The 57671-nt window shown below is 45.8% G+C and carries 56 protein-coding genes and 1 pseudogene; 3 read left to right on the top strand and 54 right to left on the bottom strand.

The window, feature by feature from the left end; all coding sequences use genetic code 11:
• Positions 1 to 98 precede the first annotated feature (98 nt).
• From ruvA to rsxC, 8 genes are all read right to left on the bottom strand, one after another.
• Positions 99 to 710 (bottom strand): Holliday junction branch migration protein RuvA, encoded by a 612-nt coding sequence (gene ruvA, locus ABCM67_RS11495; RefSeq protein WP_022426699.1) that lies wholly within the window; start codon positions 708 to 710, stop codon positions 99 to 101.
• A gap of 146 nt (positions 711 to 856) precedes the next feature.
• Positions 857 to 1921, bottom strand: a complete 1065-nt coding sequence (gene trpS / locus ABCM67_RS11490) for a tryptophan--tRNA ligase (RefSeq protein WP_015524886.1) — start codon at positions 1919 to 1921, stop codon at positions 857 to 859.
• A 228-nt stretch (positions 1922 to 2149) separates the two neighbouring features.
• Positions 2150 to 2941, bottom strand: a complete 792-nt coding sequence (locus ABCM67_RS11485) for an RnfABCDGE type electron transport complex subunit B (RefSeq protein WP_059085674.1) — start codon at positions 2939 to 2941, stop codon at positions 2150 to 2152.
• A 13-nt stretch (positions 2942 to 2954) separates the two neighbouring features.
• Positions 2955 to 3530, bottom strand: a complete 576-nt coding sequence (locus tag ABCM67_RS11480) for an RnfABCDGE type electron transport complex subunit A (RefSeq protein WP_015524884.1) — start codon at positions 3528 to 3530, stop codon at positions 2955 to 2957.
• Positions 3531 to 3546: 16 nt separating this feature from the next.
• A complete protein-coding gene (locus ABCM67_RS11475) occupies positions 3547 to 4251 on the bottom strand; it encodes an electron transport complex subunit E (RefSeq protein WP_147602991.1) in 705 nt (234 codons plus the stop codon).
• Between the two features lie 14 nt (positions 4252 to 4265).
• Positions 4266 to 4844 (bottom strand): RnfABCDGE type electron transport complex subunit G, encoded by a 579-nt coding sequence (locus tag ABCM67_RS11470; RefSeq protein WP_147602992.1) that lies wholly within the window; start codon positions 4842 to 4844, stop codon positions 4266 to 4268.
• Positions 4844 to 5821 carry an RnfABCDGE type electron transport complex subunit D gene (locus ABCM67_RS11465; protein ID WP_021650508.1) on the bottom strand — a complete coding sequence of 326 codons (978 nt, stop codon included), beginning with the start codon at positions 5819 to 5821 and terminating at the stop codon, positions 4844 to 4846. Before ABCM67_RS11465 ends, ABCM67_RS11470 begins: the two co-directional genes overlap by 1 nt.
• A gap of 14 nt (positions 5822 to 5835) precedes the next feature.
• Positions 5836 to 7161: an electron transport complex subunit RsxC gene (rsxC, locus tag ABCM67_RS11460; RefSeq protein ID WP_147602993.1), complete on the bottom strand. Its 1326-nt coding sequence runs from the start codon at positions 7159 to 7161 to the stop codon at positions 5836 to 5838.
• A 479-nt stretch (positions 7162 to 7640) separates the two neighbouring features.
• Between rsxC and ABCM67_RS11455 the strand changes: the two genes are divergently transcribed.
• The gene (locus ABCM67_RS11455; RefSeq protein ID WP_110102317.1) at positions 7641 to 8660 is read left to right on the top strand and encodes a ribonuclease H-like domain-containing protein; all 1020 of its coding nucleotides are present in this window, start codon (positions 7641 to 7643) and stop codon (positions 8658 to 8660) included.
• Between the two features lie 98 nt (positions 8661 to 8758).
• Here ABCM67_RS11455 and rpsA read toward each other — a convergent pair whose 3' ends face one another.
• The 24 genes from rpsA to ABCM67_RS11335 all read right to left on the bottom strand — a co-directional run bounded on the left by rpsA (position 8759) and on the right by ABCM67_RS11335 (position 35273).
• Positions 8759 to 9835: a 30S ribosomal protein S1 gene (gene rpsA / locus ABCM67_RS11450; protein WP_015524876.1), complete on the bottom strand. Its 1077-nt coding sequence runs from the start codon at positions 9833 to 9835 to the stop codon at positions 8759 to 8761.
• Entirely contained in the window at positions 9816 to 10682 is an 867-nt protein-coding gene (gene ispH / locus ABCM67_RS11445) for a 4-hydroxy-3-methylbut-2-enyl diphosphate reductase (protein ID WP_118753077.1), read from the bottom strand. Before ispH ends, rpsA begins: the two co-directional genes overlap by 20 nt.
• Positions 10679 to 11344, bottom strand: a complete 666-nt coding sequence (gene cmk / locus ABCM67_RS11440) for a (d)CMP kinase (RefSeq protein ID WP_015524874.1) — start codon at positions 11342 to 11344, stop codon at positions 10679 to 10681. Before cmk ends, ispH begins: the two co-directional genes overlap by 4 nt.
• Before the next feature lie 25 nt (positions 11345 to 11369).
• Positions 11370 to 12599: an NAD(P)/FAD-dependent oxidoreductase gene (locus tag ABCM67_RS11435; protein WP_021650513.1), complete on the bottom strand. Its 1230-nt coding sequence runs from the start codon at positions 12597 to 12599 to the stop codon at positions 11370 to 11372.
• A gap of 103 nt (positions 12600 to 12702) precedes the next feature.
• The gene (locus ABCM67_RS11430; RefSeq protein WP_015524872.1) at positions 12703 to 14115 is read right to left on the bottom strand and encodes an oxaloacetate decarboxylase subunit alpha; all 1413 of its coding nucleotides are present in this window, start codon (positions 14113 to 14115) and stop codon (positions 12703 to 12705) included.
• A 36-nt stretch (positions 14116 to 14151) separates the two neighbouring features.
• Positions 14152 to 15300, bottom strand: coding sequence for a sodium ion-translocating decarboxylase subunit beta (locus ABCM67_RS11425; protein ID WP_015524871.1), 1149 nt, complete (start codon positions 15298 to 15300; stop codon positions 14152 to 14154).
• Positions 15301 to 15315: 15 nt separating this feature from the next.
• A complete protein-coding gene (locus ABCM67_RS11420) occupies positions 15316 to 15696 on the bottom strand; it encodes a biotin/lipoyl-containing protein (RefSeq protein ID WP_015524870.1) in 381 nt (126 codons plus the stop codon).
• 23 nt (positions 15697 to 15719) lie between these two features.
• Complete coding sequence (locus ABCM67_RS11415; RefSeq protein ID WP_021650514.1) at positions 15720 to 16481, bottom strand: OadG family transporter subunit; 762 nt, start codon at positions 16479 to 16481, stop codon at positions 15720 to 15722.
• Positions 16482 to 16494: 13 nt separating this feature from the next.
• Positions 16495 to 17931, bottom strand: a complete 1437-nt coding sequence (locus tag ABCM67_RS11410; RefSeq protein ID WP_147602994.1) for a carboxyl transferase domain-containing protein — start codon at positions 17929 to 17931, stop codon at positions 16495 to 16497.
• Positions 17932 to 18072: 141 nt separating this feature from the next.
• Positions 18073 to 19296: a D-alanyl-D-alanine carboxypeptidase family protein gene (locus ABCM67_RS11405; RefSeq protein WP_242981990.1), complete on the bottom strand. Its 1224-nt coding sequence runs from the start codon at positions 19294 to 19296 to the stop codon at positions 18073 to 18075.
• 112 nt (positions 19297 to 19408) lie between these two features.
• Entirely contained in the window at positions 19409 to 20206 is a 798-nt protein-coding gene (locus tag ABCM67_RS11400; protein ID WP_059085668.1) for a zinc dependent phospholipase C family protein, read from the bottom strand.
• Between the two features lie 72 nt (positions 20207 to 20278).
• Entirely contained in the window at positions 20279 to 20848 is a 570-nt protein-coding gene (scpB, locus tag ABCM67_RS11395) for an SMC-Scp complex subunit ScpB (RefSeq protein WP_022426764.1), read from the bottom strand.
• Between the two features lie 23 nt (positions 20849 to 20871).
• Complete coding sequence (locus ABCM67_RS11390; protein WP_059085667.1) at positions 20872 to 21657, bottom strand: segregation/condensation protein A; 786 nt, start codon at positions 21655 to 21657, stop codon at positions 20872 to 20874.
• Positions 21658 to 21666: 9 nt separating this feature from the next.
• A complete protein-coding gene (locus tag ABCM67_RS11385) occupies positions 21667 to 22473 on the bottom strand; it encodes a metallophosphoesterase (RefSeq protein WP_092070657.1) in 807 nt (268 codons plus the stop codon).
• A gap of 1 nt (position 22474) precedes the next feature.
• Positions 22475 to 23509: a molybdopterin-binding protein gene (locus ABCM67_RS11380; protein WP_147602995.1), complete on the bottom strand. Its 1035-nt coding sequence runs from the start codon at positions 23507 to 23509 to the stop codon at positions 22475 to 22477.
• Between the two features lie 87 nt (positions 23510 to 23596).
• Complete coding sequence (locus ABCM67_RS11375) at positions 23597 to 24784, bottom strand: D-alanyl-D-alanine carboxypeptidase family protein (protein WP_147602996.1); 1188 nt, start codon at positions 24782 to 24784, stop codon at positions 23597 to 23599.
• A 108-nt stretch (positions 24785 to 24892) separates the two neighbouring features.
• Positions 24893 to 26914 (bottom strand): diguanylate cyclase, encoded by a 2022-nt coding sequence (locus tag ABCM67_RS11370; RefSeq protein WP_342992875.1) that lies wholly within the window; start codon positions 26912 to 26914, stop codon positions 24893 to 24895.
• 160 nt (positions 26915 to 27074) lie between these two features.
• On the bottom strand, positions 27075 to 30359 hold the full coding sequence (locus ABCM67_RS11365) for a SpaA isopeptide-forming pilin-related protein (RefSeq protein ID WP_147602998.1): 3285 nt from the start codon (positions 30357 to 30359) through the stop codon (positions 27075 to 27077).
• Positions 30356 to 31579 carry a hypothetical protein gene (locus tag ABCM67_RS11360; protein ID WP_173733551.1) on the bottom strand — a complete coding sequence of 408 codons (1224 nt, stop codon included), beginning with the start codon at positions 31577 to 31579 and terminating at the stop codon, positions 30356 to 30358. Before ABCM67_RS11360 ends, ABCM67_RS11365 begins: the two co-directional genes overlap by 4 nt.
• Positions 31576 to 32160: a hypothetical protein gene (locus ABCM67_RS11355; RefSeq protein ID WP_021650527.1), complete on the bottom strand. Its 585-nt coding sequence runs from the start codon at positions 32158 to 32160 to the stop codon at positions 31576 to 31578. The genes ABCM67_RS11360 and ABCM67_RS11355 overlap by 4 nt, the downstream gene beginning before the upstream one ends.
• Positions 32157 to 32804, bottom strand: coding sequence for a TasA family protein (locus ABCM67_RS11350; protein ID WP_342992874.1), 648 nt, complete (start codon positions 32802 to 32804; stop codon positions 32157 to 32159). Before ABCM67_RS11350 ends, ABCM67_RS11355 begins: the two co-directional genes overlap by 4 nt.
• Before the next feature lie 2 nt (positions 32805 to 32806).
• Positions 32807 to 33286, bottom strand: coding sequence for a signal peptidase I (locus ABCM67_RS11345; protein ID WP_021650528.1), 480 nt, complete (start codon positions 33284 to 33286; stop codon positions 32807 to 32809).
• A gap of 482 nt (positions 33287 to 33768) precedes the next feature.
• Positions 33769 to 34662 carry a M14 family zinc carboxypeptidase gene (locus ABCM67_RS11340; RefSeq protein WP_114002430.1) on the bottom strand — a complete coding sequence of 298 codons (894 nt, stop codon included), beginning with the start codon at positions 34660 to 34662 and terminating at the stop codon, positions 33769 to 33771.
• Positions 34663 to 34739: 77 nt separating this feature from the next.
• A complete protein-coding gene (locus ABCM67_RS11335; RefSeq protein WP_244095990.1) occupies positions 34740 to 35273 on the bottom strand; it encodes a hypothetical protein in 534 nt (177 codons plus the stop codon).
• Between the two features lie 149 nt (positions 35274 to 35422).
• On the opposite strand from ABCM67_RS11335, the gene ABCM67_RS11330 reads away from it, so the two are divergent.
• Positions 35423 to 36265, top strand: a complete 843-nt coding sequence (locus ABCM67_RS11330) for an ABC transporter ATP-binding protein (protein ID WP_021650530.1) — start codon at positions 35423 to 35425, stop codon at positions 36263 to 36265.
• A 54-nt stretch (positions 36266 to 36319) separates the two neighbouring features.
• On the top strand, positions 36320 to 37051 hold the full coding sequence (locus ABCM67_RS11325) for an ABC transporter permease (protein ID WP_021650531.1): 732 nt from the start codon (positions 36320 to 36322) through the stop codon (positions 37049 to 37051).
• A 90-nt stretch (positions 37052 to 37141) separates the two neighbouring features.
• Here ABCM67_RS11325 and ABCM67_RS11320 read toward each other — a convergent pair whose 3' ends face one another.
• The 22 genes and pseudogenes from ABCM67_RS11320 to ABCM67_RS11215 form a co-directional block, all read right to left on the bottom strand.
• Positions 37142 to 40219: a hypothetical protein gene (locus ABCM67_RS11320; protein ID WP_202189105.1), complete on the bottom strand. Its 3078-nt coding sequence runs from the start codon at positions 40217 to 40219 to the stop codon at positions 37142 to 37144.
• Between the two features lie 112 nt (positions 40220 to 40331).
• Positions 40332 to 41573, bottom strand: a complete 1242-nt coding sequence (locus ABCM67_RS11315; RefSeq protein ID WP_044960845.1) for a glutamate-5-semialdehyde dehydrogenase — start codon at positions 41571 to 41573, stop codon at positions 40332 to 40334.
• A gap of 52 nt (positions 41574 to 41625) precedes the next feature.
• Complete coding sequence (locus ABCM67_RS11310; RefSeq protein ID WP_147603000.1) at positions 41626 to 42186, bottom strand: 5-formyltetrahydrofolate cyclo-ligase; 561 nt, start codon at positions 42184 to 42186, stop codon at positions 41626 to 41628.
• A complete protein-coding gene (locus tag ABCM67_RS11305; RefSeq protein ID WP_044960849.1) occupies positions 42164 to 42385 on the bottom strand; it encodes a DUF896 domain-containing protein in 222 nt (73 codons plus the stop codon). Before ABCM67_RS11305 ends, ABCM67_RS11310 begins: the two co-directional genes overlap by 23 nt.
• Positions 42386 to 42401: 16 nt before the next feature.
• Positions 42402 to 43265: a glutamate 5-kinase gene (gene proB, locus ABCM67_RS11300; RefSeq protein WP_044960851.1), complete on the bottom strand. Its 864-nt coding sequence runs from the start codon at positions 43263 to 43265 to the stop codon at positions 42402 to 42404.
• A 34-nt stretch (positions 43266 to 43299) separates the two neighbouring features.
• Entirely contained in the window at positions 43300 to 44349 is a 1050-nt protein-coding gene (locus ABCM67_RS11295; RefSeq protein ID WP_021650536.1) for a DUF3048 domain-containing protein, read from the bottom strand.
• 76 nt (positions 44350 to 44425) lie between these two features.
• Positions 44426 to 44920 (bottom strand): rRNA maturation RNase YbeY, encoded by a 495-nt coding sequence (ybeY, locus tag ABCM67_RS11290; RefSeq protein WP_021650537.1) that lies wholly within the window; start codon positions 44918 to 44920, stop codon positions 44426 to 44428.
• A complete protein-coding gene (locus ABCM67_RS11285; RefSeq protein ID WP_021650538.1) occupies positions 44917 to 45942 on the bottom strand; it encodes a PhoH family protein in 1026 nt (341 codons plus the stop codon). Before ABCM67_RS11285 ends, ybeY begins: the two co-directional genes overlap by 4 nt.
• A complete protein-coding gene (locus tag ABCM67_RS11280; RefSeq protein ID WP_147603001.1) occupies positions 45935 to 47140 on the bottom strand; it encodes a sporulation protein YqfD in 1206 nt (401 codons plus the stop codon). The genes ABCM67_RS11285 and ABCM67_RS11280 overlap by 8 nt, the downstream gene beginning before the upstream one ends.
• Entirely contained in the window at positions 47140 to 47403 is a 264-nt protein-coding gene (locus ABCM67_RS11275) for a YabP/YqfC family sporulation protein (protein WP_021650540.1), read from the bottom strand. The genes ABCM67_RS11280 and ABCM67_RS11275 overlap by 1 nt, the downstream gene beginning before the upstream one ends.
• A gap of 84 nt (positions 47404 to 47487) precedes the next feature.
• Positions 47488 to 48033: a DUF2284 domain-containing protein gene (locus ABCM67_RS11270; protein ID WP_015524841.1), complete on the bottom strand. Its 546-nt coding sequence runs from the start codon at positions 48031 to 48033 to the stop codon at positions 47488 to 47490.
• Positions 48030 to 48992, bottom strand: coding sequence for a tRNA-dihydrouridine synthase family protein (locus ABCM67_RS11265; RefSeq protein ID WP_147603002.1), 963 nt, complete (start codon positions 48990 to 48992; stop codon positions 48030 to 48032). The genes ABCM67_RS11270 and ABCM67_RS11265 overlap by 4 nt, the downstream gene beginning before the upstream one ends.
• A complete protein-coding gene (locus ABCM67_RS11260; RefSeq protein ID WP_022426781.1) occupies positions 48989 to 49780 on the bottom strand; it encodes an NYN domain-containing protein in 792 nt (263 codons plus the stop codon). Before ABCM67_RS11260 ends, ABCM67_RS11265 begins: the two co-directional genes overlap by 4 nt.
• Positions 49781 to 49824: 44 nt before the next feature.
• Positions 49825 to 51093, bottom strand: coding sequence for an L-serine ammonia-lyase, iron-sulfur-dependent, subunit alpha (locus ABCM67_RS11255; RefSeq protein WP_021650543.1), 1269 nt, complete (start codon positions 51091 to 51093; stop codon positions 49825 to 49827).
• A gap of 29 nt (positions 51094 to 51122) precedes the next feature.
• Positions 51123 to 52100, bottom strand: a complete 978-nt coding sequence (locus tag ABCM67_RS11250) for an ABC transporter ATP-binding protein (protein ID WP_021650544.1) — start codon at positions 52098 to 52100, stop codon at positions 51123 to 51125.
• On the bottom strand, positions 52097 to 53056 hold the full coding sequence (locus tag ABCM67_RS11245) for an ABC transporter ATP-binding protein (protein ID WP_021650545.1): 960 nt from the start codon (positions 53054 to 53056) through the stop codon (positions 52097 to 52099). Before ABCM67_RS11245 ends, ABCM67_RS11250 begins: the two co-directional genes overlap by 4 nt.
• A 15-nt stretch (positions 53057 to 53071) precedes the next feature.
• Entirely contained in the window at positions 53072 to 53905 is an 834-nt protein-coding gene (locus tag ABCM67_RS11240; RefSeq protein ID WP_015524834.1) for an ABC transporter permease, read from the bottom strand.
• A gap of 13 nt (positions 53906 to 53918) precedes the next feature.
• Entirely contained in the window at positions 53919 to 54869 is a 951-nt protein-coding gene (locus tag ABCM67_RS11235; protein WP_227588710.1) for an ABC transporter permease, read from the bottom strand.
• A 98-nt stretch (positions 54870 to 54967) separates the two neighbouring features.
• Positions 54968 to 56539 carry an ABC transporter substrate-binding protein gene (locus ABCM67_RS11230; protein ID WP_147603004.1) on the bottom strand — a complete coding sequence of 524 codons (1572 nt, stop codon included), beginning with the start codon at positions 56537 to 56539 and terminating at the stop codon, positions 54968 to 54970.
• Positions 56540 to 56761: 222 nt separating this feature from the next.
• Positions 56762 to 56995 carry a hypothetical protein gene (locus ABCM67_RS11225; protein WP_342992873.1) on the bottom strand — a complete coding sequence of 78 codons (234 nt, stop codon included), beginning with the start codon at positions 56993 to 56995 and terminating at the stop codon, positions 56762 to 56764.
• 29 nt (positions 56996 to 57024) lie between these two features.
• The gene (locus ABCM67_RS11220) at positions 57025 to 57519 is read right to left on the bottom strand and encodes an MATE family efflux transporter (protein ID WP_331466963.1); all 495 of its coding nucleotides are present in this window, start codon (positions 57517 to 57519) and stop codon (positions 57025 to 57027) included.
• Positions 57519 to 57671 (bottom strand): annotated as a pseudogene (locus tag ABCM67_RS11215) (co-chaperone GroES); the annotation flags it as partial. The gene ABCM67_RS11220 and the pseudogene ABCM67_RS11215, both read right to left, overlap by 1 nt.

Here is a 57671-nt window from a genome sequence, read left to right as displayed (position 1 = left end):
TGTTTCTTTTATACTATAGAGATTTTTTTAAGCAGATATGCTCAGATGTGCAATTCATCTCACCATCTGAAGAGGTGGGAGAATTCTTGCTACATTTGTTAAAAATTTTTCAGTGCAGCCCGAAGAATTGCTTCTACATCATCTGCCGGCACATCTTCCGGTACCTTTCGTACTGCACGAAGGGCATCTGCAGAACTGTATCCTAATGCGACAAGCGCCTCCACCGCTTCCTGACGACTATCCCTCAGATCAGATGCTCCCTCAGCTGCTTCTTCCTGCTGATGCGCCAGTTTCATCTCAAAAGCATCTTCCAGCTTCAGCTTGTCTTTCAGCTCCAGGATCATTTTCTGGGCTGTCTTTTTCCCGATTCCAGGGGCCTTGGAGATTGTTTTTACATCATCGGAAAGCACTGCAAAACGAAGCTCGTCTGCACTGATCCCGGAAAGGATACCCAGAGCGCCTTTAGGTCCGACTCCGTTGACACCGATCAGAAGCTTGAACATGCCAAGATCATCCTTCGAAAAAAAACCATATAGCTGTAGAATATCCTCCCGCACATAGAGAAAGGTATGGATCTTCTTTTCATCGCCTATCCGTGCTTTCCCAAGATCCTGTCCTGTCATATAAATCTCATAACCAATTCCGCCATTTTCCACAACCAGACAATTTTCACCGATATCTGCTACGGTACCTTTTACAAAAGAAATCAAATCTCAAGGCTCCTTCCCTGAAACAGCTGAACATCTGTTTCCCATATGAACGCAATAGTAACATAATTTTCAAAAAAAATCAACCCGGAATACAATCTCCGGGTTGATCCTGTATACGAGCCTGTGATTCCTCTCGCTGTTTTTTATCACTGATTAAGGAAATCCTGATCCTCAAAATAATTGATCCGCATAGAAGAACGAACATCATGAAGCGTTGCGGCAGCTTTTTCTCTGGCAACCTCTGTACCGGCTTTCAGGATATCGAACACATCTTCGGTTCGCTGCTCCCACATTTTCCTTCTTTCACGGATCGGTCCAAGCTCTGCCTGCATAACATTATTCAGGAACTTCTTGACTTTCACATCACCAAGGCCACCTCTCTGATAGTGAGCCTTAAGTTCATCCAGATTCTGATACTCTGGCAAAAATTCAGCAAAATGTTCCGGGCGGCTGAAGGCATCCAGATAGATAAATACCGGATTTCCCTCTACACGACCAGGATCCTGAACACGAAGATGGTTCGGATCTGTAAACATGGACATGATCTTTTTCTTTACAACATCTTCTTCATCAGACAGATAGATGCAGTTTCCGAGAGATTTACTCATCTTAGCCTTTCCGTCAATTCCCGGAAGACGTAAGCATGCTTTATTGGAAGAAAGAACAATTTCCGGATCTGTCAGTGTGTCACCGTAAACGGTATTGAATTTATGGACGATCTCCTTGCACTGCTCAAGCATCGGAAGCTGATCTTCACCTACCGGTACATGTGTCGCACGGAAAGCAGTAATATCAGCAGCCTGACTGATCGGATAGCAGAAAAAGCCTACCGGGATGCTGGCTTCAAAATTACGCATCTTAATCTCGGATTTAACGGTAGGATTACGCTGTACTCGTGCTACCGTAACCAGATTCATATAATAAAAGGTAAGTTCTGTCAGCTCCGGAACCATGGACTGGATAAAAATATTGGATTTCTCCGGATCAAGCCCGCATGCCAGATAGTCCAGAGCAACCTGAAGAATGTTATGACGTACTTTCTCCGGATGCTCTGCATTATCTGTAAGTGCCTGGGCATCTGCGATCATAATATAAATCTCATCATATAAGCCAGAATTCTGCAGCTTCACACGCTCTGCCAGAGATCCAACATAATGACCTACATGAAGGCGCCCCGTCGGGCGGTCGCCAGTTAAAATAATCTTACTCATGAATTTCGTTCTCCTTGAAGTATACTGAATATTTATATCCTATTATAGCCCCTTGAAATTCACCGGTCAAATATTTTTAACCGGAAACTGCAATTTTTCATTGAAATATAACCAAAAGTTTGTATGTATTTATTTTATTTATGCATTATCGGGCACAACATGCTTTATTCCAAAAAAAGAACTGCCATATCACTCGGAAAACTTCCGTGACAGGCAGTCCTTTTTGTTTTACAGAATCACATGTCTTGGGCAAACTTCCTTACATTTACCGCAGCCTGTACACTTATCGTAATCGATGTGTGCACAGAAATCGGTAACTGTGATCGCCTCGGACGGACAATTCTTCTCACATTTTTTACAGCCGATACAGCCAAGCTCGCAGGCAGTTGTAACTGCCTTACCTTTTGCGTGGGAGCTGCAGGCTACACGTGTCTGTTTGTCATATGGTACCAGCTCGATCAGGTGACGTGGACATTTGGCAACACATTTGCCACAGGCTTTACATGCTTCCTGATCTACGACCGCAATACCATTCACTATATGGATCGCATCAAATGGACATGCCTTTACACAGCTTCCGAAGCCCATACATCCAAATGTACAGTTTTTTGCACCGCTGCCAGGGATGAAAGCCATCATCTCACAGTCTTCCACACCTGTGTACTCATATTTCACAGTCGTCTTATCACAGGTTCCTGCACATTTTACAAAAGCAACCTGACGTGCGGTTTCTTTTACTTCCTGTCCCATGATCGCGCCAATCTTGGCTGCAACCGGAGCACCGCCAACCGGACACTGATCTACAGGAGCTTCTCCCTTTGCAATTGCGGCAGCGAGTCCGGAACATCCCGGATATCCACAACCACCACAGTTATTTCCTGGAAGAACGCCGAGAATGGCTTCTTCCTTTTCATCTACCTTAACGGTTAATTTCTTGTCTGCAAGTCCGAGGAAAATACCAATGAATAAGCCAGTACCGCCGACAATGACTGCAGCCATAATAATTCCTGTTATACTCATGCTCTTCTTCCTCCTATACGATTCCGGAGAATCCAAAGAATGCAATAGCCATCAGTGCTGCCGTAAGCAGAACGATCGGCATACCCTGGAAGGATTCCGGAATATCGTTGTATTCCATTTTTTCACGGATTCCTGCAAGTAATACAATTGCAATCAGGTAACCTACACCTGTGGCAAATCCGTTGACAACACTTTCAAGAATGCTGTATTCATATTTAACGTTGTTCAGTGCTACACCAAGAACTGCACAGTTTGTTGTGATCAGAGGAAGGTATACACCAAGTGCCTTGTAAAGGGATGGTACAAATTTCTTGAGAAACATTTCTACGATCTGTACCAGTGCCGCGATAACCAGGATAAATACGATCGTTTTCAGATACTCAAAATGGGTCGGTACCAGGATGAATTTATAAAGCAGTCCTGCAACAAAAGATGCAATAGTAATAACAAACACAACTGCACCACCCATGCCGGCTGCGGTTTCTGTTTTCTTGGAAACTCCAAGGAAAGAACAGATTCCCAGGAACTGACTCAATACAACGTTACTGCAAAGCGCAGAACCAATTGCGATCAACATCAAGCTTGCCATTTTCTATTCCCCCTTTTTATTCTTTGTCGGAAGGACATCCGCCGCAGGTCGCACAATTGGAGCCACAGCCGGACTGGATCTTGGAAACATCTTTGCCCTTCTTTGCCATGTTGATCTTTACTTTGTTCTGGATCGCTGCAAGTCCGGCAAGAACCAGAAATGCTCCAGGTGCAAGGATAAAGATAGTGATCGGGGTATAGCCGGCAGCACCGGTAGCTGCATCAGCAACCGGAATGATTTGTGCTCCGAAAGCCTTTCCAGAACCAAGGATCTCTCTTACAAGACCAATGGCAACCAGGCCCACTGTAAAGCCAAGACCCATTCCAAGTCCGTCAAAGATAGACGGAAGGACAGGGTTCTTGGAAGCATAACTCTCTGCACGTCCCAGAATGATACAGTTAACAACGATCAGTGGAATGTAAATTCCAAGTGACTCATAAAGAGAAGGAGTAAAGCCTTCCATCAGAAACTGTACGATAGTTACAAAAGATGCTACAACTACGATAAAGGCCGGCATTCTGACGGAGTCCGGAATAGCCTTACGTAGCATGGAGATGAGCATGTTTGACATAACCAGAACTACGGTTGTGGAAAGTCCCATACCAATACCATTGATCGCAGAAGTCGTTACCGCAAGGGTAGGACACATACCAAGCATCAGGACGAAAATCGGATTTTCGGTTATAATGCCGTTTTTTAATCTTTCACCACAATTATTCATATTCAACTACCCTCCTAAAATGCGTTTTTGCAATAGCCGATAGCTGTATTGACTGCACCGGTAAAAGCTCTGGATGTGATGGTCGCACCACTGATAGCATCAATAGGCTCACCTTCGCCGCCGTCCTTGGATACATAGAATTTATCGGTATTCTTTCCAACATACTGTTCCTGGAACTTCGCTTCTGTAGCACGCATTCCAAGTCCGGCAGTCTCACTGATGGAAAGAATGGAAACGCCGCTGACGGTACCGTCTTTTGTTACACCAACTGTGATCTGGATATCACCGCCGTAACCCTCTTTATCGGTTACAGTTACTACATAGCCTTCATCTGCTGCTTCACAGACTTCATCTACGATTGCTTTGATTCCAAGATCTGAAGCTGTTTTATCTGCTGCTTCCTTGTCTACATCTACAGCTTTAAAATCTTCCAGGCTTACATCACTGAATACAGTCTGCCATGCTTCTTTTTTTGCCTGTTCCTCGGTTCTTGCAATGGGTTCTTTGGTAACTTCGTAAACCAGTCCAAGGCCAAGGCCGGCAACTACTGTAATGATCGTAAGGATCAATGTATTTCTGATAATCTTACCCATTATTTCTTGCCTCCTTTTCCAAAAGCAACCGGTTTTGTTACTTTTTCAATAAGCGGAACCAGAAGATTGCAGAAAATGATCGCATAGGAAACACCCTCTGCGGAACCACCAAAGAGACGGAATACTGCTGTCACGATACCGAGGCAGCAGCCATATACCAGCTGACCTTTCGGAGTGATCGGCGTTGTCACATAATCGGTTGCCATAAACCAGGCTCCAAGCATCAGACCTCCTCCAAAGATATGGCTGAAAAGATAGTTTACATCAAAGCCTTTGCCTGTTCCCAGCATATAGAAAATGACAAATACTGCAAAACTTCCAATATATGTAAGAGGTACCTTCAGATCGATGATCTTAAATGCGAGAAGGATCACTGCACCGATGAGGATCGCCAGGGCAGAAGTCTCACCGATGGTACCCTGGATATTACCAAGGAACAGATTCTTTACAGGAATAGAAGTCCCCTCAATGAATCCCTGGCTTTTAAGCGCTGCCAGAGGTGTTGCCTGTGTAACCGCATCTACAACAGCATGGGAGCTTTTGGAAACTGCAAAGTTGGTCATTTTTCCGGCAAAAGAGATCATAAGGAAACATCTTCCTGCAAGAGCCGGGTTCATAAAGTTCTGTCCAAGTCCACCGAACAGCTGTTTTACAACAATGATCGCAAAAGCACTGCCAAGGATCGGCATCCAGATCGGGATCTGGGGCGGCATGTTCAGTGCAAGCAGAAGTCCTGTTACAACTGCACTGAAATCAGTAGTTGTATTCTTTTTATGCATCAGTCGGTCATACAGCCATTCAAAAAACACACTGGATGCAACCGTCGCCAGCACTACAAGGAGTGCATGCACTCCAAAGTTCCAGATACCGAAAAGTGTTGTCGGCAGAAGTGCGATCACTACCAGCTGCATAATACGGCTGGTGGTCATTTTATCCCTGATATGGGGATTAGATGATACGTTATACATTTGTTCCATTGTTATTCCTCCCCCTATTTCTTTTTCTTGCGCTCTGCAAGAACCATTTTTCTCATAGATTTAATACTCTGAGTCAGAGGTCGTTTGGCCGGACAGATGTAACTGCAGCAGCCGCACTCGCAGCATTCCATACCATCCATTTTTTCGAAGCCTGCCATATCACCGTGTTCTGCAAGAGTTGCAAGGCGGGCCGGAACCACATGGCCCGGACAGACGCTTACACAACGTCCGCAATTGATACATGCAGTCTGGATCTGCTTCGCCTCGGAAACTGCGTCACGCTCCAGGAAAAGCAGGGAAGAAGTTGTCTTCGTACATGGAATATGAAGATCATACAGCGCAAATCCCATCATCGGTCCGCCGGAGATTGCTTTTGCGATCTTTTCCTTCAGTCCGCCTGCAGCATCTACCAGTTCAGACAGATCTGTTCCTGTAAGAACGGAAAAGTTCTTCGGTGTACGGATACCATCTCCGGTAACCGTTACATTACGGCTGATAACCGGCTGTCCAAGGATCACTGCCTTATAAACAGAAGTGACGGTCTCTACGTTATCAACCACGCATCCTACGTCTGCCGGAAGCATGGTGGAATTGATCTCTCTGCCTGTTACCGCATAGATCAGTGTACGCTCACCACCCTGAGGGTATTTGGTCTTAAGCTCTTTTACTTCCATACGCTCTTTGCCTTTGATGGCTTCTTTCATCCTGGCAATACAATCCGGTTTGTTGTCCTCGATACAGATACATCCCACTGCCTTCGGGAAAGCTTTCAGGATTACTTCCAGACCACCAACAATGCTTTCCGGTTCTTCCATCATCCTTCGGTAGTCACTGGTGATATAAGGCTCACATTCCGCACCGTTGACCAGGATATGGTCGATCTTGTCGGGTTCCTTTAGTGAGAGCTTTACATGTGTCGGGAAACCTGCACCACCCTGACCAACAACTCCGCCTTCCTGAATCCTTTTCAGGATATCCTCCTTGGAAAGATCCGAAAGCTTTGCAGGTGCATATTCCACAGATTCGTACAGACCGTCATTCTCAATGATGATCGCATCACCCATGGCGCCTACTGCGGTCAGACGTTTCTCGATTCCCTTTACGGTTCCTGATACAGACGAGTGTATCGGTGCGGAAACAAATCCTCCTGCTTCTGCGATTTTCTGTCCTGCAAGCACATGATCACCTTTTTTTACGATCGGCTTGGCCGGAGCTCCGATGTGCTGAGAAACAAGAATTGCCAGATCTCCCTTCGGCAGATACTTCTCGACAGGACAGTTTTTTGACAAATCTTTGCCGTCATAAGGATGGATACCACCCCTGAAGGTTAAAAATGCCATAGATCTCATCTCCTCCTTTATTTTTGCAAGTACATGTACATGGTATTTCTGCGTTGCGCATATACTCTTTTTTAAAGTTGATTCTGTGTTTCTGATTTTCCTTTTCTTATTTCATCCAAGACAAACAAGATATATTTCGCTCCCATAAATCATTTCGCGAAACATTACCAGCGAACAGTAACAAAGTAGCTTCTGCTTTGAGCAGGATATGTATGAAAGGTTGAATCCAGACACGATCCTGTGATATACTTCGGTAGAAGATATTCACCAGCTCATAAAAAAGCTGTAAATGAATAACCAATTTATGAAGCGATAATAGTCATTTTTTCACTGTCAATCCCCACATAAATCCAGTACCATTTCCTGTTTTTTATCATCAACTCTACTAATAACTATAACTCATTTCACTTTAAATTGCACTATTGAAAAGCAATTTTTTTGTGTATAATCAGATACAATCCATAAAGGAGAAAATTAACATGATCGTTAAAAAAATGCCGATTTTACAAGGGTTTCCAGACTTTGAGACTGTTAAAAAATTGACTAAAAATCATGGATTTTCAGAGCGTTTTGTACCGCTTTTCTATGATATTGAAACTACAGGACTATCACGAAATTCCACTTTTCTGTATCTGATCGGTGCTGTAGCCTACGAAGGAAACAACTGGCAGATGTACCAGTGGATGATTGAAAACGAAGAGGAAGAACCTGAACTTCTGAAAACATTTTCTGAATTCCTTCAGGATTTTTCATGTACGATCCAATATAACGGTGACAGCTTTGACCAGCCTTATCTGGATGCACGATATCAGATCCACGGACTCTCTTCCCCTTTTACGGAGCTGCCATCTCTGGATCTTTACCGGGAACTAAAGCCGCTCAAGGGACTTCTGAAGCTTTCACGGATGAATCAGCCTTCCATGGAATCATTTCTCGGTATTACTGAACGGAACTACTATGATGGAGGTGCCTGCATCCGTCTTTACAAACAATTCGCTTCCGGAAAGAAACCGGAAGCGGCAGAGATCGTTATGGGACATAACCGGGAAGATCTTCTGGGACTTGGAAAAATTTTCTCCATGCTGTCCTATCTTGCTCTTTTCAATGAAGATTACGAAGCACTAAATTGTGAAATTCAAGACGATCAATTGGCCTTTACCATTAAAACTAATTACGATCTGCCTGTTGAATTTTCAAATCATAGTGAAGAATTCTACATAATCGGACAGAATAACCGTGTCCGTCTTCTTGTGAAGCTTCAAAATGGACGTTTAAAGCAATACTACTCCAATTATAAGGATTACGATTACATCCCTTCCGAAGACACTGCAATACCAAAAACCTTAAGTGCCTGCATGGATAAAAAGCTCCGAAGGCCTGCCAAAAGAGACAACTGTTATACCTGGTTTCCTGTAACAGAAGCTTTTCTGCATGATCCTTTAAAACAGAAAACCTATCTGAAACACTGCCTGCCATATTATCTTTCTGTTCTTAAATAATATCTCTGTTACGAAATTCCAATTAAAAAAGGCCGTCACAATAAATGTGACGGCCTCTGAAATTCAAAATATTCATCTGCTGTACAGCTTCTGAGAAATTACTCCTCTGTCTGCTCTGCAGAATTATCCTCGAGTGCTTTCATGCTGAGGCTGATCTTTCTGTCTTCGCCATTGAAATCAACAACCTTAGCCTCGATCTCCTGACCGATGGAAAGTACATCAGATGGTTTCGCAACGTGCTCTCTGGAGATCTGAGATACATGAAGAAGAGCATCTACTCCAGGTGCAAGCTCAACAAATGCACCGAAATCTGTCATACGTGCAACTTTGCCCTTTACTACGTTTCCTACTGCGAAGTCCTCAGCAGCTGTAAGCCATGGGTTCTCCTCCGGGAATTTAAGGGAAAGTGCGATCTTGTCTCCGTTGATATCTTTGATAAGAACTGTAACTTTATCACCTACGTTGAATACCTTCTTCGGATTCTCTACTCTGCCCCAGGACATCTCAGAGATGTGAAGAAGTCCGTCTGCTCCGCCGAGGTCAATGAATGCACCGAAATCTGTAACATTCTTAACAACACCCTCAACTTTATCGCCTACGTTGATCTTAGCAAGAAGCTCTTTCTGTTTCTCAGCTTTCTCAGCAAGAAGAAGCTGTTTGCGGTTACCGATGATACGGCGTCTTCTTGGGTTGAACTCTGTGATAACGAACTCGATCTCCTGATCTGCATATTTGGAAAGATCTTTCTCATATGTGTCAGATACAAGGCTTGCAGGAATGAATACTCTTGCTTCCTCAACATTGACACAAAGACCACCGTCAAGTACCTGTGTTACAGGAGCCTTCAGAACCTCCTGGTTCTCGAATGCCTCCTCAAGACGTTTGTTGCCTTTCTCTGCAGCAAGACGTTTGTAGGTAAGTGTAACCTGTCCCTCTCCGTCGTTTACTTTGAGAACCTTTGCTTCCATGGTATCGCCAGGTTTAACAACGTCTGTAAGCACAACGCTTGAATCGTTTGTGTACTCGTTCTTTGTGATGATACCGTCTGCTTTATAGCCGATATTCAGGATGATCTCATCATCTTTAACATCGATGACGGTACCCTGTACGATCTCTCCATTTCTGATTGTTTTTACGGAATCTTCCAGCATCTGTTCAAAACTTAACTCTGACATGTTCTTGAACCTCCTCAATAATTTTCTTTGGGGTGGAAGCCCCTGCTGTAATACCTACACAACTACTGCATTGGAACATTTCAGAATCCAAGTCTACAGGTGTTTGTATATAGTAAGTATTTCCACATTCCTTTTTACATATTTCAAACAGCTTTTGAGTATTGGAGCTATGTCGGCCACCTACGACCAGCATAGTGTCTACCTCTCCGGCTATCGCTTTAGCTTCTTTCTGCCGTTCTTCGGTAGCATTACAAATAGTGTTTAAAATATTTAAAATATTTAAAACATTATTATCATAACTCTTTTTGCGGAGAATTTCAACTAATTCTTGAAATTTGTTGTAATTAAATGTCGTCTGGGACACTACACATACTTCTTTTTCCGGAGAAATATTGAATTTCTCAGCATCCTCAGCATTTTTGATCACTGTATATGGTCCCTGACACCATCCGCAGATCCCCTGTACTTCCGGATGGCCCGGATCACCGATGATCACAATATGGGCACCTCTGGAGCTTTCTCTCTCAACGATCTTGTGGATCTTCAGCACAAAAGGACAGGTAACATCTACATATCCGAGACCATATTTTTTGATCGTGTTATAAACCCTGCGGCCTACTCCATGGGAACGGATCACAACAGTGCCGCCCTTCAGGCTGCCAAGATCCTTCTCACAGATCACAGCCACACCTTTTTTTTCGAGATCTGAGACAACCTCCTCATTATGGATGATCGGGCCCAGTGTATAAATCGGTGCTGCATCGGAACCGATCAGCTCATAAACACGGTCAACTGCTCTTTGTACGCCGAAACAGAAGCCGGCAGTTTCTGCAACTTTTACGTTCATCCATTCACCCTTTTTCTGTATACGGAAAGGATACTCTCAACCACTTCGTCAATTCCCATCTCAGATGAATCAACAAGAACAGCATCCTCTGCTTTTTTAAGCGGAGAAACCGCGCGGTTCATATCTCTCTCATCTCTGTCAACGATATCTTTCAGGATCTCATCCATATCGCAGGCTTCACCCTTCTCTGTAAGCTCCAGGTATCGTCTGCTAGCACGGGTCTTTGCACTTGCAGTCAGAAAGATCTTCACTTCCGCATTGGGAAGAATGGTGGTTCCGATATCTCTTCCGTCCATAACTACATTATTCTCGGCTGCAAGATTGCGCTGCAGCTTCAGAAGATGTGCACGCACCTCCGGATTTGCAGAGCTTACAGATGCCATATTTCCTACCTCTTCCTTACGGAGGAACGCAGTTACATTCTTTCCGTTAAGGATCACCTGCTGCTCACCGTTCTCATAACGGATAGAGATATCCGCATCATGACAGGCTTCAGAGATTTTTTCGTCACCGCTGATCCCTTTTTCCAGAAGATAAAGTGCCATGGCACGATACATTGCCCCTGTATCTACATAAATAAAGGACAGCTCCTTTGCCACTTTTTTTGCAATTGTGCTTTTTCCTGCACCTGCCGGTCCGTCAATTGCAATATTAATACCCATAATCGTTGCTCCTTCCTCTTTTCTGTTATTCTATCGCCTGAGCTGCCGCATACGCTGTAGACCATGCGATCTGAAGATTATAGCCACCGGTCACTGCATCCAGATCCAGTACTTCACCTGTAAAATACAGATTTTTTATTTTTTTGGATTCCATTGTGGATGGCTGTATCTCTTTTACTGACACACCGCCTCTTGTGATGATCGCTTCCTTAAACTCTCCCATTCCCGTGATCGTAAACGGAAAAGCCTTGATCAGACGGCCAAAAGCCTGACGCTCTTCCCTGGAGATCTCATGTACCGGTTTTTCCCCGGGGATACCGCCAATTTCGATCATGATCGGAGTCAGAGAAGACGGAAAAAGAACACCGATCACATTTTTAAACTGCTTGTTATGATTTGCATCAAATTCACGCAGGATCCGGGCGTCAAGCTGTTCTGCATCAAGCGCCGGCTTCAGATCCAGGAAAGCCTCCAAAGGCTCCTTTTCCAGCTTTTTGCCGATCTGGGCACTGGCGGAAAGGATCAGCGGTCCTGTCACTCCGAAATGAGTAAACATCATCTCGCCGAAATCTTTATAGAGAACTTTTTTGCCGGATTTTACTGTAAGCTCCACATTCCGAAGGGAAAGGCCCTGAAGTTTGGAAACATAATCTTCTTTTGCCACCAATGGTACCAGTGATGGTGACTGGGAAACAACTTTATGTCCCGTTTCAGCAGCAAAACGATATCCATCTCCTGTGGAACCTGTGGACGGGTAGGAAAGCCCGCCTGTGGCAACTACCACAGTATCCGCTTCAAAAAAGGTACCGTCCGAAAGTAATACACCGGTAACTTTTTCATCCTGTGTACAAACTTCCGTTACCTCTGTATGAAGATGGATCTGCGCTCCGGCTTTTTTCAGTTCCCGCTCAAGCGCACGGATAATATCTGATGAATGATCCGATACCGGAAAAACCCGGTTTCCACGCTCTGTTTTCAGCGGCACTCCTGCCTCCTCAAAAAATTCCATCACATCTCTGCTTCCATAGGTGTAGAAAGCACTGTAAAGAAATTTGCGGTTTGACATCACTGCCGGAAAAAGTTCTTCGGTATCTGAATCATTGGTGACGTTGCACCGTCCCTTTCCGGTGATGAAAAGCTTTTTTCCGAGTTTCTCATTTTTTTCCAGTATGTGAACCTGGTGTCCTCTGCGCGCAGCATATACACCGCAGAGCATTCCGGCGGCACCGCCGCCTATGATCGCAACTTTGGACATTACCTGTTATCCTGCCTTTTTTATCTTTTTTATGCACAAAGGAGCCTGCATACAGCAAGCTCCTTTTCCTGTTTTGAAATGCATCTGCATTTCTATGTGTGCTTTATACCGGGTATGCGCCGTTCTTGGTATCTGCTACAGTCTCATCAACTTTTGTCTTCTGAGCCTGGCGATATTTAAAGAAGTCCATGGCAACCTGCGGGAACAGTGCATATGTGAGAACATCCTCATCCTGCTCCTTGTACTGTGCCATCTCGCTCTCAAGCTTATCAAGCTCATCCTCCAGAAGATCTGCCGGACGGCATGTGATCGGTTCAATATCTCCGATACATTTTTTCTGTACTTCCGGATTGAACGGTCTGGCTGTTGCGCCATACTTACCACTTAACACGTCTTTTGTCTCTTTTGTGACAACCTTGTAACGCTCGCCCATGATCACGTTAAATACAGCCTGTGTACCAACGATCTGAGAGGACGGTGTAACAAGCGGTGGCTCACCAAGGTCTTTACGTACACGCGGAACTTCCTCAAGTACTTCGTAGAATTTATCCTCGGCATGCTGCTCTTTCAGCTGTGATGTCAGGTTGGAAAGCATTCCGCCTGGTACCTGATACAGAAGAGTCTTGATGTTTACACCAAGGTTCTTCGGATTGAGAAGACCTGTATCAAGAGCCTCATCACGCATCGGACGGAAGTAGTCAGCGATCTCAGCGAGAAGCTGCTGATCAAATCCTGTATCATATGGTGTTCCCTTGAAGGTCTCAACCATAACCTCTGTTGCCGGCTGGGATGTTCCAAGAGCAAACGGAGACATTGCTGTGTCGATGATATCAACACCTGCCTCTACTGCCTTCATATATGTCATGGAAGCAACACCGGATGTATAGTGAGAATGAAGATCAATCGGGATCTTAACAGTCTCTTTGAGAGCCTGAACAAGCTCTGTAGCTTTGTACGGAACAAGAAGTCCTGCCATATCTTTGATACAGATGGAATCTGCACCCATATCCTCGATACGTTTTGCAAGATCTGTCCAGTAATCAAGTGTGTAAGCATCACCAAGTGTGTAAGCCATTGCAACCTGTGCATGTGCTTTCTCCTTGTTTGCTGCTTTTACAGCTGTCTGAAGGTTACGAAGGTCATTCATACAGTCAAAGATACGGATGATATCGATACCGTTAGCTGCGGATTTCTGTACAAAATACTCTACTACATCATCTGCATATGGACGATATCCAAGGATGTTCTGTCCACGGAACAGCATCTGAAGCTTTGTGTTTTTGAAACCGTCACGAAGTTTACGAAGTCTTTCCCACGGATCCTCTTTCAGGAAACGTAAGGAAGCATCGAAAGTAGCACCGCCCCAGCACTCTACTGCATAGTAGCCGACTTTGTCAAGCTTCTCAATGATCGGAAGCATCTGCTCTGTGCTCATACGTGTAGCGATCAGGGACTGATGAGCGTCACGCAGGATCGTTTCCACAACTTTCACAGGTTTTTTCTCTATTTCTGCCATAATTATTCTCCTTACAAATTTTTATAAGACAATGGGTTAGACACCAAAGATCGCCATGAATGTACCGGCAGCAACCGCTGTACCGATAACACCAGCAACGTTCGGTCCCATCGCATGCATCAGCAGGAAGTTTGTAGGATCTGCCTCAGCACCAACCTTCTGGGATACACGGGCTGCCATAGGAACGGCAGAAACACCGGCTGATCCGATCAGAGGATTGATCTTTCCGTGAGTAACCTTGCAGAGAAGCTTACCAAGCATAACACCACCAAAAGTACCGCAGGCAAAGGCAACAAGACCAAGAACTACGATCTTCAGTGTATCTACGTTCAGGAACGCCTCAGCACTTGTGGAAGCACCTACAGATGTTCCGAGAAGGATTACTACGATGTACATAAGAGCGTTGGAAGCTGTTTCAGAAAGCTGTTTAACAACTCCGGACTCACGGAACAGGTTTCCGAGCATCAGCATACCAACAAGGGGAGCTGTTGTCGGAAGGATCAGGCAAACAACGATTGTGATAACGATCGGGAAAAGGATCTTCTCAAGTTTTGTAACAGGACGGAGCTGCGCCATTTTGATCTTACGCTCTTTCTCTGTTGTGAATGCCTTCATGATCGGAGGCTGGATGATCGGTACCAGGGACATATAGGAATATGCTGCCACTGCGATCGGTCCCATAAGAGAAGACTGTCCAAGCTTACCTGCAAGGAAAATGGAAGTCGGGCCGTCAGCACCACCAATGATAGAGATCGCTGCTGCTGCTTTACCATTAAATCCAAGGAAAATTGCAAGGAAGTATGCAAGGTAAATACCAAGCTGTGCAGCTGCTCCCATCAGGAAGCTGATCGGGTTTGCGATCAGCGGACCGAAGTCTGTCATCGCACCGACACCCAGGAAGATCAGTGAAGGAAGAATACTCCACTCATCCATTAAGTAAAAATAATGAAGAAGTCCGCCAACGCCATTGGATGAATCCTCAATGCTCAGCATAATGTCCGGATAAATATTTACCAGAAGCATACCAAAAGCGATCGGAACCAACAGCAGCGGCTCAAAACCATGTTTAATGGCAAGATATAAGAACACACATGCCACTGCGATCATCAGGTAGTTTCCCCAGGTAAGGTTGAAAAATGCTGTCTGATGGATCAGGTTTGACAGGGTATTTGTTACATAAGACATTTGTCTACCTCCTGTTTAGTTCATTGTTGCAAGAGTATCTCCATTTTCAACGGCAGCACCCTCTGCAACATCGATGCTGGCGATTGTTCCGTCCTGAGGAGCAACAACCGGGATCTCCATCTTCATGGACTCAACGATCACTACGCTGTCACCAGCTTTTACGCTCTGTCCAACAGATGCAACGATTTTTACAACTTTTCCAGGAACCGCTGCGGAAACCTTAACAGAACCTGCGCCTGCTGCCGGAGCTGCTGCCTTTGGTGCTGCTGCCGGAGCTGCCTTAGGAGCCGGAGCTGCTGCTTTTGGTGCTGCTGCAACTGGAGCTGCTGCGTTTCCGTTCTCTTCTACAGTAACTTCATATGCTGTTCCGTTAACAGTAATTGTATAACTCTTCATTTTAAAATCCTCCTAAATAATGATTATCTTTTTCTGCGGTTGACTTTGCGGATGGAACGTACTACGAATCCGTCTGTGCTTGTTTTGCCTTCAGAAGCAGCGATAGCTGCAGCGATCACGGCAATAAGCTCACCATCATCTGTCACATCCTCAACAGCAGGCTCAGCAACTGGTGCTGCAACCGGAGCCGGTGCTGCGGCTGCCGGAGCCGGTTTGCTCTCTTTTTTCTTTCCTTCCACAAGTCCGGGAATATATTTGAAAAGAGAGATCACGAAGATCAGGAATACCAGGATCACAAATACTGTTCCGAGACCCATCACTGTATTCATCGCTGCCTTCTCCATGTTCTGTGCCAGTGTATAATTCACATCAACTGTAAGAGAAGTCGGGGTTCCTGATTTATCAAATACATAAGTGAAATTCGCTTTGTTTTTCTCGAAGGATACCGGAACAACAACGGTATACTGATCATCGGAATACTCCACTGTGATATCTTTCTCATCGATATCACCTTTTTTCTCACCAAGCTCTTCTCTGGAGCCATCCCATGCACTTGCAGCACTCTGTGTGAAAGCATCCTCTGATTCCAGATATCCCTGGATATCATCCTCGGACATTGCGATGATCGCATCCGTCAGGCCCTTGGTTGTTGTGACAAGCTGACTCTTTACAGAATCATCAATCTCATCAGCAGCCCATGCAGTAGCTGTGCATCCGATCAGAAGTGCAGCTACGCAAAGAAGTGCCATGCAGACAGAAGAGATCTTTTTATAAAACTGTCTCATACGCTCACCTCACTTAGACTGTTCCATGCTTTTTGGATGGACGGTCTTCCCTTTTTGTGAACAGCATCTCAAAAGCACCGATTACATATTTTCTTGTATCTTCTGCTTTGATCACAGTATCCACATATCCTCTTGCTGCTGCAGATGCGATACCGTTCTGGAGTTCTTTGTACTCAGCTGCCTTCTCATTCAGTGTAGAAGCGTCAGCTCCCTCATACATGATCTTTGCTGCAAGGGAAGCATCCATCATACCGATCTCAGCTGTATCCCATGCATAAACCATATCTGCTCCGACGGATTTGCTGTTCATGGCAACGTATGCAGTTCCGTATGCTTTACCAATTACAACATTTACCTTCGGTACAGTTGCAGATGCAAAAGCATGTACCATCTCACCTACGGATTTAGCCATCATCTTCTCATTGCAGAGTGTAGCTTTAAATCCTGTTACATTAGTAAGAGTAAGTACCGGAATCTCAAAAGCATCACAGAATTTTACGAAGTCTGCTGCTTTTCTTGCACCTCTTGCAGAAAGAGTTCCGTCGGAAATCTCTGTCTTATTGCCATCAGCATCGTAAGATTCGCTTCTGTTTGCAACAGCGCCAACGGTAGCTCCGTTCAGACGAAGGAAGCCTGTTACGATATCCTGGCCGTAAGCTGCCTTTGTCTCGAAGAACTCACCATCATCAGCGATTCTTGAAAGCGCAATAACTGTGTCGCCTGTGCAGCCTGCGATATCATCACATACTCTGTTCAGGTCATCTGTGCATTCCTTGAAGCTGTCATTATCTTCATTATTCTCCGGAAGCATGCTGACCAGTGTACGGATCTGTCCAAGGATCTCCTCTTCTGTTCCGATGCCGTCAACAAGTCCTGTCTCCTCGCTCTGGAACTGTGCGGAAGCTGAATCGCATTTTTCCACTCTGTTTCCTTCCAGTGCATTTGGAGTGTTTACAAACAGTCTGCCCTTCTTCTCCTCTACAAATGTAAAGTCTGTAAGAGCCGGTACAACTGCCATTCCACCGCCGCATGTTCCGAAAACAGCAGTGATCTGTGGAATAACACCGGATGCCAGTGTCTGTTTCAGATAGATCTCACCAAATGCCTCAAGTGCATCGGTAGCCTCCTGAAGACGAAGTCCCGCACAGTCTACAAGACCGATAACAGGTGCTCCAACTTTCAGAGCGAGATCATAAATTTTGGCGATCTTTTTGGCATGCATCTCACCAACTGTTCCGTTCAGTACAGATGCATCCTGGCTGTATACATACACCAGACTGCCGTCAATCACACCATATCCGGTGATCACACCGTCTGAAGGTGCTTTTTTTTCAGTCATGTTGAAATCTGTAGCTCTGGCTGTGACAGCCTGTCCGATCTCAACAAAACTGTTGGCGTCAAGCAGGGAATTGATCCTTGCAGCCGCTACGCTTTGTGTCGCATTACTCATTATACTATGCCCTCCATTTTTTTATTAATATAACCAAAAATTCAGCCGAGTATAATTGTACCTTTTTTTTGCAGAAAATTCAATACTTTTCGTCACGAACGTTAAAAAATTAACCCCTGACTTATGCCAGGGGTCGCTAAATTAATGGAAATAATCCTTAAATACTTTATCCACATACCATTTATAGGTAATTCTGTCGATTTTGTCATCGGCGGTTACAAGGCAGGAAAGGAGTTCTTTTCCGTTGAGCTTTGCATGGAGTGTACCGATCTTCTGGTTTTTCTGTATTGGTGCCGGGAGCTTATCCGGAAGCTCCGTTTCCCATGTGATCGTTTCTGTTTTTTTCAGAAGATATCTTTTCTCACGATCTTTTTCAGAAAGTACTGCGTGTATTTTCAGCATAACCTGTTTGGGAGGATATCCGGAACGATCGGACTTTTGCGGATATGGATCTTCTTTTCCCGGTGCTGCTTCTGTTACTGGGATCTCAGGCAGCTGCGGAAGCTCCGGTAGCATCACATACTGATAATTTTCCCTGCCATAGGAAAGAAGCTTCTTAGTATCGCTCCATTTATAATTTTTATTTCCGGGCCATCCGCATCCCAGAAGAGCCACGATAAATAATCGCTCGTCCTGTCGGACTGCGCAGACATAACAATATCCGGCATTTCCTGTAAATCCTGTTTTTCCGGAGATCACTCCTGTTTCCATATCCAGGAAAGCATTGGTATTATGTACCGAATAATGCTTTTTTCCTGAGATATCCGTGAAAGTATAATCTCTAGTCTGGGTAATATGGACAAATGTTGCATTTTTTATTGCATACGCCATGATCAAGGCAAGATCCCGGGCTGTTGTATGATGGATACCGCCTTCATCTTCTCCATCCAGACCATTGGGTGTAACAAAATGTGTGTCCTTACATCCCAGCTCTTTTGCTTTTTCATTCATCTTCTCTGCAAAACCTTTTACGGAGCCGCCGATATGTTCCGCGATGGCCACTGCGGAATCATTATGGCTTTTCAGCATCAGTGAATAGAGAAGATCCTCCAGATAAAACTGCTGTCCCTCCCGCATGCCAAGACGTGTCTGTGGCTGAGATGCCGCATTCCCGGAAACCTGTACGTAATCATCTCCCTTTGCCAGCTCCAGAGCAAGAATACAGGTCATTACCTTTGTGGTGCTGGCATTCGGCCGTCCTTTGTATGCTTCTTTTCCGTACAGCACACGGCCGGTCTCCCCATCCATGAGAACTGCAGAAAGTGCATATAGATTTTCGCCATCTGCCGCCTTTACCGGAAAAATCTGACAAATAATAAGGACCGCTGTCACCAGCACGACAGCGGCCATACGCCGTTTGCTCATAATGCATCACCCCGTACACGGTTCATATAACTGTTTACAGTAACTGTTATATTTAATTTTATGCGGGGATAGCATTCAGATATCACTTGTATCTATTGTCTGCCGGGATCGATCATCCGTTAAAGGTCAGATCCCATCTGTCAGAAAGATGTCCTGGCCTGACTGCAAGTGCAGCAAGCTCTTCCAGCATATCTGGCGCCTTGGCAAGCGCCTCTTCCATCAGACTGTCCAGTTTAAGAAGCTCCTCCTTACAGTCGATCTCTGGCTCCGGGCTCATAAAAAATTCGGTAATAAACGCAGATATCTTTTTTCCTGCGGGGGAAAGGGCATGTTCCGAAAGGCGTCTCTTCCTTCCTCCATCATCACATACCAAAATACAGGTGAATATCTTCATCATTTTCAATGACAGATAAATGTTCCAGGTACGGATCGCCGGCAATACCTGGTGGATCGTCCATGCACTGAGAAAACTGGCACGGATCCCATGAGACGGATAAAAACGCAATGGATCTTTGCCGGTTTCATACATCAGCATGCGATCAAATTCCTTCTCAAAGAGCGTATGTGAGACTTTCCCCTCGGCAGCTACCTGATTGACGTAAGGATGACAGGTAGAATCCAGGATATAATGACATCCGAACCCCAGCAGGTAAGCCATCAGTGCAGGATTTTTTTCCTCCCGGACCTTCGCCATGCCCTTTTCAAAGAATTCTCTTGCTTTCCGTCCATGCATCTGCACTCCGTACTGTGTCACCGGATTTTTGGATATAAAATAATAAAACAGGATATCCGGACCATGCTGTCCGATCCGGTACAGATTTCCGTTGCTTCGGATCAGATGCTGTAATTTTGCGGAAAGTTTCCGGTAAACCCTTTTTCCAAAAAGATCATGTGCGTATGTTGTGGGCATTTTCGTCACTCCTCTTCTGTTTTCTGATCTGTCCGACAGGTCCCGTAAACCGGCATCTGTCCGTGTTATTTGTTATACGTCCAGCTTCAGCTGGATCTCTTCCTCTGCTTCCGCCTTGAAATCCTCCAGCTGGACCGGATCCATTTCCGGAAGGTCTTCCAGCCCCTGGACACCAAAGCAGCGCAGAAATTCTTCGGTGGTTCCCAGGAGGATCGGGCGACCCGGAGCATCCAGACGTCCAAGTTCTCTCACCAGATCATAATCCATCAGCTTATTGATGGCATGATCACATTTTACCCCTCGGATCTTTTCGATCTCTGCTTTTGTAACGGGCTGTTTGTAGGCAATGATCGAAAGGGTTTCAAGCATAACGTCTGTCAGCGTGGGTTTCTTTGGCTGCGCTGCGATCCGGATAAGAGAATCATAGTATTCTTTTTTTGTACAAAGCTGAAAGGAGTTTTCGAGCTCTATGATCTGGATCCCCCGCTCTTCTTCCTGATAACGGATCATCATATTTCGGATGATATTTTCCGTTGTTGTCGGATCCTGACGGATCGCTCTGGCAATACGGGGTAATTCCACTGCTTCTCCCATTGCAAACAGGATGGCTTCGATTTCTCCTTCAATTCGTTTGATTTCCACTTATTGTCCTCATTCCTACTATATTATTCATCTGCGAACTCTGTCAGATTCTTCCATGTGTCCGGATCCGTGATAACTTCCACATGAATATCATCAAAAAGATCTTCCTGTTCTGCATGAACATGTCCCATTTTCATCAATTCCAGAATTGCCAGAAATGTCACGATCAGCTGTATTTTGGAATGCTGGTTTTCCATCAGCCTGCGAAAGCTGAATTTTCGGTGAGTTTTTGCATATTCCTTCATTTCCAGCAATTTATCGGAAAGTGATATTTCCTCTTTTTCGATCCTTCCGAATTTACTTCGGATCGGATCGATCTTATTTTCCTGTCTGCGGATCAAAGCCTGATAGATCGCACTCATCCGCTCCAATGTCAGACCCCGGAGAAGTTCCTGGGGATCAGACGGTGGAGTATACTGTAGCACTTCTTCCGGAAGATCCTGTTTTCGGTAATAAACCCCTGCCGCATCTCCAAGCCTGTCCCGTAATTCATAGGACATATATTTGTACATCTTATATTCCAGCAGCTTCTGCACAAGCTCTGCTCTAGGGTCCTCCTCTTCTCCTTCCTCATTCACTTCTTTCGGAAGAAGCATTTTACATTTGATATCCAGAAGAGTAGCTGCCATGACAAGAAATTCACTCATGATCCCCAGATCTTCTTTTTCCATGGAATGCAGATATTCCATATACTGATCTGTGATCTCCACAATAGGAATATCATAGATATCGATCTTGTTTTTGTCGATCAGGTGAAGCAGAAGATCCAGAGGGCCTTCAAATACATTCAGCTTAACAGATAATGCCATAGGGTTTCCTCATTTCATTTTTTCGGAAGGTTTTATATCGATCACCAGCAGTTCCCTTGGATTATGGATCCGAAGGGGAATGGTATGTTCTCCAAGTCCAGCACTGACGATCATATGCTGATCCCCTTTGTGAAAGTCTCCACAGCAAAACGGCGGAAGAAACAGATATTGAGGAGATGAAAGACCGTAATGTTCACTAAGGCGGACAACGCCTCCGTGATAGTGTCCGGACAGGATCAGATCCGCGCCCCATTCAAAATAGGTTTTTCCGTATTTTGGATTATGTGCCAGCAGGATCTGCATCCCTTTATCTTCAGGTTTTCCGATCAGTTCTTCCATCACTTCTTTTTTCAGCTTCGGTGATCTCGGCTTGTGATAATATTTGATGGGAAGCTCCAGGCCCCAGAAACAGAAGCGCTCTCCCTGCAGGACCATAGCTTCATGTCCGTTCCTTAAAATATGCACGCCAGCTTTTTTCAGTGCCTTTTCATATTTCGCATAATATGGCCGATATTCTTCGGAAAGGCACATTTTATATTCATGATTACCAAGTGCATAATACACGGGAAAATCCCTGGCAAGCTCTGTCAGCAGCTTACATGCAGTTACCAGAGTATCCGTTTCTGTACGTACAGCCATGTCGCCGGCAGAAAGGATCACGTCCGGGGCAAGTTTTCGGATCGTCTCTGTCAGCCGTATATTGTCTTTTCCGTAGGATATCCCGTGAAGATCCGCAAGAAGGATCATCCGCACGCCCTGTGGGGCATGGATCTTGTCCATATGGATCTCATATTGTTTGATTCTGAATTTTTTCATATTATTTTCCAAATCCGCAGTTCGGGAAAGTGCAAACCGGACAGTTCAGACAAAGTCCGCCCTCTCCCAGCCTGGCGATCTCCTCTGCCTTGATCTCATCATCCGCCATTACTCTGGGCAGGATCAGATCAAATACCGTTCTTTTTGCGTACATGACGCAGCCCGGAAGTCCAAGTACCGGTATGGATCTTCCGTTCCTCTCAAGATATGCCACAAGCAGCATAGCTCCCGGAAGTACAGGTGCTCCATAGGTTACGATTTTTGCTCCGGTATCCCGGATCCCGCCCGGAGTACGATCATCGGGATCCACACTCATTCCGCCGGTACAGATGATCAGATCTGCTCCTGCATCTGCGAAAGAAAGAATTGCTTTTGTGATCTCTTCCTTATCATCTCCCGGCATCACCTGGCCTGTCACTTCTGTCGGAAACCCGGAAAGCTTTTCCCGGAGTACCGGTGTGAAGGTATCCTGGATCAGTCCTTTTTTGATCTCACTTCCGGTTGTGACGATCCCTACTTTTTTCTGCTGGTAAGGGAGAATGTCAAAGATCGGAAGATTTCCTGCTGCCTTCTCTGCTGCATCCATTTTCTCTTTCTCGATCACAAGCGGAATGATCCTGGTTCCTGCAACCTTATCACCTTTTTTTATCGGAAAATCGCCATGTCTGGAAGCAATCATCATTTCTCCCAGAGAATTCACAGCCACAAGTGCATCACGACGTATTTTCAGAATACCATCGATCTTTGATACCACCTCGATCTTACCTTCTTTGATCTCAGTTCCATGTACTTTGGAAGAATTTCCAGCACAGATTTTGTAAAGGATCTCTGCAGCTTCATTTTCGTGAAGAATCCCCGTTTTTTTCTCCCACACAAAAAGGTGTTCTTTTCCTACAGAGAGCAGCAGTGGTATATCCTCTTCTTTCACTACATGCCCCTTTTTGAAAAGAACGCCTTTTTTCTCATCTTTTATGATCTGCGTGATATCATGGCACAGAATGTGTCCCACTGCATCTTCTGTTCTGATCTCTTTCATCCAAAATCCCTTCCCTGTTCTGTTATTTCTTCAATCCGTTGTATTATACATCCAGTCTGCCCTTTTTGTCAAAATATGTTGCAGGCATCACAAAAGAAATGCCTGACAGGTTCTTTCCAGCCAGTCATGGTATCCGGCCTTTTTTATTGTTTCCCCGTACAGGATATCCAGACTACCGATCTTTTTCCCATCCTGATAGTATTCCTGTGCCCCTACTTTCTGCCCTTTTTTCACCGGCGCACTTTGTTCTTTGGGAAGGATCAACTTTTTCTTAACATTGTCAGGTTTCGTTCCATCTGTGCTGATATATCGGAATTTCCCTCTATATACAAGCGGAACCTGCTCTTTGACTCCTTTGCGGAGCTTCATAGGTTTCAGTGGCTCCAGAGCATCATCCAGATACAATGTGCATTTAGAAAAGCCGTAATTTAAAAGAGCTGCTGCATCCCGGAATCTTGTTTTCGGGTCCGGTGCGGCCATCACTGAGGCGATCAGTGTGATCCCGTTTCGTTCTGCCACAGCACTGAGACAGTATTTTGCAATACTGGTGCTGCCCGTTTTAAGTCCCATACACCCCTCATAGCTGCGCAGCAGTTTATTTGTGTTGGTCAGTGTAAATTTCGAGGATCCTTTTCTGGTAACGTGTGTGATATCCTCCATCCAGACAGATGAATATGTAAGAACTTCCGGATATCTGCTGATGAGCTCCCTGCTCATAAGTGCAATGTCATAGGGAGTTGTATAATGCTCCTGTGATTCCGTCAGCCCGCAGCAATCCACAAAATGGGTATTTTTCATTCCAAGATCCTTCGCCCTCTCGTTCATCCTCTCCACAAAGGCTTGTTCTGTTCCCGCAACATGCTCCGCCATAGCTACGCTGGCATCATTTCCGGAAGCGATCACAATACATTTGATCATGGTTTCTGCAGTCTGCTTTTCTCCTTCTTCCAGAAATACCTGAGACCCTCCCATGGATCTGGCATAAGCACTGGTGGTAATGCTATCCTCCAGATGCAGGGTTCCCTCACGGATAGCATCAAAGATCAGAATCAATGTCATGATCTTTGTAATACTGGCCGGGCTTCTTCGGGTGTCAGGATCCCTGGAATAGATCACGGTACCGGTTTCTTTTTCCATAAGGACTGCACCCGGCGCTTCGATCAGCTGCTGTGCTTTTCCACTATCTTCCGTTTCTCCCCTGACACCAATGGGTGTCAGAGCCAGGCATAAGACTAAAATACAGATCAAAAGACTTTCCGGAACACTTCTGTTCATAAGCTCACTCCTGCCGCAAACATCTCTGTTCTATTGTAAAAGCTTTCCTGAAAGATTATTCCTGAAATTCTGAAAAAGCATAGATTCCGGGCCGTATTCCTGTATCTTTCACTCTGCATCGCTTTGCTTTTTCAGTTCTTCGTCATACAGCTTAACACCTGTTTCACAATTTCCAGCAGCATATTTTCTTGCATAATTCGCTGCATCGATCGCCTCAGATGCATTGTCACATCCTTTGGTGATCAGATAGATCCCAGTGCGGACACAGAGCTCCATATCCGGATATTTCTCTTTCATCTGCCGTAAGAACTCCTGATTGGTCTTTAAAACAGCTGTTTCCGGATCAACATCCATATCACATGGAGTGAAAAGGATAAAATGATCAGAGATCGCCCTGGTAAAATATACATCTATATCTGTTTTTAGAACGCTTATCACATACTCGGAAAACTGCCGCAGGATCTGATCTCCCACACGATATCCGTATTTTGCATTGATACGTTTAAATTTTTCAAAATCGGTATATATCACTGCGTGTCCCGGCCCGTAACCTCCGATCAGCATTTTCTCCACATTTTCGCGAAATCTTGAAAAAGAAGACAATCCGGTAAGCTGATCCCGTCCGGATTCTGCAGCAATGCTACGATAAGCACTGTTAAATGCCTGGTTCTTGGCATAATGCGCGGAAATGATCTTGGTCACTTCTCCCAACAGCTTACGATCTTCTCTGGACCAGAGCCTTTTTTCCTGGCAGGTCACATATGCAATGGCCTCTGTATAGCTTCCCTCGCAATACATAGCAGCACAGACTACAGTTTTTGCTCCGCACTGTAACACATTCTTTCTTCCCTGTTCCGAATATTCAGCCAGATCATTCTCCTGAATCACCACAGTACCATATTCATCATTGTGGCGAAACAATGTGATAAAATCACTTTTTGAGAAATGTATCTCATCTATCAAAAGCCTGTATTCTTCTTCTGAAACCCATTGAAAAACCCTGTTTATTTTCTGCTCTGCCACCTTGGTATGCAGGACTGTGATCCGGTTAAGCCGGAATTTCAGACCGATCACTTTCATCAGAAGTTCAATCGCTGCCTGAAAGCTGCTCATTTTTTCAAATATTTCAAATGCAGTAGAAACAATATCATTATGAAGATATCTGGCATCTATCTCAACACCCTCGTATAATTCCTGCTTTTCCTCTGTCTTATCCTCAAAACGTCTCAGATTATCACAGAAAGCATAGCGGTTTTTTCCATTTTTCTTTGCCTGGTAAAGTGCCCAGTCTGCATTTTCAAAGAGCTGCTGATATGTATATCCGGAAACATTTTCCGGAAGAAAGCAGATCCCCACACTGCAGGTTGCCAGATACGTGGTTCCCGGAAATTTAAGTTTCTGCACTTCCCGTATCAGTTTTCCTGCCTTTTTCATGATTGCTGCATGGCTGATATCCTTCAAAAGGATCACAAATTCATCGCCACCCAGACGCATGATCACATCATTAATGTCGAACAAAGCCACAAACAGCTCCGCAAAACGTTTCAGGACTTCATCACCGAACATATGTCCGTAAGTATCATTTACATTTTTAAAATAATCTACATCAAGCACCATCATCCCGCATCCTGCATAGGGATTTCTGGATGCAAGGTATTCATCGATCAGTTCTTTTCCGAAAAAGCGGTTATACACTCCGGTCAGAGGATCTTTCTGGGCACGTTCCTCAAGAAATTCTTCCTGCAGCTTCTCCCTGGTGATATCTCTGGAGCTTCCTATGAAATAATGATATCCGGTATTTTTATCCTGTGCTATAAATCCCCGTACTGTCAGAAGACTCGCATTACCGTCTTTATTGATACACCGCACTTCTATCGTCCCGCCTTCCCGGGATGTCAGAAAATCCGTCAAAAACTTCCAGTCGTCTTTATAAACATTGCTGTATTTCTGTCCACTAGTCTTAAAATCCGTAATATTTTTTACAGGTCTCAGGTATTCATCCAGACGTTCATATATGTCCGTCTCCTGACAGTACTGAAAAAGCTTCAGTGTAGTATTTCGATAAATGCAAGCGTATTTTTCCAATGTATCCCGAATATCAAAAACGGGATTTTTTTCGTCTGTTTTCATCATCGACCTCCCAGAGAGTTCTTGAGTTCACAGTATTTGTAAAAAAGTATACCATATCTTTGGGTATATATGTAGTTCTTTTATTTCTTTTTACAGTTTGTTTTTTACTATATAAAATACGCTGCGGAGGGCAGGATTACTCCTGCCCTACTGTCTTTTTTCATGAAAATGATACTGGTATGGTATTTTTTATGCTGTCATTGTGGGAATATCGATCATATCTGGATTTCTCATTTACAAAAGTCAGCGATGCATTTTTGTTTTGCATTGTCAGAGCAGCCGTACCGGAAGCAATCTTCCGGGGATCTGTACCATATGCAGGTGCAGCGCCTTTTATGATGCGGACATTCTCTGTATTTGCCCGTACATCTTTCAGATAGTAGCGTAGTACCGGTTTTTCCCAGACCGTATACTGCCCCAGCGGGATATTCCTGAGAGTGACCGATAATGTTGCATAGCCATTTTTATCGGTTTCATAGCTTCCTCTGGTAAAGGTCACATAATCCTCATATCTGTGAGGATTTCCGGATAGATCCGTACCTTCTGCCACAAAGGAAAAGGTTGGATTTCCATGAGCCCAGGTAATATCCTCCTCTTTGATCTTTTTTATGATGGTGATATTTCCCAGCGGAAGTGTTACCGGAGTATTCTCTGCTTTCAGATCCACAGTATCCGTATCTGTATTTTCTTTTTTCTGGAAGATTACCTCCTTTTCGTATTTGCCAGTATAGTTTTCCGGATTTTTTGTTTCCACTACTTTGAACCTTCCCTGATTGTCATCTGTGAGCACCAGCTCTTCCGTAGAGTACCATCCGGTTTCTACGTCAAACTTCAGGATGCTCTGCCCGCCCAGGTCATTCTGGTAAGTCTGCTTCCCTCTATTCCACTGAAGCATGGTAAATTCCGCATCTTCCAGAACTTCCCCTGTATAGATGTCTGTTTTTCTCAGACGGATCACCCCTGTATATTCCTTTTCCTTTTCATTGACAACTTCAAAGGAAAGGCGTGCATCCTTGTCTGTGATATCCACCTCTTCTTCCCAGCTTCCTGTATATCCGGGCGGAGTCTTTGTTTCCACGATCTTATATTTTCCCTCATTATCCGAAGTCTTCAAAAGTTCACCACTTACATAAAGTTCACTGGAGATGTCATAATCCAGAAGAGTTCCTTTTTCTTTATAGGCTTTTTTGGCTGCACTGTATTCATAAAGTGTAAATTCCGCACCCTTCAGGACCTCACCGGTCTTCGCATCGATCTTACGAACCTCTATCCTTCGTTTTTCGTTCTGGTAGTTCACTGCTTCAAACAGGAATTCCTGCTTTTCTCCCGGCTTTTCCAGCGTAAAATTCTTCTGCCAGTTTCCGGTGTAATTGGGAGGAGCTTTTGTCTCACGCACACGGAATTTTCCCTGATTGTCTTCGGTATAATTAAATTTTCCGGAGTTATAGGTACGTTTCTGTCCATCATAAGTCAGTTTTTTTAAGGTTACATAGCTTTTGCTTTTTTTACTCCACTGATACAGGGTAAATTCAGCTCCTGCCAGTGGATCACCGGTATTTCCGTCTTTCTTTCTGATGGATACTGTTCCGCTGATATCCATGATATCCGTTACGTTAACGGTTGTTGTCTTTCCACCGGTTACTGTAAGATTTTTGATAACGGTGTTCAGCTTGTATCCGGCAGCAGTTTTCGTTTCTTTCACATAATATTTTCCGGGAACTAGTTTTGAAAAAAGGATCTCTCCACCGGCGTTTGTTGTTCCGGTTGAAACCTTCTGATCCTTACTGTACATAGTCCGGTATCCGGAGGTCAGAGCTTCTGCTGCAAACAGTCCGTACTGCGCTCCCTGGATCAGTTTTCCCGTGTTGGGTTCCTTCTTGACCAGCTTTGCATTGCCGTAAACCGATGGCTTTACTGAAAACGAAAGGCTTCCTCTTGTTCCCTGGTATACGTAAGCGCCAAAATCCTGTACTCCATCTTTTCCCGCCTGGGCACTTCCGTCAACCAGGATATAGGAAACCGGCTGAAGCAGCATTTTGCAGGAAAACTTCTTTGTTGCAGATGCATTTAACGGAAAGATCAGAAAAAAATATGCCCCATCCTTAAGGCTCAGGCTTGTCCCCGACATCATTTTGGGATTAGTTTTGTGTGAATTATAATCCGCTGCGCTCGTCCAGTAGGCCAGCTGCCATTTTTCTGCGGCTCCTCTTGTTATGGTGATCCCGTTTTCTGCTTTTGCTCCATCTGTTACTTTCATAAGAGTACTCATCTGAAATCCGTCTTTCATACTGTCCGGAACAAAGGGAAAACCTGCAGGTCTGCTTCGGAATACACTTAACGGGATCGTCTTTCCGGATGCTGCTGCCCAGGAACCGTCTTCAGAAACATAAACGGCTGCCTTGTTTCTTGCAGGGATCGTCAATGTCTGGATCTTATCGATCAGACGGTTTATCCCTGTATGTTCTACTTCTGCTGCTGTGGCATATCCACAGTCATTAAAGTATACCTTTGACAGCGCAATATGCGTAAATACATAACGGTTCTGCCATTTTGACCAGTCTATGTGACTGCAGGAGGGGTCGTATCCGGTTCCCAGATCCCCCGGTCCTCCGTAACCAAAGTACAAAAGCTTCTGGATCACAGAATTAGTCAGTGCTTTTACTGCCTCATTCTTCAGCGTCATACTGTCCAGTCCATCCTGAGTTGCTTTCAGGCAATACAGAGGTGAAACCTTTTCCTCTCCTGTATCATCAATATAATGTACAGAACGATACGTACATCCCATACGGGTTTTATTTCCGGAACCAAGAAAATCATTGGCAGCTGTCCAGATCTCATCGCAGTAAACCCTGGTCCAGCTGTCCAGATAATACTGGGACGGGGAAAGTGCTGTAGCTGCGATAGCATCCTCTCCTTCTGAGATTACTTCCGCACTGCCAGCTTCCCGGAACTCCCCGGGAAGTGCTGCAGAAAGAGCAATGATCTCTCCGTTTTCGATATCCTGGATCAGTTCCTGATCCTCTTCACTTTCTCCTGTAAGGATTTCCGCGTTTTCTTCCGTGAATACAGTAAATCCCGGATCCTCTGTCTGCTCCGGTATCTCTGTCAGAGCTATATTTTCTCCTTCTTTTGAAACAGCTTCCGGTTCTTCTTCCGGTTCGATCAGCTCATCACTGTCCGCATTTTCAGTAGTATCTTTACCTTCTTCAAAAGCTTCCTCCACCGTTTCCGGTTCAGGCAAGGCTGTCTGAACCGGCATCTCAGCCTCCCCAGGCTGATCTGTTACCGGAATATCCGGGGCCTCCTCTTCTTCCTCCGGTTCTGTCTGTTCCTGCTGCGGATCTGCTGATACCGAACTCATATCTGCTGCAGGACTGGCCGAAACCACAAGAGAAGAAGCTGTGATCATCAATGCCATCCATGCACCGATCATTCTTCTTTTCAATTTTTTCGTCCTCCTTTCCATAGCGTCAGACTGCAGGTAAGCAGCGCCATACCAGCCATCAGTGCAAACAGGATCACAGGAGATTCATCTCCGGTCTTCACTGGTGTTGTCCTTACCGAAGAACTGTTATTTCCGGAAGCTCTTTCTGTGGCTTCTTTCCTGCCATTCCGGCGTGGAACAGGGCTGGTATCTGCCGTCTCCTGATCCTCCTCCACAGAAAAGATCCATTTCACATCTGCAGCTCGAAGAGCATATAAATTATCCAACTCTGCCGGAACCGTAACCTCAAATCTCATGTTTCCTTTTTCTCCGCTGGAAAATTCCCCCAGGGACACGGCCTTATTGAGAGATGCAGCCAGAAGATCCCCGGAATACAGCTTTTTATCATTCATGGTGATCACCAGCTTCAGCTTTTTCAGAAATTCCTGATCCTTTACCGATTTACATTCCGGTGATGTGCGGAAGAAGATCTCTGCTACATGCTCCGTTGTATTACGGATCTCTACAGAATCATGAAAAACATCTCCCGGCATTGCCGTGGAAAATCCGGAAAAAAAGTCTTCCGGAGCCGCGATCAGTTTGTGCGCATTTCCTTCAAACTCCACCTTCAGATCCACCGGACTTTTTTTCTGAACCACAAGACCATCGGTATCGTGGATACATCTTAAGATCTTCTGATTTCCCCAGGGTGACATGGCACGGAAATCCGGTGCAAAATTTGCCGCCTGGACAGCATCCGCCACGATGGTGATCCCCAGCTTCTTATCCTGGTAGGATTCATCCCATTGGGATGGTACAGTCACACCGGTAAAAATATCCACGCTGTCTCCCTGTTCCAGCTTCCTGGTATAATAAAAATACTCTCCCTTCCGGATCCATCTCGGTGACATTCCTGTAAGATTCCTGTCATCCAGACCATCCAAACCTTCCAGATCATCTGTATAAGAGATCTTCACCCTTACCCAGCATGGCTCTGAGTGATTGGTGATCCTGGGGATCTTGGATATCTCATCTCCCGGAAGAACGATCCGGCGATCCTGATATTTCATTTCTCGGCCGTCCTTTTTTTCCAGTTCCCGAAGAGAAATATTGATATCTCCCACTGATATGTGATTGGTCACTGTCACGGAATCTGAAAATCTGGCATAAGCAGCCGTGCACGCCAGGATACTGCCTGCCACAGCAGCACCTGCCAGCAGGGTTTTAAGGTGTTTTTTCAAGCATTCCCCCTCCTTTCTGCCTGAGCAGAAACCGGATCTGAAAAATACCTCCACGCACTTTCATAATCTGAAAATCCTTCTGCCTGTACAGCTTCCTCATAAACATTGATCTCAAAATCTTTAATGCTGTCCCTATAAGTATCATCGATCTTTTGGGGATCGATCTGAAATCCGGTACACAGAGGAGTTGTTTTTTCACCCTCGGATATTTTTTTCCGGTAGTAATAATAGCCGTCCTGACTGTTATACACCCAGTTTGCCGTATCCAGACCTGTTAATTTCACGCCTCTGCCGATATCGTCATTGGAGTAGGAAAGGGACATCCTCACATAGCAGTCTGCCTGGAACCCTTTCACACTGCCGGAAAAATTTCCGATCCGGATCTCTTTTCTGTAGGACGGACCATTCTCCATAGGCGTAGGTGTAGGATCCGGAAAATCTTCCTCGATCTCCGTTGTCACATACCCCACTGCAGCAGAATTTATCTTTTTTTCGAAGTCTGAAAAATACGCCGCAGTCCCTGTTGCGCACAGGAGCCCTGTTGTCAGGAGAAGGAAAACGGGTCTTTTTAATTTATTCATTTCATGACACCACCGGCCTGTCCTTTATTCTGATTTACATATTTCTGGTAAGCAGCAGTTGCCTGCTCCAGAACCGTAGTCTTGTCATCCCCGGTATTGGTAGCCTGGATCGCATAAGCCCGTACCGGCATATCGATCTGCTGTGTATCCAGCTGACCTTCGATGATATTGGCAAAGGTTACTGTATCAAAAAGAGTTGTAGTCTTTGTTCCCGGCTTCAAGATGTGGTTATATGCATAGGTGTAAACCATATTCTGCCCCACTTCAGTCCGCTCCAGCTGTGTCCAGTCCTTGTTTTTGGTGAAGCTGAACAGCTCTGTTTTTGCAAGCGCATTCCTGGTACCATCCTTGGCTACCGTGATCACATTTCGGACCGGAACAGAAACTTCCAGATAGACAAATGCTTCATTTACTCCTTTATTTGCTACATAGGGGTCCTTCCGGATCACCTGAGTAGGAACCAGATCTGTATTGTCCTCCGGTTTCCAGTTAGGCTCATCCAGGTCGATATCCACTTTTCCTACGGTAAAGCTGTTGGTTGCCGTTTCAAAATCCGTGAGATATGCAGCTGTTCCTCCGGCTGCCAATGCAGTGATCACAGCAGCAAGTGCGATTCCTTTTACCAGTTTTCTGTTTTTCATCATGATTAAATTCCTCCCTGTATTTTTTTCTTTTTTGGGGTATATGCCAGATCAAAGAGTACTGACAGACATGCCGCTATGCAAACTGCGGCAAAAGGGATCCGGGCTTTCAGAAAATGGATCACGTAGCCCAGATAAGGCAGGTGAAAGACTACCCGCCCGATGATCTGTGACGCCTCTGCGGGAACAGGATCTTCTGTCTTGTTGGCGTCACCTTTTGTGATAAAGATGTCCTTTTCTTTTTTAACCACTCTGTGGGTGACAACGGTATCTCCGTTATGAAAAGTAATGATATCTCCCTTTTTCGGAGAAAACTCTCCTTCCTTTGTAAAAACCACAGCTCCGGTTGGGATCTCAGGTTCCATGGATCCGGAATAGACCACATAGGGCCGGATCCCGAAAAGTCCGGGAATAAGAAGCACCAATGCCATCACCAGCATCAGTCCCAGAACTGTGTTGCCGATACATCGAAAAAATATTTTCATTCCTGTATTCTGTTCTACATACGATATTTGATGATCACTTCCCTCTGCAGGGAAAGAAACAGTGTTCGGATATCAGGAAAATTCCGGCGGAGACCTGCCCCACATAAATTGAGCCATAAAAAAGTCCTCCCTGTATAGCAGTCAATATGGCAATTCGCAACATGCTCCCATCACTTAAACTCACAGATTTTGAAGTGAGGACAAGCATGATCAAAATAATAATACAGCAAAAATACTGAATGGAAATTATTCGAGCAGATATGCTCAGATGTGCAGTTCCTCTCATTACTTACAGAGGTGAAAGATTCCTGCGACATTTGTTAAAAAAGATTTGTTTCAGATGATATTATTATAGGGTCCACAGATCCGGAAGTCAATCAAATTCGTCCGACAGGATTCGACACTGGTTTCTCAGCGGGTATGTCTGTCACCCTATTTTTCATAAGCTGACAGACCCTGCATCCGTGCAACGCCAGATTTTTTTACAGCTGTACCAGAGAGTAAATATATTCCAATGGAAGCAGCATCAGATCACGGATTTCCCGTTCTTCCTCTTCTTTATTTCCGGAATTTACCGGCAATTCGATCCGGAAAGCCGGCTGGCGGATCATTTCTCCGTAATACTGTTCCGGCCTGCCTGTGCTCCTTCGCCCGTTCTGCGCTTCTCGTTCTATTGCAAGCTGCTCCAGCTTTCCCCTGGTACATTTTTTTAAGTGACGTGCAAGACGGTAGCATCTCTGACCAGTGGAAAAATTCTGATCCCGCCGATAATAAACCACCTTTTTTCCATATCCGCAGAAAACCAGCAGGCCACGTCCTCCGTATTCCTGAAAGATCCGGATCAGTGCACGTGTCTCATTTTCACTGGCAGGCTGCTGATGGATCTTTTTTCTGATGCAGAAGGTAGTAGGAAAATTCCTTGCAGTATCCATTCCTCTTGCATTTCCCTCGAATTCATCGCAGGGAACATCCTGCATTTTCAGCATCTGACGGAAAATGGGATTTCGCACAGTATTGTAGCCCTTCCGGCAGATCTCATATCCATCCGGATTGACCACCGGTATGATACAAAGCCTGGTCTGATCCAGGAGCTTTTTTACCTCATAAAGCTCGTCCACGGTCCAGTTGCATTCATATATTCTGCAAAGCTCCAGTGCCATCCTGGTAAGCCTGTCCGTCATCTGTCCATCCGTTCCGGAAAAACCGGCCACACAGAAAATACAGGCATCTCCCTGTCCGATCTCCAGCATAGGGATCATCCGGTCATCGTGGCTTTTTCCGATTACCCGAAACTGTGTAAAGCTGCTGTAACGCCTGGCTGCCTCCCACAGTGAATAATAAATTGCTTCGTAGGTTTTATCCTGTACTGTATCCATGATGTTCCCTTCCTTCCATCTTTATACATGTTCATTATTATGTATATTATGCGAAAGGGCATAAAAAAAGAACCGGTTTAACACCGATTCCTTTTGTTTACAAAATAATTCAGGATACCGCCGCCGATGATGATCACCAGCGCAACTGCAACCACTCTTTTCGCTGCTTCCTGAGGAAGCTGGCCCTTGGAGCCAATGGAAGCCTCATAAAAGGTCAGTGTATAATCGATCTCATGAGGAGCACCCATGGCCAGTGTATCTGCAATCACTTCCATCTTATCATCCAGGACAGTTACCGGGACAGTAAAAACAGAATTTCTGCCTTCCTCGCTCTCATTGAGATATTTTTCCCCATCTACGATCATATAATCATAGTTGGAGCTGCTCCACTGGAGCCGTGCATACATCTTCCCCTCTTTTACCAGCATCAATGTGGGGGAAGAAACACTGGCCTTTCCACTTCCGCCTTCCAGCTCCACCTGTATGGAATATTCTCCGTCCTCCAGATCTGTCTTCACTGCGTTCTCTCCACCTGCAGCCAGAACCTGTATCGGGCATAGCAACAGCATAGTCAGAAGAAGCAGCATTATTGTTCTCATCCTGTTTTTCATGGTTTTCTCTCCGTTTTCTGTTTTTCCTTCGTATCACTATAGCACAATGCCCCTTTTCTGTAAAGAACATCTCAGAATTGTTGAAATGTCTCTTCTTTTCCAGTATAATAGAGTGAAATTTGCATACAAACGAAAGGAAATGAACAGAGATGATCGAAACAAAAAATCTCACAAAAAAATTCGACAGTTTTACTGCTGTGGATTCTCTGGATCTTCGCATAGAAACCGGCGAATTTTTCGGTCTGCTGGGACCCAACGGTGCCGGAAAGACCACCACGATCAGTCTGCTTTCCACTCTGCTCCTGCCCACAGAGGGCGAAATCCTCATTGACGGGCAGACACTTGGACGCAACCGACCGGATCTGAAGCGCAAGATTAGCGTGATCACGCAGGAATATTCCATGCGCCAGGATATGAACATGGACGAGATCATGGAATATCAGGGCCGTCTTTATTTCATGCCACGAAAAGAGATCAAACGGAAAACCGAAGAGCTTCTGGATTTCTGCGGACTTCTTCCCTTCCGCAAGCGGACTGTAAGGAAGCTTTCCGGTGGTATGAAACGAAAGCTTATGGTATGCCGGGCACTTCTCACAAGTCCGGAGATCCTTCTTCTAGACGAGCCCACTGCAGGCATGGACGCGCTATCCAGACGACAGATGTGGAATCTTCTCCGTCAGCTGAACGGAAAAAATCTGACCATTCTTCTGACAACCCACTATATGGAAGAGGCACAGTCTCTCTGCAACCGGGTAGCACTTATGGATCACGGAAAGCTGGAGGAGATTAATACTCCATCGGGCCTGATCGACGGCCTGGGCAAATACACCGTAGATCAGGAAACACCGGAAGGGGCAAAAAGCCACTACTTCCACAGTCGGGAAGAGGCCATCTCTTTTCTGTCCTCTCTGGACGGACAGTGCACCCTTCGCGAGACAACTCTGGAGGATGTTTTTGTGGAGCGCGCAGGCAGGCATCTGATGCAGCGATAAGCCGGCGTCAGCCACAGTTATTTTATAATTTAACAGAATGGACGATGAATTATCATGGGAATACTTACTATTTTATGGGAAAAATGGGTGGAGTTCCGAAGGGATTTCTATAAGATCACGCTGGCGGCCATGATCGCACCGCTGATGTATCTGATCGTTTTTGGAATGGGGATCCAGACCTCCTCACACGGAGAGCCTTATCTGAATTTCCTGATCCCTGGTGTAGTTTCACTGACTACAATGAACGGAAGCTTTAATGCTATCGCACAGAATCTGAATGTACAGCGTCTTTACGAAAAAGCCTTTGACCAGGTTATGATATCTCCGACACCTCTGTGGCAGTTTATTGCCGGACAGATCATCGGAGGCAGTCTCCGCGGTCTTTATGCAGGAGGGATCATCCTTCTTCTGACCATGCCGATTGGAACCGGTCTTGTGTTCAACGGATGGTCATTGCTGGTGATGTTCCTCAACGGTGCTGTATTTTCAGCCATCGGTGTTGTGGTTTCTTTCCTTGCCAAAAACCATGCGGATGTACCTCGTTTTTCCAATTATATCATTATGCCAATGGCTTTTTTGTGCAACACCTTCTTCTCTACAGAGAAGATCCCGGGCTTTCTTGGGAATTTTGTAGCTGCTCTTCCACTGTCACAGACCAGTCATCTGATCCGTACCATTGCTTCCGGCGGTGGAGTCAATTACCTCAGTGTCCTGATCCTGACAGTCTATCTAATTGCATTCAGCATTGCAGCTTCCTGGTTTATCTATAAGAAAAAAAATCTGTAAATTTATTTTTACAAAAAATCACCGGCTTTCCTGTTCTTTCGGAAAACCGGTGATTTTTTTATTTGTTATGCTATTTTGGCTATTGTGCGTTTAGATGTCCTTTTTTCTTCTTCTCACGATCACATATCCACCTGCAAGAAGGGATGCCACTGCCAGTGCGGACATGGTTCCGATCGGTGAGTTATCGGCTGTTGATACTGCATTCTTAGATCTGGTTCCGTTGCCTCCGTTGGAGGATGTTGCAGATGCCTCTCCTGTTATGGTTGCATCCGGATCAGAACCTGTCTGGCCGCCGGTACCGTATGTACCGTCTGCTCCCGGAGTTCCGGTAGGTGTCAGTTTTGCAGACCTAAACTGATATACTGCGGATTCAATGGTGTCTGTCTCCTGCCACTGACCACCGGTGTAGATGTATTTCTGGAAGAATACGTACAGGTTGTATGTAGCGTCTTTGTTGATTCCCTTGCCGGAACCAATCTTCCATGCTGTATGCATCTGGCTCTGGGTTGGGTTTGCAGCTGTACTCCAGTAAACCGGAACCCACTTCACATCACCCTCATTTGGATCCTGATTGGTTGTTCCTGCACCGATCACAGTAAATTCATAGAACTGATTCGGATAGAACTGAATTGCCTCATCCAGTCCCTGTACTACGCTCTCTTTTACATTTGGGATGTATGCATCCGGTGTGTCAGTCGGAGTTGGATCTGCAACTTTCGGTCTGGAATCTTCTTTAAATGCTATTTTCAATGGATTCGTCAAAACACCATTTTTATCTTTGATCTGGATATAAAGATCAATTGGGTTGTCAGAATCTAAATCCTCAAGACCGATATTAAATTTCTTATCAGCAGTAAATGTTATCTGTTTTCCGGTAGATGTAAGATCTTTCGGAGTGGCAGATGTGCCATCACTGTTACGAGAAACCCATTTATAATAACAGGTACCGCTCTTATTCGAAATAAGGGTAACATTCGCAGATGTATGGTTGATCCATGAAAAGCCAACCCATCTGACATTTGCCGGACGCTTAGCTTCATCCAATGTAATCTTCTTTGGTGTACTTACAGTTCCGTCAGTTCCTTTGATACTCACATAAACATCAATCGCATTGTTTGCATCCAAATCTTTCAAACTGATCGTGAAATCCTTATTTGCGGAAACCTTTGTTCCTTTGCTCATTTTATCAACTGTCGGAGCTTTGGAACCACGTTTTACCCATTCATAATAGTACACACCTGCTTTATCAGAACGCATAGTTACAGTCGCAGATGTATGACCTTTCCATTTGTAGCTTACGTTGGAAATCTTCGCAGGTGTTTTAGCTGTTTCTTTCAAAGTAACAGTTGCAATCTTGGTCACTGCTGTCTTTGATCCATCTTTTGCTACTACCTGCACATAAAGATCAATCGCATCACCTTCCAGATTTTTCAGATCAATCTTACAATCTTTTTTTGCGGTGACCGCAATCTTGCTGTCTTTAGTTGTAATGGAAGGTTTATCCGCTCCCTTTGCCACCCATTTGTAATAGCATGTACCACTCTTATCAGACTGAAGAACTACTTCTGCAGTTGTTGCAGTTTTACTTTCTGCGCTGATTTTTGTAACCTTTGGTGCTGCCGGTTTCGGATCAACTGGATTCTGTGCCTGTGTTACTGCAATATCCTTCTTTACACCTTCACCAACAATGGCGTTACCACTTTCACTTTCTTTTACCCATACATAAAGGTCAATAGTCTTGTCTGTGACCTTGGTAAGTTTCAGGGAAGTAGTTTCTCCTGCCTTAACCGTTCCACCTTCTGTAGCTGTCTCGATGGTCGGAGCTTCCGCACCTTTTGCAACATATTTATAGTAATATGTACCTGCTTTATCAGATGTGAAGGTTACAGAAACAGTATTTGCTTCTTTACTTGTAGGATTATCAATATTAACCGTTGGAATGTTGGAAACAAGCAGACCTGTAGCTGTATTTATTCCATAACTCTGGTCGCCTTCATAGCTCATCGCCTTAATTGCCTTTGCAAATGCATCCGCAGCTAAAGATTCAGGCTTCTGGAAAACTGTATAGTCAACTACCGGATTCTCTACGGAATATCCAATGTTCTGGTTCTCAAATGCACCGACAATGATGATACTTCCTGCACTCTGATCCTGCTTTCCTAATACGATATTGGATTTTACGTTCTTTTCTGCGCTTGTATAGTTCTCGATGATCTTCGGTTCGTCTGCTGCAGCATCCGTTCCATGTTCCAAAGAAATCGTACCTGTGCTGTAAACAGCTCCGCCTGTAGATACATTATCTTTGATCTCTCCACCTGTAATTACAAGTTTACCGCTGTTTTTAACTGCCGCACCTGCTGCAGTAGAAACATTCTTGGAAAGGGTAACACCTGTCGTCATCACAAATTTAGCGCCAGCTTCTACGGAAACAATCGATCCATCGACTGCAGTTTCATCGTCTTTCTTACCTTCAACAGAAAGTTTACCGATTTCTGAGGAGCCGTCACCTTCATTCTGTGTCATGGACAAAATACTTCCTGCACTTACTTTGAACATATCTCCTGCAACACTTCCACGTCCAACTACAGTTGTAGCATTTGTTGCACCAAAAATTGCAATATTTTTATTGGCAGGAACGGTAATAGTATCTGTGAGATTAAACGATGCACTGATCAGAATCTTATAAGCAGATGTATATAGATCACTATCATCAATAGATCCTGCAAAATCAGGTGCATTATTAATCGCTGCCTGAAGTTCTGCCGCAGTAGTAACCGTTGCATCTGCCGCAGTAGTTTGCTGCTCCTGCTGCGCCTCTTCCGCCTGAGCCTGAGCTGCTGCCTGTGCCTCTGCTTCCGCCTGAGCCTGGGCTGCTGCCTGTGCCTCTGCTTCCGCCTGGGCCTGGGCTGCTGCCTGTGCTTCTGCCTCTGCCTGGGCCTGAGCTGCTGCCTGGGCTTCGGCCTCTGCCTGAGCCTGGGCGTCGGCTTCACTCTGTGACTGGTCATCCACAGCCACTCCGTCATCTGGTGTTTCTGTATTCTCGTCTGCAGTCGGTGCTTCTGCCTCTGTTACCGCTCCGGTATCTTCAGCGGCAAACGCTGCGGCAGGTGCCATTCCAACAGTCATGGAACCTGCAAGCAGGACTGCAAAAAGCTGCTTTTTTTTCATTTATAAGTCCTCCTGTTATGAGTTAGTCTGTTTAAATCCAATTACAAAAAAGTATAGCACAACACTTCAAAAAAGTAAAGCGGACCAAAGAATCCGCTTTACTGTATCTGTCTTACGGACGTACCTGTCCGTTACCATAAATAATATACTTGGTGGTGGTCAGTGCAAGGAGTCCCATTGGGCCTCTTGCATGGAGCTTCTGGGTGCTGATCCCGATCTCCGCACCGAATCCAAACTCATTTCCATCGGTGAATCTGGTAGAAGCGTTCACATAAACTGCCGCTGCATCTACCTCATCCAGGAATTTCTGGGCATGGGTATAATCATTGGTAATGATAGCCTCCGAATGCTTTGTATTATATTTATTGATATGTGCAATGGCTTCCTCCACGGAATCCACTACCTTTACAGAAAGGATATAGTCAAGATATTCTGTTCCCCAGTCCTCTTCTGTTGCAGGAACTGCTCCCGGCATCAGAGCCTTTGCTGCTTCATCTGCACGGACCTCCACATGCTTCTCCTTAAGGCGTCCGGCCAGTACCGGCAGGAAATCGTCCTTCACCTTACGGTTTACAAGAAGGGACTCGCATGCATTGCATACACCCACACGCTGGGTCTTTGCATTGATCACAATATCCGCTGCCATCTGAAGATCTGCAGTCTCGTCCACATAGATATGGCAGTTTCCGGTTCCGGTCTCGATGACAGGGATCGTACTCTGGTTTACCACTGCTTTGATCAGTCCTCTTCCGCCACGTGGGATCAGTACATCCACATACCGGTTCAGCTTCATAAATTCCGCAGCCGTTTCTCTGGAGGTATCCTGGATCAGCTGGATAGCATCCTCGGTAATGCTGCAGGCTTTTAATGCCTCACGGATACAGTTGACAATGGCAGTATTGGAATGGATCGCGTCGCTTCCACCCTTCAGGATCACGACATTTCCGGTTTTGAAACAAAGACCGAATGCATCTGAGGTAACATTGGGACGCGCTTCATAAATGATGCCGATCACGCCTAAGGGAACACGTTTCTGTCCGATCAGAAGTCCGTTGGGACGTTTTTTCATACCGGTAACTTCCCCGATGGGATCTTCAAGACCGGTAAGCTGACGAAGTCCGTCTGCCATTCCTTCGATCCTCTCCGGTGTCAGCATCAGACGGTCGATCAGGCCTTCCGGCATCTGATTCTTTTTACCGTTTTCCACATCCAGGGCATTGGCCTTCAGGATCTCATCGGTATGAGCGACAAGAGCCTTTGCCACAGCTTCCAGGGTTTTATTTTTGTCATTTGTGGAAAGATTTCGAAGGACTGTCTCCGCATCTTTCGCATTCTGTCCCAGTTTTTCAAGCATTTCATTCATTTCCAAATATTCCTGCCTTTCTTTCTGTCTTTACAGCAATATCTTACTGTGTATCGCGGTATATATTCTCTTCCGTCACAATGACCTGCGGACGGATATCCGTAGGCTCTGTGGGAACCTCCGAAAGGATCTGGAAGGAAAATCCTACTGCAACGCGGCAGACCTCCGGATGTTTTTCCAGAAAGCGGTCATAAAAACCGCCGCCATAGCCTACCCGGTTGCAATTCACGTCAAAAGCCACCCCGGGCATGACCATCATGGCTTCTTCCCAGGAAACCGTTTCTCCGTCTTCCTTTGGCTCAGGGATCCCGAAGTAGCCGGATTCCAGCTGACTGAAATCGGTCAGTCTGTAAAATACCATATCCTTTCCGAAAACCTTTGGCACTGCCACTTCCTTGCCGTCTTTCCAGGCTTGCTCGATGATATAGCGTGTGATCACTTCATGGTTATAATCTGCGTATGCCATGATCCGTTCTGCATTCCGGTATTCCGGAAGCTGTGTCAGGGCCTCTGTGATCCGGAGACTGTTTTCCCGGATCCAGGCATCGGTATGTTCTTTTCTGGCTTTGAAGATCTTTTTTCTAATTTCCTTTTTTTCTTCCATATTTTTCTCCAAGATTGGTGATGCTGCCATCCTTTTCTTTGATATCGATATTATTCAGATGCGCACGGAGGTTCCCCTTCACTGCATCCAGATATTCTCTCCGAAGCTTCGCCTGTTCCACCTTTTCTTCCTCGGTAAGACCTACACTTTTCTGTTTATGTGCCAGTGCGTTGATCCTGTCGATCTTGATATTGTCCATCATAGTGATACTCTCCTTAAAGCAGTTTTTCGATATAATCAATGAGGAAGAATTCTTCCTTCTTGTTTCCTACAAATAATGTTCCGCAGCTCCTGCCTTCCACGATCCTGTGGATGTTGTGGAAGTCGTTTCCGTTGGCAATGACCATGTCCGCCCCTGCCGCAGTGGCGATGATCGCAGCGGTAAGCTTGGTCGCCATTCCCCCGGTACCGACATTGCTTCCTGTGGAGGATTTGCCAAGCTTACGCATATTGTCATCCATGTTTTCTACAATGTCGATAAACTGTGCATCCGGATTAGAATTGGGATCGTCTGTAAAAAGACCGTCAATATCGGACATGAGGATCAGAAGATCCGCATCGATCAGTGCAGCAACCACAGAGGAAAGGGTATCGTTGTCTCCGAATTTTACCAGGTTCTGGAATTCGTAGGAGGATACCGAGTCGTTCTCATTTACAATAGGGATCACCTTTTCTGCCAGAAGCTGCTGGAAGGTATTCTGGGCATTCCTGCGATTGGTATTGTTGACCATGGTATTCTTGGTCATCAGGATCTGTGCCACCATCTGATTGTATTCCCCGAAAAGCTTCTGATAAATGGTCATCAGCCTGGCCTGTCCCACAGCTGCACAGGCCTGCTTTTTCTCAAGCTCTGCCGGCTTTCCCTTCATACCCAGTGCAGCTGCACCTACCGCAATGGCTCCGGAGGATACCAGCACTACGTCTTTCCCCTGATTGTGAAGGTCGCTGAGCTCTCTGGCCAGGATCTCCAGCTTACGGAAATCCAGTCTTCCTGTTTCTGCGTGGATCAGTGATGATGATCCGATCTTGATAACGATGCGTTTCTTGTCTTTCAGTCGTTCCCTGTAATTTGCGTTCATGTTTTTTGTTTCTCCTGATACCTGTATATTAGTCTTACTGATAAGTAACGGAATCAATCCTGTCATTTTGTACGATCTCCACCCAGGTAGTACCCGGATTCAGGCGGATCTCCTGTTCATTTCCGTCGTAATAATGCGTGATCCCCCATGGAGAATCCTTCTCCCAGCGGATATCAATAGCTTTGCCTCTGGTAATAAACTTGCCCTCTCCGCCGGAAATGGCATCAATATTCAGATAGCCGTTTCCATCGTAGGCCGGGCAGGATGAATACTGAAGGATGATATTGTCGCAGGTAAGCGGTTCATTATCCAACTGATCCACATGTTCCTTGCCAAACTGGAATCTCTTATATTCCTTTGTCTCTTCATCGTATTCATACCACGGATGATTGTCAGTAAAATTATCCAGCTTCACAAGGCTGGCTGTGATCCCATCCGGTACAGTCTCTGTACCATCTTCTGCAAAAAGATAATGTCCGGTATATTCTTCTTTATATTCCTGGCTGTATCCCATGGCATCTATGCCTGCCTGAAGGTGACTGGCATCTGTGTAGGCATTGTGAGGTGCCTTCCTGTCTGTTGTGCGGAAAAAAGCCAGCTTGCCGATCTGGATCCCGTTGAGGTTATCGATCACATGCTGCTCCAGATAAGGCAGTGCATAGGCAGCCTGTCCGTAGTGGGCATAGATCGCATTAAATTCGTTGGCATAAAAGAGATAATAGTCACGGCAGCTGCGAACGGAACCGATTCGTTCCAACTCATCGTAATCTTCGAGAATACCCATAAGACGGGTAATATTACCTTCCACCGGCGCTTCGTAAACAACACCGGCATGTCCGATACCACTCTGGGGAGCTCCGACACTGTTGTTGCCCATCATCACGGCAACCGGTCTTCTCCGTCCAATGCTCTCCGGAACATTTTCGCCGGTAAGATAGCTCTTTACCTGGGTTTCTTCCTGCTTTTCCTCATTGGGGACAAAGCCTACCAGATCCTGCCCTGCTCCAAAAGCGGGAACAGTCTGGGCAATGCAGATGCATGCAGCTGTGATACCTGCCAGGATACCTGTCTTTTTCATTCTCATATATTACCTCCTTTTCTTAAAGCGGAAGAGTTTTCCGCTTAGCTTTTCCGTGGGACAGCCCGCAGTCATTCCGGAGCTAGCGGTTGATCCCCAGCGCCTTCAGTGCCGCTGCCTGCTTGGCTTCCATGACCTTTGCCTCATCCTCTGTCATATGATCATAGCCCAGAAGATGCAGCATACTGTGTGCCACCAGGAAACAGAATTCCCTTGTCACACTATGTCCGTATTCCTCTGCCTGGGCAAAAACCTTAGGCACGGAGATCATGATATCTCCAAGAAGGAGTTCATCACTGTCCAGATCAAAATAGGACTCATCCTCTTCCACAACGGAATAATCCGCCGGTGTCTCAAAGGGGATCATAGGAAATGACAGCACATCCGTAGGCGCCTGGATATTCCGGAATTCCGTATTTACCCTCTTGATCTCCTCGTTGTCTGTCAGGACAAGATTGACCTGTCCGTCATAGGGACATTTTTCCATTTCAAGAACCTTGTCCGCAACCTGGGATGCAAGGGCAGCATAGTCAATGCCCAGATCCTGATCTGTCTCATATTCGATATTTATGGTCATCTTCTGTACTCCTTATTTTTTACAGCATACCTGTCATCCTTCCTGGATTTGACAGGCTTCTGTTTTTTTTCATAATCGTCATAGGCCTGTACGATCTGCTGTACAAGTGGATGACGTACAACATCCTTGCTGGTCAGCTGACAGAATCCGATATCATCGATCTTCTTCAGCACCTTCATCGCTACATCCAGACCAGACGTGGCGTCCCTGGGAAGGTCCTTCTGGGATGCATCTCCTGTGATGATCACCTTGGAACCGAAGCCGATCCTGGTCAGGAACATCTTCATCTGGGCAGGTGTGGTATTCTGTGCCTCATCCAGGATGATGAAGGCATTATCCAGTGTACGTCCCCTCATATAGGCAAGAGGGGCAACCTCGATGAGCCCCTTCTCCATGTTTTTGGCAAAGCTGTCTGCGCCCATGATCTGATACAATGCGTCATAAAGAGGACGCAGATAGGGATCGACCTTGCTCTGGAGATCGCCAGGAAGGAATCCCAGCTTCTCGCCTGCCTCAATGGCCGGTCTGGTAAGAATGATCCTGGAAACCTCCTCATTGCGAAAAGCAGTTACTGCCATAGCCATGGCAAGATAGGTTTTGCCGGTTCCGGCAGGTCCCACGCCGAACACGATCATCTTCTTACGGATCTGTTCCACATAGTCCTTCTGTCCGAGAGTCTTGGGCTTGATGGGTCTGCCCTGTATGGTATTACAGATAAAATCCTTGTCGATCTCCTCCATCACGGAGCCGATCTTCTCCATGGCAAGGGAAAGTGCGTAGTTCACATTCTGCTGTGTGATGGTATTGCCTCTGCCCGCAAGTGTGTTCAGTTCCTCCACGATTGCCCTGGCCTGTGTGGCTCCCTCCTGGCTTCCCAGGATCTTAAGAGAACCGTCACGGAAGATCATGGTTACGTTCAGAGTACGTTCGATCAGCTTCAGATGCTCGTCAAACTGTCCGAAAATATTCGCCTGGCGGTCTGCCGGCACATCCACATATAATTCGATAATGCTGCTAGCCATCCTCTGGTGTCCTTTCTTTTGACTGCGTTTTTTTTTCTGTGGGGGCTTCTCTTCCGGTCCGTTCAATGACTGTAAGAGTGCCTCTGCTGACGCAGTCCTGGTGATTTATTTCTATTTTAACATTATTTTCAGATATTTGAACCCCTTTTTCTATTAATTTTTCTTCATAGGCATAAAGCCTTTGTATGGCCTGTTTTTTTGCGGCATCCTCTGTCAGCTGCTCTTTCTGTACTTCGTACTTCCCGATCGCAGCGATCCCCAGGGTAACAGGAGAACGAAAAATCCCGATACTGAAAAGAGGTTCCCGGCTGACGAGGCGTTCCTCATTTTGTTTCAGAGGAGAGGAAAAGTCCAGAAACCAGTTTCCCAGCTGAAAAAAAAGCCTTGTTTTCTTTTTATCGGACCATACCTTTTTCTCTATGTCCAACGGAAAGGTATCGTAATAGGCAATGGTATGTCGGATGTAAATATCCGCATCTGCCTGAACATATGCATAGCGGATGACCTCCTGACTGTCATCGGTGATGTCCACGATCCCGGAAACCAGTTCCTGACCTTTTTTTATTTCATCCCCAGCCCTGACAAGAGGAGTTCCCTGCCGTGTGACCATGGAATCGATCACACCGTCCAGAGTTGAAAACAGACTGCATGCTCTTTCTTCCGGCTCTGCTTTTTCTCCGGCAGTTCCCTCCCGGATCTCAAAACGCAGGCCCGTTCCCGAAAATCCGGCAGACACCCAGGTGATCTCCGGAAATTCTCTTCGCAGGGAAGCTGCAAGTGCACTGCAGCTGATCTTTTTTCTGGATACTCCGAAACAGACCCCCTGCTCTTTCAGAAAGCTCATCAGCTGGGGTGTGGGATTTAAAATATTTCCCCGGATCTCAACGTTCCACACTCTGCCTGACAGAAAAAAAAGGAGGCAGAAAACTGCCAGAAACCCTGCAGGGATCATTTTTCTTCTTTTACAGAAAAGCAGAAAAAACAAAGGTCCTTTTTTTTTCAGGATGTGGATATGTACCCCTGTTTTTCTTCGCAGTGGCGAGATCTGCAGAAAATCCGCTACCTTCATGGTCAGCTGAAGCTCCGTCTCACCGGTACGGATGATCTTTTTCAGATCCATTTCCCTGCCTCTGCAAAGGTTCACAAACCGCTGGCACTGCTGCCCCTTAACAGAAACCCGCACAAAACCTGGGATCATTACTTATTTCCCTCCTCCAGCGTGATGCTTTCGATCTGCCCGCGGATACATAGTTCAAGGGTTGTGTAGCAGGGGATCACAAGGTTTTTCCCACGGATCACAAGTCTGCCGGAAGGTGTCAGTATCAGGATCTCCTCCCTTGTATAGCTCTGGATATTCCGGTAATTTTCGATCACTGCCCGGCGTTTTCCCGTAAGTATCACCTGCACCTCCCGAAATGCCGGTTCCCCGGGAAGCTCCAGAAAAGCTGACATTTTTCTCATTAAAAAAATCCTCCGGCTTTTATCATTAATCTATGCCGGAGGATTTCTTCTTATGTATCTTTCACTGTATCTGCTTTTTGTCTTTTATCTGCGGATCAGCACCATGGAAAACCAGAGAATGGTATTTCCACCCAGATTATATTCCATAGCTTCCTTTTCTACGATCTCACTGACTACCACGCCATAGCTTTCCAGACATGGATGCATATGCTCCGGAAAACGGCATGGTTTTCCGTCCAGATAGGCACAGCGTTCACAGAAGTCACAGGATTCCGTGGAAAGTGTAAAGGTCTCATAGCCCTCTCCCTCCAGAAAATCACGTACCTTCTCTGTAAGCGCTTCGTGTTCCATTCTTGTGGAAAGCATCTCCTTCATGTTCATGATATCCGATACCTCCGCAACGCTGGAAAAGAAAACTGCTTTCGGATAGCTCCGGATCTTCTTTTCGCATTCTGACAGCTCTCCCACTGCCGGAGGACAGGCCCATGTGCTCCCATAACGTTCACATTCCTGTTTACAGATCGTACGCACACGTGACTGTACTTTAATATCCCCGGTATCCAGCACACGATACTCAAAAATGGGATACTGGGAAATAAACTCATCAAATTTTTCTTTTATACTGTTCATACCTTTAAGATCTCCTGTTCTCCAAAAAGGCTCATAACTGCTGCCTCATAGTCACCAAAATGCTGGGATTTTTTGATCTTTTTCAGATATCTGGCATAATTGGTAAAGCCCGGTGCCATATAACTCCACAATTCCTTCATGCGGAAAAGTACATTTCGTTCTCCTGAAAGATATTCCTGATAATCCCGGTAAAGACGGTCATGGAACTGCCGCAGCTTTTTCCGGTATTCTTCCCGGTGATCCTCTCCGTCTTCTTTTTGCATAATGGCATCCAGAAGATAGGGCCTTGCGATCAGGCCTCTTCCGTACATGACGCTGTCTGCATCCGGAAATTTCTCCCGGATTTCCTGATAAGCCTCCACTGAAAAAATATCCCCGTTATATCCCAGGGGAACCTTCAGCTTTTCCCTTGCCTCCTCATACAGTTCATATCTGGGAATCCCCTTATAATGATCCTTCAGAAGGCGTGGATGGATGATCAGCTCCTTCAGGGGATATCTGCCGTAAATCTCAAGAAGCCGTTCCCAGTCTTCCTCATAATCCGTTCCCACTCTCGTTTTTATGGAGATCTCCATCCCGGTTTTTTCGAAGATCTCATCCAGAAAACGTTCCAGCTTATCCGGCTCGCCCAGGAAACCGGCACCCTTTCCCTTGGCTGTGACAGTTCCCGAGGGGCATCCCAGATTGAGATTTACTTCCCTGTGTCCGTATTCATCCCGGAAGATATGCGCTGTTTTCACAAAATCCTCCGCATTGTTGGTCAGGATCTGAGGAATCACCGGAAGATCTCCGTTGGTTTCCGGTGATACCTCTTTGATCTCCTTGCTGCTGAGACGTTTATTGGGCTTGGCAGTGATGAAGGGAGTAAAGTATTTATCCATGGGATAAAAACAGTCATGATATGCATTCCGGTAAACCCAGTTGGTTACGCCCTCCATAGGTGCCAGATAATTCTTCATTGTTTATCCTCCTTCATCCGGAAATAGATCTGCTTTCTCCCTCCGCTTCCTGTGGGGATCCTGCCTGTCTCATAATTTCCCAGAGATTTGATAAAGGGGGTCAGCTTGGAATATCCGTAATTACGCACATCAAAATCCGGAAGTCGTTTCCCAAGCTGGTCGCCCAGCTGTCCGGAGGAAAGCCATCCCTCTTCGTCAGAAAATTTCTCGATGATGGCATTAATGGCCTTGCGTACCCGCTTGAGATCTTTGTTCTTCCTGGAGCCGGAGCTGCTCTGTTTGCTGCTGTTTCCGGATTTTTTAGCTTCTGCTGCAGTAGCCAGATCTTCCTTCTTCTCTTCCTCCTGCTGGTTGCGGTAGAGAAGATCCAGATATTTAAACTGGTTGCATGCGGAAATAAACGGCTTCGGCGTCTTCTCCTCACCCATCCCCAGGACCAGCATTCCGGATTCCCGGAGCCTTGCTGCCAGACGGGTGAAATCACTGTCCGAAGAAACAATACAATATCCATCCACATTTCCGGAATACAGAATATCCATGGCATCAATGATCATCGCCGAATCGGTGGCGTTTTTTCCGGTGGTATAGCTGTACTGCTGGATAGGAATGATGGAATCCTCCAGAAGAACCTTTTTCCAGGAGGAAAGCCGTGCACTGGTCCAGTCTCCATAGATCCGTTTGTAGGTGGCTATGCCGATGTTTGCCACTTCATCCACGATGATCTTGATGTATTTGTCTGATACATTATCTGCATCGATCAGTATTGCAATTCTTAATTCGTTGTCCATAAATCCAACCTTTTCTGTTTAATCTGTGCCGTCTCCGATGCGGATCAATGCTCCAGCATGATCTTGAGGATCTCTCTGTCTGTTTCCTTCATACCGTCTTTTCCGATCTGTCCCACACAGCTGATGGTCTCTGCGGTTTCTTCCTGGAGAATTCCTGTATAAGGTGCATAAGACTGCCCGTTCATGGCAAGATGATGCGCCAGGAAGGCTGCGTCAAGACAGGCTGCGATCTTGGCAGCACAGGAAATCTTGGCCCCATCACAGATGATTCCCGGAATATTGGCAAGGGTATTCTCAATCGTTTTTTTGATCAGGGAAATATCTCCGCCTACCATATAGGTAATGGCAGCTCCGGCTGCACAGGAGGCCGATACCGCACCGCAGAAGGCAGACAGCTTCCCTATATATTGCTTCTGATAAACTGTGAGGAGATTGGAAAACACCAGAGCCCTGTAGAGGCTGTAATCCGGCAGCTCCATCTCTCTTGCATAGACGATCAGCGGAACAGAGCATGCAATTCCCTGATTTCCGCTTCCGGAATTGATGACAACCGGCATATCACAGCCACCCATACGTGCCTCAGAAGCCGCTGCAGTAAGACTTCTCATTCTGGTGAGCATATCGTGAGAATAATTTTCACGGATCACGCGCCCGATACCCAGGCCGTATTTTCCGGTCATTCCCTCATGAGCAATGGCCATGTTGCTTCTGATCTGCGCATCCAGAAGCTCCTTTACATCGGAAAGCTCTACGGTATCTGCAAATTCCCGAATATCCTCCAGATTTAACAGGCCGCGGTCCGTCTCTTCCTTTTCTTCCACTGCTTTATCTGCATCAAGGAGGATCTCTCCGTTTTTGCTGATCCTGGTCACATTGATATGATCGTATTTGATCTCCAGGCTGACGGCATCTTCACCGGCATACATTTCGATGATAATGTGAAGGACTACCGGCGTGTCCAGAAGCTCCACCTTACAGATATCTGCCTCCAGAAGTTCCCGGCAGCGTGCCCTGCCCTTTTCATCGACTTTGGAAAGAACTTCCATATTCAGTGAGGCATCTCCTGCCACCGCCCCAAGGATCACACCTGCAGGAATCCCCTTTAAGCCTCCTGAATTGGGAATGATCACACAACGCACATTTTTGATGATATTTCCGGAACATTTTGCTACGATACGCTCCGGCTCTTTCCCAAGGATCTCTCTTGCTCTTGCCGCACCATAGGCCAGAGCGATCGGTTCTGTACATCCCATAGCCGGGATCATCTCCTCACGGAGGATCGCCAGATAGTTTTTATATATATTTTTGTCCACTTTTTTATTTACCTTCCCGTATTTTATGATTATTTCTTTTCCTGATATTTATGACATGCTACCATATGTCCCGGCTCCACCTGACGAAGTGCCGGGGTTTCCTGTCTGCAGCGTTCCTCACACCACGGACAGCGGTTATGGAAGCGGCAGCCCCCGATAGATCTGGACTGTACTCCGGTATCCGTAACGATCTGATCCAGAGTTTTGACTCTCGGGTCCGGAACCGGAATCGAGGAGATCAGCATTTTTGTATAAGGATGTAGCGGATTGGAATAGAGCTTATCTGCATCTGCGATCTCCATGAGATTTCCAAGATAAAGCACCCCGATCTCATCACAGATCTTCTGGACCACCTGCAGCTGATGGCTGATGAACAGATAGGTCAGCCCGTATTTTTCCTGAAGATCCTGAAGCATCTGGACGATCTGGGCCTGCAGGGAAACATCCAGCGCAGAAATGGGCTCATCGCAGACTACAAATTCCGGCTGTACGGAAAGTGCTCTTGCAATGGAAATCCTCTGACGCTGTCCGCCGGAGAACTCATGAGGATACTTCAGAAGATCCTGCTCTTTGAGGCCAACCACGCGGATCAGTTCTTTTGCACGCTCCTTACGTTCTTTCTGCGTGTACATTTTATGGATCGCCATAGGCTCACAGATGATATCCTGCACTGTATGGCTTGGGTCCAGAGAGGAATAGGGATCCTGAAAAACGGACTGCATTTTTTTGCGATATGGAAGCAGTTCTTTTTCCCCCATGGCTCCGATCTCTGTTCCTTCATAAAAAATCTCACCGCCTGTGGGTTTATGATAACGTAGGATTGCCTTTCCGATGGTAGATTTTCCGCTTCCGGATTCTCCTACCAGACCGAAGGTTTTCCCCTTTTCAATCGAAAAGCTTACCTGATCCACAGCCTTCAGTATGCCCGGCTTAAAGGACAGAAGCTTCGGAGATTTCTGTTTAAAATATACTTTCAGATCTTTTACTTCAATTAAGGGCTTGCTCATCTCTTCTCCTCCCTTCTGTGACAGAATATCCTGTGTCCCTCTGAAGCCTCATAATATTTCGGAAGACAGGCTTCACAGGTTTTGTCCGCATATTTACAGCGATTCAGGAAGGGACACAGATCACCGTTTCCGTCCGAAAGATCTCTCTCCAGAAACTGTTCAAAGGTACCTCCCACCCGCGGCATGCTTGCGATCAGTGCCTGTGTATAGGGATGTCCCGGATGAAGAAAGATCTCTTCTACAGTTCCCTCTTCCACCACGTAGCCACCACACATGACAGCTACCCGTTTACAGGTCTGCGCTACAACGCCCAGATCATGAGTGATCAGGATGATGCTCATATTGTTTTTTTTCTGAAGCTCCAGAAGCAGATGAAGGATCTGCGCCTGGATCGTAACATCCAGGGCTGTGGTGGGCTCATCTGCGATCAGAATCTTCGGATCACTGCTCATGGCCATGGCGATCATCACACGCTGGCGCATACCGCCGGAAAGCTCGTGGGGATAGCTGTTCATAGCCTTTTCCGGGTCTGTGATGCCAACGGCTGTGAGAAGCTCCAGCACCCGGGCCTTTGCTTCTTTTTTGTTCATATTGGTATGGCGCCGGATCAGCTCTACCATCTTATTGCCAACAGTGTAAACCGGATTCAGTGCGGAAAGAGAATCCTGAAAGATCATGGCGATCTCACCACCGCGAATCTCACGGAGCTCTGCTTCATTTTTCTTCAGGATATCTTCTCCCCGGAACAGGATCTCACCACCCATGATCTTACAGTTGGATGGTCCGAGACGGAGAATGGATTTGGTGGTCACGCTTTTTCCGCTTCCGGACTCTCCTACGATCCCGAAAAAATCCCCCTCACTGATGGCAAAGCCTGCACCTTTTACTGCCTGTGTCTCTCCAAGGTCTGTAAAGAAAGACACCTTCAGATCTTTTACTTCCAGTAATTTTTCCATATGTAAATGTCCTCCTTACTTGGGCTCGAATACTTTTCTTAATACTTCTCCCAGATAATTGAAGCTGACGACCGTGATCAGGATCAGGATTCCGGGGAAAATAGCCAGATACGGTGCCTGCTGGATATAGCGCTGTGCATTGCTCAGCATACTTCCCCAGGAAGCCGTAGGCGGCTGGATACCCAGGCCAAAAAAGCTCAGTGCAGATTCCATCAGGATGGCATTGGCAATGTTCATGGTTGCAGCCACGATAATGGTAGGCATGATGTTAGGCAGGATATGATGTACAATGGTGGAGAATTTCTTCTGTCCAGAGATCTTTGCATAGATGACATACTCTCTCTCGTTCAGGGAAATAGTCTCGCCACGGACGATCCTGGCAATATTCATCCAGGTCAGAAAGCCGATGATCAGGACAATGTTCTGAAGTCCCGGTTTCAGGAAGGCATTCATAACGATCATGATCAGGAATGTCGGAAGGCTCATCAGCGCATCCACCAGACGCATCAGCACTGCATCCACCGTTCCTCCCACAAAACCGCTGATGGAACCGATGATCACACCAAGGGCTGTCGAAAGCACCATGGAAAGGAAGCCCACCAGAAGGGATGCTCTTCCTCCGTAAATACAGCGGGCCAGATAATCCCGTCCCATATCATCCGTACCGAAAAGGTGTGCCATGGATGGAGCATTCAGTCGCTCTGTGGCGCTGATGGCATTGGGATCTACCGGATACAAAAAGGCAAAAATGGAGATCAGTGCCAGCAGGATGATCGCTGCTGCACCTGCCACTGCAAGTTTATTTGTCTTAAAACCAAGTTTGATATTTTTCCAGATATTTTCTCTCATGTCCCTTTACCTCCTAACATCCTGCTTTGCGGATCCTCGGATCAAAGACAGCATACAGGATATCTGCCAGAAGATTTCCGAGCACCACGAGAAGCGCGGTAAACATGGTGATTCCCATGATCAGGGGATAATCATACTGCATAACAGCGGTCACTGCCAGCTGACCGATTCCCGGCCATGCAAAAACCTGCTCGGTGATAATGGCACCGGAAACCAGAGACTGCAGGCTCATTCCGAGAACTGTGATCATAGGAAGCATGGCATTTTTCAGTACATGCCGGAAAAGGATTCCAGACTCTTTCATTCCATAAGCCTTCTGCACCATAACATAATCGGAGGACATTTCCGTAATGGTACTGCTTCTTAAATACCGGATGTATTGTGAAGCATTTGCAAATGTCAGAACTGCGCAGGGCATGACCATATGCAGGATCAGATCTCCTAAGGAACGGTTGCCGTCTGAATGCATACCGATACTTGGCAGGATATGGAGATGCACACTGAAGAGATAGATCAGCATGATACCGAACCAGAACGTAGGAATGGAGATACCTACATAACAGAACATGCTGGTGATCTTATCCAGAACACCATTTTTATTCTTTCCGGAATACAGGCCCAGTACAATGGCAATGAGAAAACCAAGCAGCATGCTGGTTCCCATTAGGATCACGGTTGCGGGAAGCCTCTCCAGCATCTGTGTCAGGATCGGTCGGTTATTCATCAGGGAATTTCCGAAATTCCCGTGAAAGATCCTTCCCAGCCACAGAAAGTACTGCTCATAGACAGGCTTTGTAAGTCCCAGGCTTTCTCTCAGGTTCTGGATATATTCTTCACTCATATTTGGTTCCACATAAGTCAGGACAGGATCTCCGGGCGCTGCTTTTGTCAGTGCAAAGCAGAGAACAGAGACAATAAACAGTGTCAGAATACACTGTATCAGACGGTTTACGATCTTCTTCAAAATGTACCTCCTTTATTTTCCCCGAAAACAGGAAATCGGCTGGCGCAAAAACGCGTCAGCCTCTTTCTGTTTCCGGTATTCATCCGCTATAAAATTATTTATTTCTCCAATGTGTAGATCTTGGAATAATCATAATAAATAGTTTTTAACAGACATTCATCAAAGCCTCCGAAATCTTTACTTACCGCATAGAAACCATTGGAATAAGCGATCGGATAGATATACATGTTATCATTGATCGTATTCTGGATCTCCTTATAAATCTCACCACGTTTTGTCTCATCTGCAGTGCTGTTGCCCTCTTCCCACAATGCATCCAGATCTGTATCCTTGATCCTGGAATAGTTGGAACGACTGTCGGAAGAACTCATGTCTGCATAAAGGCTCGGCTCTTCTCCCAGAGTGTAGAAGCTCAGCACCAGATCATAATCTGTGCACTCCGGATCCTTTGTCTTATTCTTGAAGGTAGACTCATCTGTAGGAAGAAGATTGATGGTGATTCCTACATTGGCAAGGGCAGACTGTACATACAGAGCCTCACTCTCCATTGTCTTATCTGTGGAGATATACATCAGGTTCAGAGAAAGACTTGTCTTTCCTGCTTCGGAAAGGAGCTCCTGTGCTTTAGCCGGATCATTGTCGTAGGTATTGTCCGGTTTTGTATAGTAGAGAGTATCCGGTGTAAAAATAGAATCTGCAGGCTCTGCATAATCCTCGGAAAGGAAAGCAAACTGACAGAACTCCTCTTTATTCAGTGCGTATGCGATCGCCTGACGTACCTTTACATCCTGAAGATCTTCGTTCAGCTCATTCATGAACATGGCGTTGACACGTCCGGAATTATAGGTATTGATGTTTACGTTATCGTAAGCACTGACGGTATCGTAATCATCTGCGCTGATCAGACGTGCATCCAGATCTCCGCTTGCAAGTGCCGCATTGGCGGAGCTGGAATCCTTTACGATCTTGAAGGTGATGGAATCCATATTTACATCATCAAAATAGTCATCGAATTTTGTTACTTTATAATACTCTCCGGATTTGTATTCCTCGAACTTAAAAGGACCACTTCCCACCGGTTCATTGTTGAGATCACTTTCTCCGATATTCTCCACGCCATCATAAATATGCTTCGGAATACAGTAAACCTGGCTCAGTCCGCCAAGAAATCCTGCGGAAGATGATCCAAGGGAAATCTTGACTGTAAGGTCATCAACCTTCTCTGCCTCTACTGCCTTGTTATTAACGTATCCGTAAGAAGAATACGGAACATTCTGCTTCTCATCTACCAGCACCTGCATGGTGAATACCACATCATCGGCTGTGATCGGCTGACCGTCATGCCATTTCAGTCCGTCTTTGAGCTTCAGTGTGAATTCGCTGGCATCATCATTGGCTGTTACACTTTCGCAAAGTCCGTTTCCGTAATACATCTCTCCGTTCACGATCTCAAAAAACGGGCTGTACAGTGCCTGCATCATATCGAAGCTTGTCTGATCCACAACATAAAGCGGATTGATGTTCTGCGGATCTGCTGTTTCTGCAATGGTAATATTTCCGCCTTCCGCCTTGGTTCCTTCTGTTTCTGCTGCAAAAGCAGTCATTCCTGACATAACAGTTGTTCCTGCCACTGCAGCTGCCAGAAGCGCTGCCAGTACTTTTTTTCTCATTTCCTGTTCCTCCTGTGTTTCAGTGAGTATTCCTCTTTTCCCACCAGTTTAATATGATATAGACAAGATAATACTATACCATATTACCTTTGTCAAGCTGTCCCTGGCTCTTCAGAGATTTTTTTACTGCATTTCGTTAAAGCTTGTATTTATTCTACATACAGATCACACAGGCGTCAAGATAAATTTTCTGTATCTTGCCTCTGATCTATATATATTTCCTTAATTCGTCATATTTTTGATCCAGTGTCCGTAATTGCACTTCAAAAATGCAGGCACGCATTTAAAGATCTGATCTGCATTCAGGCAGCACACCACCACTGCCGGGGATGCATTGACCACAAATGCCATAAACATGGACAGAGGGATCACGATCCCCCAGGTACTGATCAGGTCCACCTTCATGGAATAGGCGATGCTTCCGCTTCCCCGGATGATACCACCATTTGTCGGCATCTGATAGGACATTCCTACCATTACTACACTTAAGTCATTACCGAAAGCCCGAAGGCAACCCCTGCAATTTCCACACAGCGCAGTGTAGCAAGCAGGATCTGCGTCACCGCAAAGAAAAAGTAAGTAAACCGGATGATCGCCAGATAGGAAAGACCGGCTTCGATAATCGTCTGGTCTGTTGTAAAAAGCCCCAGCAGCTGTGTTGGAAAAAGGCTGGCCAGGATAAACAGCACAAGGGCAATAAAAAAGCCTGTGCGCATGGCCCAGGCACCGATCTTCCTTACCGGCTCTGTCTCTTTCTTTCCCCAGTACTGACTTCCGAATATGACAAGTCCGTCTCCCAGAGCCATAAGCAGCTGCTGAAAGACGAACTGTACCTGGTTTACGGTGGTCACACCGGATAATGCAGTTTCGCTGAAGGCTCCAAGCATAATGTTGTCCGCAAGATTGACACTTAAGGTCACTACATTCTGCTGCACCAGCATGGAGCATAATTTCAGAAAATTACGATAAAAATTCTTCATCAATCTTTTACGATGGCAATGATATCATCTGCGTTGATCACCAGATATTTCTCACCCTCATATTTGATCTCGGTTCCTGTGTATTTTCCGTAGATCACACGGTCGCCCGGCTTTACCTGTACCGGTACTTCTTTACCGTCTACGACCTTACC

This window comes from Blautia sp. 2227st1_G12_2227SCRN_220401, assembly GCF_039062885.1.
GTDB classification, from domain to species: Bacteria; Bacillota; Clostridia; order Lachnospirales; family Lachnospiraceae; genus Blautia_A; species Blautia_A fusiformis.
Note: the sequence above shows the minus strand (reverse complement) of the source record. Positions and strands in the feature narration are given on the sequence as shown.

What these genes read in the sequence shown, in the direction of transcription:
- trpS (WP_015524886.1), bottom strand. Translation starts at nt 1,921, where the DNA reads ATGAGTAAGATTATTTTAACTGGCGACCGCCCGACGGGGCGCCTTCAT.
- ABCM67_RS11485 (WP_059085674.1), bottom strand. Translation starts at nt 2,941, where the DNA reads ATGAGTATAACAGGAATTATTATGGCTGCAGTCATTGTCGGCGGTACT.
- ABCM67_RS11480 (WP_015524884.1), bottom strand. Translation starts at nt 3,530, where the DNA reads ATGGCAAGCTTGATGTTGATCGCAATTGGTTCTGCGCTTTGCAGTAAC.
- ABCM67_RS11475 (WP_147602991.1), bottom strand. Translation starts at nt 4,251, where the DNA reads ATGAATAATTGTGGTGAAAGATTAAAAAACGGCATTATAACCGAAAAT.
- ABCM67_RS11470 (WP_147602992.1), bottom strand. Translation starts at nt 4,844, where the DNA reads ATGGGTAAGATTATCAGAAATACATTGATCCTTACGATCATTACAGTA.
- ABCM67_RS11465 (WP_021650508.1), bottom strand. Translation starts at nt 5,821, where the DNA reads ATGGAACAAATGTATAACGTATCATCTAATCCCCATATCAGGGATAAA.
- rsxC (WP_147602993.1), bottom strand. Translation starts at nt 7,161, where the DNA reads ATGGCATTTTTAACCTTCAGGGGTGGTATCCATCCTTATGACGGCAAA.
- ABCM67_RS11455 (WP_110102317.1), top strand. Translation starts at nt 7,641, where the DNA reads ATGATCGTTAAAAAAATGCCGATTTTACAAGGGTTTCCAGACTTTGAG.
- rpsA (WP_015524876.1), bottom strand. Translation starts at nt 9,835, where the DNA reads ATGTCAGAGTTAAGTTTTGAACAGATGCTGGAAGATTCCGTAAAAACA.
- ispH (WP_118753077.1), bottom strand. Translation starts at nt 10,682, where the DNA reads ATGAACGTAAAAGTTGCAGAAACTGCCGGCTTCTGTTTCGGCGTACAA.
- cmk (WP_015524874.1), bottom strand. Translation starts at nt 11,344, where the DNA reads ATGGGTATTAATATTGCAATTGACGGACCGGCAGGTGCAGGAAAAAGC.
- ABCM67_RS11435 (WP_021650513.1), bottom strand. Translation starts at nt 12,599, where the DNA reads ATGTCCAAAGTTGCGATCATAGGCGGCGGTGCCGCCGGAATGCTCTGC.
- ABCM67_RS11430 (WP_015524872.1), bottom strand. Translation starts at nt 14,115, where the DNA reads ATGGCAGAAATAGAGAAAAAACCTGTGAAAGTTGTGGAAACGATCCTG.
- ABCM67_RS11425 (WP_015524871.1), bottom strand. Translation starts at nt 15,300, where the DNA reads ATGTCTTATGTAACAAATACCCTGTCAAACCTGATCCATCAGACAGCA.
- ABCM67_RS11420 (WP_015524870.1), bottom strand. Translation starts at nt 15,696, where the DNA reads ATGAAGAGTTATACAATTACTGTTAACGGAACAGCATATGAAGTTACT.
- ABCM67_RS11415 (WP_021650514.1), bottom strand. Translation starts at nt 16,481, where the DNA reads ATGAGACAGTTTTATAAAAAGATCTCTTCTGTCTGCATGGCACTTCTT.
- ABCM67_RS11410 (WP_147602994.1), bottom strand. Translation starts at nt 17,931, where the DNA reads ATGAGTAATGCGACACAAAGCGTAGCGGCTGCAAGGATCAATTCCCTG.
- ABCM67_RS11405 (WP_242981990.1), bottom strand. Translation starts at nt 19,296, where the DNA reads ATGAGCAAACGGCGTATGGCCGCTGTCGTGCTGGTGACAGCGGTCCTT.
- ABCM67_RS11400 (WP_059085668.1), bottom strand. Translation starts at nt 20,206, where the DNA reads ATGCCCACAACATACGCACATGATCTTTTTGGAAAAAGGGTTTACCGG.
- ABCM67_RS11390 (WP_059085667.1), bottom strand. Translation starts at nt 21,657, where the DNA reads ATGGCATTATCTGTTAAGCTGAATGTATTTGAAGGCCCTCTGGATCTT.
- ABCM67_RS11385 (WP_092070657.1), bottom strand. Translation starts at nt 22,473, where the DNA reads ATGAAAAAATTCAGAATCAAACAATATGAGATCCATATGGACAAGATC.
- ABCM67_RS11380 (WP_147602995.1), bottom strand. Translation starts at nt 23,509, where the DNA reads ATGAAAGAGATCAGAACAGAAGATGCAGTGGGACACATTCTGTGCCAT.
- ABCM67_RS11375 (WP_147602996.1), bottom strand. Translation starts at nt 24,784, where the DNA reads ATGAACAGAAGTGTTCCGGAAAGTCTTTTGATCTGTATTTTAGTCTTA.
- ABCM67_RS11370 (WP_342992875.1), bottom strand. Translation starts at nt 26,914, where the DNA reads ATGAAAACAGACGAAAAAAATCCCGTTTTTGATATTCGGGATACATTG.
- ABCM67_RS11355 (WP_021650527.1), bottom strand. Translation starts at nt 32,160, where the DNA reads ATGAATAAATTAAAAAGACCCGTTTTCCTTCTCCTGACAACAGGGCTC.
- ABCM67_RS11350 (WP_342992874.1), bottom strand. Translation starts at nt 32,804, where the DNA reads ATGATGAAAAACAGAAAACTGGTAAAAGGAATCGCACTTGCTGCTGTG.
- ABCM67_RS11345 (WP_021650528.1), bottom strand. Translation starts at nt 33,286, where the DNA reads ATGAAAATATTTTTTCGATGTATCGGCAACACAGTTCTGGGACTGATG.
- ABCM67_RS11340 (WP_114002430.1), bottom strand. Translation starts at nt 34,662, where the DNA reads ATGGATACAGTACAGGATAAAACCTACGAAGCAATTTATTATTCACTG.
- ABCM67_RS11335 (WP_244095990.1), bottom strand. Translation starts at nt 35,273, where the DNA reads ATGAAAAACAGGATGAGAACAATAATGCTGCTTCTTCTGACTATGCTG.
- ABCM67_RS11330 (WP_021650530.1), top strand. Translation starts at nt 35,423, where the DNA reads ATGATCGAAACAAAAAATCTCACAAAAAAATTCGACAGTTTTACTGCT.
- ABCM67_RS11325 (WP_021650531.1), top strand. Translation starts at nt 36,320, where the DNA reads ATGGGAATACTTACTATTTTATGGGAAAAATGGGTGGAGTTCCGAAGG.
- ABCM67_RS11320 (WP_202189105.1), bottom strand. Translation starts at nt 40,219, where the DNA reads ATGAAAAAAAAGCAGCTTTTTGCAGTCCTGCTTGCAGGTTCCATGACT.
- ABCM67_RS11315 (WP_044960845.1), bottom strand. Translation starts at nt 41,573, where the DNA reads ATGCTTGAAAAACTGGGACAGAATGCGAAAGATGCGGAGACAGTCCTT.
- ABCM67_RS11310 (WP_147603000.1), bottom strand. Translation starts at nt 42,186, where the DNA reads ATGGAAGAAAAAAAGGAAATTAGAAAAAAGATCTTCAAAGCCAGAAAA.
- ABCM67_RS11305 (WP_044960849.1), bottom strand. Translation starts at nt 42,385, where the DNA reads ATGGACAATATCAAGATCGACAGGATCAACGCACTGGCACATAAACAG.
- proB (WP_044960851.1), bottom strand. Translation starts at nt 43,265, where the DNA reads ATGAACGCAAATTACAGGGAACGACTGAAAGACAAGAAACGCATCGTT.
- ABCM67_RS11295 (WP_021650536.1), bottom strand. Translation starts at nt 44,349, where the DNA reads ATGAGAATGAAAAAGACAGGTATCCTGGCAGGTATCACAGCTGCATGC.
- ybeY (WP_021650537.1), bottom strand. Translation starts at nt 44,920, where the DNA reads ATGACCATAAATATCGAATATGAGACAGATCAGGATCTGGGCATTGAC.
- ABCM67_RS11285 (WP_021650538.1), bottom strand. Translation starts at nt 45,942, where the DNA reads ATGGCTAGCAGCATTATCGAATTATATGTGGATGTGCCGGCAGACCGC.
- ABCM67_RS11280 (WP_147603001.1), bottom strand. Translation starts at nt 47,140, where the DNA reads ATGATCCCAGGTTTTGTGCGGGTTTCTGTTAAGGGGCAGCAGTGCCAG.
- ABCM67_RS11275 (WP_021650540.1), bottom strand. Translation starts at nt 47,403, where the DNA reads ATGAGAAAAATGTCAGCTTTTCTGGAGCTTCCCGGGGAACCGGCATTT.
- ABCM67_RS11270 (WP_015524841.1), bottom strand. Translation starts at nt 48,033, where the DNA reads ATGAACAGTATAAAAGAAAAATTTGATGAGTTTATTTCCCAGTATCCC.
- ABCM67_RS11265 (WP_147603002.1), bottom strand. Translation starts at nt 48,992, where the DNA reads ATGAAGAATTATCTGGCACCTATGGAGGGCGTAACCAACTGGGTTTAC.
- ABCM67_RS11260 (WP_022426781.1), bottom strand. Translation starts at nt 49,780, where the DNA reads ATGGACAACGAATTAAGAATTGCAATACTGATCGATGCAGATAATGTA.
- ABCM67_RS11250 (WP_021650544.1), bottom strand. Translation starts at nt 52,100, where the DNA reads ATGAGCAAGCCCTTAATTGAAGTAAAAGATCTGAAAGTATATTTTAAA.
- ABCM67_RS11245 (WP_021650545.1), bottom strand. Translation starts at nt 53,056, where the DNA reads ATGGAAAAATTACTGGAAGTAAAAGATCTGAAGGTGTCTTTCTTTACA.
- ABCM67_RS11240 (WP_015524834.1), bottom strand. Translation starts at nt 53,905, where the DNA reads ATGAGAGAAAATATCTGGAAAAATATCAAACTTGGTTTTAAGACAAAT.
- ABCM67_RS11230 (WP_147603004.1), bottom strand. Translation starts at nt 56,539, where the DNA reads ATGAGAAAAAAAGTACTGGCAGCGCTTCTGGCAGCTGCAGTGGCAGGA.
- ABCM67_RS11225 (WP_342992873.1), bottom strand. Translation starts at nt 56,995, where the DNA reads ATGCCGACAAATGGTGGTATCATCCGGGGAAGCGGAAGCATCGCCTAT.
- ABCM67_RS11220 (WP_331466963.1), bottom strand. Translation starts at nt 57,519, where the DNA reads ATGAAGAATTTTTATCGTAATTTTCTGAAATTATGCTCCATGCTGGTG.